Below are 56520 nucleotides of genomic sequence, written 5' to 3'. Positions count from 1 at the left end.
CTTCGATTCAGGCAAGATACTCGGTTCTATGTGCACTTACCCACACCCCTTCGCAGTGAAGGTCGTTATGAAGTACATAGACAGGAACCTCGGCGATCCTGGCCTCCACGTCGGGAGCCAGAAAATCGAGAAAGAGGCCGTTGACATGCTGGCCAACCTCCTCGGACTGGAGAAGGGCTACGGCCACATAGTCTCTGGCGGGACGGAGGCCAACATCCTGGCAGTGAGGGCCATGAGGAACCTCGCTGGAATAGAAAAGCCCGAACTGATCCTTCCAGAGAGTGCTCACTTCTCATTCATAAAGGCCGCCGAGATGCTAGGGGTAAAGCTCGTCTGGGCGGAACTGAACGACGACTACACGGTCAACGTGAAAGACGTTGAGGAGAAAATAACGGACAGGACGATAGGGATAGTTGGAATAGCTGGAACGACCGGCCTTGGAGTCGTCGACGACATCCCGGCCCTGAGCGACTTAGCACTTGACTACGGTCTTCCCCTCCACGTTGATGCAGCCTTCGGCGGCTTCGTGATACCCTTTGCAAAGGCTCTCGGTTATGAGATTCCCGACTTCGACTTCAGGCTCAAGGGAGTGAAAAGTATAACAATAGACCCTCACAAGATGGGGATGGTACCGATTCCAGCCGGGGGAATAATCTTCCGCGAGAAGAAGTTTCTGGACAGTATAAGCGTTTTAGCCCCGTATTTGGCCGGAGGCAAAATCTGGCAGGCGACGATAACCGGAACCAGACCGGGAGCCAATGCTCTGGCAGTATGGGCAATGATAAAGCACCTCGGCTTCGATGGGTACAAGGAAGTTGTAAAAGAGAAGATGGAGCTCGCAAGGTGGTTCGCCTCGGAACTGAAGAAGATTCCAGGGATTTACCTCATCAGGGAGCCAGTGTTAAATATAGTCTCATTCGGTTCAGAGAAGCTGGAAGAGCTTGAAAAAGAGCTTAAGGCGAGGGGCTGGGGTGTAAGCGCTCACAGGGGCTACATAAGGATCGTCGTCATGCCTCACGTGAAGAGGGAGCACCTCGAGGAGTTTTTGAGGGATTTGAGGGAGATTGCAAAAAGGCTTTAAAGCTGTCCGACAAATTGACCCATTGGTGAGACAATGACCACTGGTGTGAAGGTTTCTGTGAGACTTCCTCCGAAGCTTGCCGAGGAGATAGACTCGCTCGTCAAAGCGGGCCTCTTCAGCAACAGAAGCGACCTGATAAAGGAGGCTATACGGCACTACCTCAGGGAGCTCAGAAAGGAGCTCACGGAAGAGGAAAGATGGAGGCTGAAGGCCGTTGAGGACGTCCTCAAGGAGGACTGGGAGAGTGAGGAGGACAGCTTCTGGGACTCCTACTGAAGGAGGGCCTTTCAAAGAGGGAGAGGTAATCCTCCTGCCGTTTCCCTTCAACGACCTCCAGAACGTGAAAACGAGGCCAGCCCTCGTCCTTTCGAGCGAGAGCTTCAACAGGAAGAGCAACTCAATCATAGTGGCTCAGGTAACTCCAACCTGAAAAGCGGGTTTAAAGAACTTAACGTTCTGATAGCGGACGAGGACCTTGACAGGTATCCAGGAACAAGGCCGATAATACCCAGCATTGTCAAGCCCTACGTGATTTTCTCAGTCAACAAAAGGATGGTCATCAAGAGAATCGGCCTCCTGCGGGAGGAAAAGCTAGCCGAGGTCTACGAAAGCCTCATGAAGGCGCTCGACCTCACTCAGTAACGCCCTTTATGTCCACGTGGACAAAGGCCCTCTCCACCTCTGGCATCTCCTCGATCCTCTTCTTGACTTCCTCGCTGATGTCGTGGGCTTCCTTGAGTGTGATTTCCAGTGGAACTTCAATGTGGAGCTCGACGTGGAGCTTGTTCCCCACGTAGTGTGCCCTGAGGTCGTGGACTCCCATGACGTTTGGGACGCTCAAGGCGCGCTTCTTAATCTCCTCGCACACCTCAAAGGGAGGGGCGCTTCCTGTGAGGTAGCCAACGTTCTCAAGGATTATCTCCGCCGAGACCTTGACGAGGAAGCCCGCAACAACCAGCCCGGCGAGGGCATCGCCGTACCTAAAGCCGAGCTTCTGAAGACCGAGACCCACGAGAACCGCAACGCTGCTGAGGGCGTCGCTCCTGTGGTGGTAAGCGTCGGCAACTAAGATTTGGCTTTTGAGCTTCCTGCCGACGTAAACGGAATAGCGGAACATCAACTCTTTGGCAAGAATGGAAAGGACTGTAACCGCGAGCATTATTGAGTTAACCTCAATGGCCGTGCCATGGAGAAGTCTGAAGAGTGAATCCCTCCCAATCTCGTAGGCCACCAGGAGGAGAGCCTCGCCTATGAGAAAGGCCACCAGGGGCTCAAAGCGGGAGTGTCCGAAGGGATGGCTTTTGTCAGGGGGCTTTGAAGAAACCCTCATCCCAAGGTAGCCGATGATGCTCGTGACCACATCGCTGAGGGAGTGAGCTCCGTCCGAAATCAGGGCTATGCTCGAGTAGAGAAACCCAACGACCAGCTTGAGCACTGAGAGGAGAAGGTTTCCAACTATCGAGACCCATATGGGGCGGTAGAGCTCCTCCAAGGGCCACCCTCCGGGGTTTAAACGAATTAAACAACCAACATTCACAATGCGGTCAGTCCGTCACTCCCTCGTCACAGCTCGGACAAGGCTGAACTCATCATCCCAGAAAAGGTAGAGGATGGGACTTAAAAGGGTTGCTCAGCGATCACCTTTCCTTCCTCACCGGTCGGTTCGCCCATCACTCATCATCGCAGGGAAAAATTGGAGAGGGGGTTTAAGTGGCTTCCGCTCACTGTGAAGCAGTTATGAGCATAGCAACCTCAGAGGTATCGGTCTGGCACTCGTTTCCCGCATCGGGAGAGAGTTCTACGCGCATAGTAATTCCTATGGCTTCGTTCTCGGCCAGCTTGCCGTCAAAGAGGCGTATAAGCGTGCCGTTGAGCTCCAGAAGGGATTTTCCAGCGTAGCGGTCAAGGATCATGACTGTCCCGTTAACCAAGACACGGATGTCCTTGACTATCAGGTATTTGCTGAGCTCTCCAACGTCTGGCGTGCTGTCCACGAGTGCCTCAGCTTTAGAGAGCTTTCCATCTTCACGGTCGGTCACGTTTAGGGTCATTGTGATCTTTGAAACAGGGTAATCTCCGCGGTTCTTGATGTAGAATCGGATCGTCTTCTCTTCTCCCGGCAGAAGGTCTCCAAACTCAAAGACCTTGTAGGCATCGTAGTACCTCTCGCCATCTCTGCTTATCCCGATATCGAACTCACCCGTGGAGAACTCGTTGCCCGTGGACTTCGCCACGTCGCTGAAGTACGAGGCACCCAACTTGAAGCCAGCGAGGAAAACCAGCAGGGCCGCCAGTGTAACGCCCAGCGTTCGTTTCATAAATACCACCAACCATAGTTTTTAAGTGAAAAAACGAGTGACACCATATAAGTTTTTCGGAAGTTAAGTTGTAAAAACTGGTGGCGTAATGCATTCTACTACATTATTTGGAGAGATACAACAAAAAGCCTATCAACTGACAGATTCCAAAACCGTTTAAAGGCACCACAAGAAAACCGTACCGCGGTGAAATCCTTGGAGAAAGGAGAGGCCCTTGGAAAGGTCGCAAAGGGGGCTGGCATAGTCCTAGCAGGAACAGTTGTGGGAATGCTCCTCAACTTTCTCACAAAGGCAGTCCTGGCAAGATACTACGAGAGGAGCCAGTATGGGTCGTTCACACTCACCGTAACTGTTCTGAGCATTGCAATGACCATAGCCCTTCTCGGACTTCAGAACGGCCTCTCAAGGGAGATAGCCCGCCACCTCCAGAGGGATAGAGAAGTTGCACTAAAACTGGCGTCAACGGGAGTTTTGATAGGGTCTAGCTCTTCCCTGGCCATTATACTACTCTTATTCACCCTGGCTCCCAATCTTGGAAATGTCCTAAACGACCCGTACCTAAACCAGACTCTCAGAATAGCCTCTCCAGCGCTTCTCCCGATGGTTTTGACTATGATAATCGTGGCAATATCCAGGGGACACGGAAGGGTTAGGGAGAACTTCTATTACAGGAACGTACTCCCCCAGCTCATTTTCCTGGTTTTCCTGGGTATGAGTTTTCTCTTAAATCTCAGCTTCAACTGGGTGTTCATTTCTTACGTCGCCGCATGGACAATCCCAGCGCTTCTGGGCTTCTTAGATGGCATAAAGCTCGGGCTGTTGCCGAAAAAACCTGAGTTCGACTGGAATCTCGCAAAAGAACTTTTGGCGTTCTCATTCCCGCTCATGCTGACGGGCATATTGGACTATGTTCTCGGTTGGACGGACTCCCTGATGCTGGGCTACTATTTTGGGCCTGATAAGGTGGGTCTTTACAACGGGGCGGCGCCAATAGCCAGGGCACTGCCCGTGGTTCTGAACTCCCTCGGATTCGTGTTTATGCCTATGGCAACGGTGTTTTTTACAGATGGAAACATTGAAGGGCTGAAAAGGCTATACCAGAGCACTGCAAAGTGGGGTTTCATCCTGACTTTTCCAGCCTTTCTGCTGGTTTTTGCGTTTCCAAAAGGGACAATAAACCTGTTCTTCGGGGCCAAGTACACCGAAGCGGCGACAGCCCTGAGAATACTGGCCCTAGGTTTTATGTTCCACGTGGTAATGGGGCTCAACGCTATGAGTCTGGTGGCCGTCGGAAGGACTTCAGACAACCTAATTGGCAACCTCCTTGCCGCACTCCTAAACGTGGCCCTCAACATGGCCCTCATTCCGGTGTACGGGATAAACGGGGCGGCTTTGGCAACGGCCTCCTCGTATATAGCGGCGAACCTGTACAGGGTGTCAATCCTCTACAGGACGACTGGAGTCCAGCCACTTGGAAAAACCTACGTCAAGGCCCTCTTAATCGGCGCCCTAATGCTCCTCCTTGGGCTTCTCCTGGGAGATACAAGCTCGATCGTTGGAGCCATCTTAAAGACTGCTATCCTCTACGGTGGTTATCTCATCCTAATCCTTCTGAGCGGGTGCATAGAGAAAGAAGAAGCTGAAAATCTGGGAAAACTGGCAGAAAAAGCTGGTGTGAACCTAAGATGGCTCATTAGAGCTATGGAAAGGCTTTCAAAGGATGAGTGAAGCAAAAAGGCTTTGCGAGTAAAAATCCCAACACCTCGGCAAATTTATAAGCCTGCCAAGTTAATACGCACACGAGAAATAAAAGAGGAGATGTGGTATGGTCTCAACCCTCGCAGTGATCCTCGCGGGAATCGCGGTCTTCTGGATGGTTCTGTACGCCCTCTTCGGAAAGAAGGAGATAGACCCTGAAACTGGAGAACCCATAGAGAAGGAAGAGGGTCTCAGCGTTGACATGTTCATCGCAATGTGGAGAACAAAGCGCCTCTTGGGGTTCATAGACAGGGTATCACGCATTAACCCGCGCTTCTGGAAGGTCTACGCTGACGTCGGCATAGCCCTCGGTTACATGGGTATGGTCTACGTCTTCTACGCCCTTGCAAAAACCGCCGCTCAAACGCTCCAGACCAAGGGACAGCAGGCTGGGGTTCAACTCGTGATCCCAGGTGTGACGATCCCGCTTTGGTACGGGCTTATCGGCCTCGTTGTTGTGATGGTCGTCCACGAGCTCAGCCACGGAATAGTTGCGAGGGCCGATAAGCTCCCTCTAAAGTCCGTTGGGCTTGTTCTCCTGGCCGTGATTCCTGGGGCTTTTGTTGAGCCCGACGAAGAAGAACTTGCAAAGGCGCCCCTCCGCTCGCGCCTCAGGGTGTACGGAGCGGGATCAATGGCCAACATAACGACGGCAATAATAACGGCCCTCATAATAACCTACGCAATAAACCCGCTTCTCATCCCCGCGGGAGTTGAGGTGAAGGGAATAATACCCGGCTCCCCCGCCGAGAAGGTTCTCCAGAAGGGTGACGTTATAATCGGCATAAACGGGCAGGAAATAAAGACCATGGAAGACTTCATGGAGTTCATGGACAGAACAAAGCCTGGAGAAACCCTGGAACTTGAAGTCCTAAGAAACGGGGAGAAGACCAGCGTTGAGCTGACCCTCGCAGAGCACCCAGATAGGCCAGGAAAGGGCTTCATCGGGATACAGCCGGCTCAGCATGTTGAATCGAAAGTCGGGTCTGCGAAGGTAGTCCTCCCGATTTTCTTCGCCCTCTACTGGATATACCTGCTCAACGTTGGGATAGGCCTTATGAACCTCTTCCCGCTCGTGCCCCTCGACGGCGGCAGAATGCTGGACGACGTCCTCAAGGAGTACCTCCCAGAGAAAATAGCGAGGCCGGTGAGGTACACGACCATAGGCGTTGGACTGCTTCTCCTTGCCCTGAACCTGTGGCCGGCTTTACTGAACCTCGCCGGCTGAATGGGTTTTCTTTTTACTTTCTCTTCTGAAAGCCTCGCCGTTCACGGCGGGGAGGAGGTCAGAATGTTTTCCATGGTCACCACCACGTACCCAATATCAAACATCTGCATTAACAGTTTTAAATCTATCCAAGAATCCAGACCAGGTGAGGAGATGAAGTGCTCCAAATGCGGTAAACCAGCGGTCTATCACGCACGCTACACGGGAAGGTATTACTGCAAGAGACACTTCAACGAAATGGTTGAGAAAAAGTTCAAGGAGACCGTGAAGAAGTACAGGCTGATAGAGAAGGGTGAGAGGATAGCCGTCGGTGTGAGCGGCGGAAAGGACAGCGTCGTCCTCATGCACCTTTTAGCCAAGCTCCGCGAGAAGTTCCCCTTTGAGCTTGTCGCGATAACCATAGACGAGGGGATAGCCGGCTATCGGCCCCCAAGCGTCGAGATAGCGAAGAGGAACGCGAAAAAACTTGGAATAGAGCACCGCATCTATTCGTTCAAGGAGTACATAGGCTTCACGCTGGACGAAACCGTTGAGATAATGGGTAGCTTCGAGAAAGGAGAGCGCGTTGGGGCATGCTCCTACTGCGGCGTGTGGAGGCGCTGGCTGCTCAACTACGCGGCGAGGGACGTTGGAGCAGACAAATTGGCGGTAGGCCACAACCTAGATGACGAGGTACAGATGTTCCTGATGAACATCCTGAGGGGAGACATAGCTAGGCTCGGAAGGACAGGGCCGTACTACGAGGAAATTCACCCCGAGCTCGTTCCGAGGATAAAGCCCCTCCGCGAGATACCCGAGAAGGAAATCGTTCTGTACGCAGTTCTGAACAACATCGAGGTGGATTTGAGCGAGTGCCCCTACGCGGTAGAGGCGTTCAGGGCGGAGATAAGGGACTGGATAAACGAGATGGAGGAGAAGCATCCAGGAACGAAGTATCAGATACTCAGGAGCTACGACAAGCTCTTCCCGCTCATAGCGAAGACCTACACTAAGAAGACGAGCGAGCTGAACCGCTGTAAGATATGCGGACAGCCAACGACGGGGGAGATATGCAAGGCCTGCCAGTTCAGGCTCCAGGTGGAGAAGAAGGCCAGGGAGAAGGGTCTGACTTTCAGGGTTGAGTGAATTTGATAAACAGGGATTTATAAATGGCTGTAAAGTATACTTAGCAATGTTTATAAACAAAGGAGCGAATATAAAATCATGAAGGAGAGCCTTGCGAGAGTCCTAACCGAATGGCAGGAGACCTGGACACCGGAGCTCATTGAGAGGGATTTTGATTTCTCATTAATCCCTGAAAAGCCAAGAAAGGTCGTCACCTTTGCCGGCTGCCGGAGGACGGGAAAGACGTATCTAATGTTCCAGCTGATCAACGAGCTGTCAAAGAAAGTCCCGAAGGAAAGAATCTTCTACATCAACTTTGAGGACGAGAGGCTCGAAAAGAACATTTCGACGCTTACCGGGCTGATACCAACAATCGAGGAGCTTTTTGGAACCTCAGAGGATCTTTACCTCTTCCTCGACGAGATACAGAACGTAGAAGGGTGGGATTCCTGGGTCAGGAGGGTTCATGATTCTGGAAAGGCGAAGCTGTTCCTAAGCGGTTCCTCCTCAAAGCTCTCTAGCAGGGAGATCCCAACTTCCCTCAGAGGTAGGGCACTAACTTTCGAGGTGTTCCCATTGAGCTTCCGGGAGTTCTTGAGATTCAAGGGGTTTGAAGTTCCGTCGAGGGTGGAATTCAGCTCAAAGAAGCCCAGACTTCTGAACCTCCTTAGAGAGTACGTAACCTACGGTGGTTTCCCAGAGGTTGTTCTGGCGGATGATCCGAGGGTGAAGAGGCTCATAGTTACCGACTATTTCAACACCATAATAGCCCTCGACGTCGTTGAACGGTACTCATTGAGAAACCCGGAGGAGCTCAGGGCGTTTCTCAGGCTGGCCCTCAATTCGGAGTACCTGAGCCTGAGCAAAATGGAGAGAACCCTCAAGAGCCTCGGCTACAGGATAAGCAGGCTGACCCTCGCCAACTACTTGAGGTATCTGAGCGAGTCCTACTTCCTCTTCCCGGTCGAGGTACTTTCACCTAAAGTCCGCCTCAGGATCGGCCATCCCAAAAAGGTCTACTTCGTCGACAACTCGTTCCTGACGTTCCTCAGCGTCAAGTTCAGCGAGAACTTTGGAAGGCTCATGGAAAACACAGTCTTTCTGGAGCTTAGGAGGAAGGGAGAGGAAATCAACTACCTCCTCGGCAAAAACTGGGAAATTGACTTCGCCCTACCTGAGAAGGAGATCCTCATCCAGGTGAGCTACGACTTAAGCGATCCAGAGACCCTCTGGAGAGAACTTAGAGCGATAAAAGCGGCGAGGAGGGAGACGGGATGGAAGAAAGCCTACGTTATAAACTGGGACATCGAGAAGGAAGTAGATGGGATAAAGTTAATCCCCCTATGGAGGTTTCTGCTTGAGGAGGATTATTGAGACTCCAATACCGCCCGAAGAGCTTGAGGAAATCCGCCGTCGGAGCGGGACAAGGGTGAGACTGGCTCTTCTTGAAGTAATTGTGAAAAACAGAATCCTACTCAACAGGGTGCTCCTTGAAGGTGAAGAAGGGGAGATAAAGAGGTTCATGGAGTTTCTGATGAGGGCGAGGGCCGGTGGATAGCTACTCAATGTGGACTTGCCCCTCTTCTATCCAGAAGTCATATCCACCTTCTTTGGGCTTAAAGTCCGGCAAAGGCGACTTTCTTATTACCATTTTTTCCCTGAATGTCTTCGAGGAAGAGCAGAATTCTATGACGTACTGACTGTAGAGGGCAATCCAAGCAGTCAACCTCTCTGAGGCTCTGCCCTTGTTCAAGAGAAAGATGTTTATCGGCCGCTTCCTCTTTTCAGTTATTCTCGCCTTTTCCTTCAGGGCAATGAGATTCTGGAACAATTTGATGAAATTGTCTTCACCAAACAAGAACGCCAGACCGTCTATCGTGAAGTCTATACCCATGGGGCGTCTGTCCTTAATCTTCTCCTCAAGGATGCGCCGATAGAGGTAGTTGTATTTGGGCACAAAGGTTGAAGTGTCAATGCTTTTATTCGTATAAACAAAATCCAAGGTGTAATCAACACCATAAATTGACGAGAATAAATCCACGATTGCGAGATTATTCTTTTTGCCAAATTCCTCAATGTCAAATCGAATAAGCCCCAGCTCCATTTTTAAAGGTGTGAAAGGCAGCACTGAGTCCAGAATTACACCGAAATCGCCTTCCATTATGCGGTTTCTCAGTATTTCAAAGGCCAGAGTCCAGCCGTTTGAGTATGAATCGTACACTATGAGAAGGTTGCTGTCTTCCAGTAATCCTCCTCCAAGTGCGTCATCGAGGATAGGAATGCCTGTACTCAGAAGTTCCATAATCATCACCAGAGTATTTGGTGTGCATGGAATATTTAATGGTATCGTGTTCCCGGAGGAAACACTCTGAAATTCAGAGAAACTCCACGCTATAAATAGGAGAACGTCCTAATTCTCAATAGGGGTGGTGGATATGGAAGATGTTAAGGAACTCAAGAGCGTGCTTGAGAAAGTTGAGGGGAAGCTGATAGCGGCTGGAAAGATGTACGCCGCGATGAACTTCGCGGGTTTTCTGGCGGTGATGACTCTGTTCTACGTTATACTCCGGTTCTTCAACGGCGGGCCCGCTTTCAGCATCGCGTACTGGACGGCAGCCACTATCGTTGTGATTACTTTCACCTCAAAGGTTTGGAGGAGGATAGTGACCATCTCCGGAATCAAAAGGAACTCCGGAAAAAAGATCGGTCTAGAAATAGCGGGTGCATGGGTAATCGGCGCTGCGCTTGGCTGGGTTTTGATCCCCTCATTGAATCCAGGGATAAACGAGGAAGCGGGCCTGGCCGTGGGCTTCCTGAGCTTTATCAGCGTTTCGCTCCTCGGCCAGTGGGCGGTTCTGAAGAAGTGCTGTGGGGCCGAGAACGAGATGGTTCCTGCGTTTCTGATTCCAGCACTGGCCATACCTCTAGCGTGGGGAATGGGAAGTGGAGCGATGCTCTGGGCCGGCTACGTAGTCTCACTCGGCTTTGCCACGACTATACTTCTATACCTTCACTCCGCCTTCAAAGCCGTCAAGCGGTGATAAAATGGAAGCCCTCAGGGAGCTGAGCTCTAACAACGTCCTGGGAAACCCCATAAGGCTCGCCATCATGCTCTACCTCCTGCCGAGGGAGAGGGCCCTCTTCAGAGACCTGCAGAATGTCCTCGACGTAACCCCTGGAAACCTCGACTCCCACATAAAGGCCCTTGAGAAAGCCGGTTATGTGAAGGTTTACAAGGTCATAGCCGACAGGCCGAGGACTGCGGTAAAGATAACCGATAGGGGAGCAGAGGAGACGGGAAAATATTTGAAGGCCCTAAAGAAAGCCCTAGAAGAGATAGAAGGATAAAGCTACGGGTCTTCCTCGCCGGGGAGCTTCTTCGTCCTCGCTATCTCCCCGTAGAGGTAGGCGCTTCCCCTCGGCCTTCTCTCGAAGGTCTCGAAGTCCACCTCTATCAGCCCGAACCTGGGCTCGAAGCCCTCCCTCCACTCGTAGTTGTCCATGAGCGACCAGTAGAAGTAGCCTCTGACGTCGAGGCCATCCTCTATCGCCCCGAGAACCTGGCGGAGGTGCTGGATTATAAACTCCTTTCTCCACTCGTCGTCGAGCGTCGCTATTCCGTTCTCCGTGACGTAGAGCGGCCTTCCGTATTCAGAGGCCCTCCTGAGAGCCAGGTAGACGCCCTCGGGGTAGACGCTCCAGCCCATCTGCGTCCTCCTCTCGCCGATCTCTGCATCCTTGGCCTCGAAGAACATCTTCAGTGGGTTGAGGCTTCTCCTAACGGTGCTCGCGGTGTAGTAGTTTACCCCTATGAAGTCAGCATCGCTCTCCGGGACGGAGTAGGTCTTGAAGGCTCCCCTGTACTTTCCGCTCCATATGGCGTCGAGGAAGTACCAGTTGAAGAGGTTGTCGGCCTTCTGGGCCGCTTTCTCGTCGCCCTTCCTCTCCGGGAGCATCACGCGGATGTGCTTGACTATCCCAACCTGGAACTTTCCGTGAAGGAGCTCGTAGGCTATTGCGTGGGCCTTGAGCAGGTTCGCGGCGACCCTGAAGGACTTGAAGGGGCTCTTGATGAAGGGCGGCCAGTAGGCCGTGAGGTAGCCCATCGTCACGTAAACCAGCGGCTCGTTGAAGGTAGCGACGAGTTTCACGCCTTTGAGGAGCTCCGCGGCTTTATCAACGTACCCCTCCCAGTACTTCAGGTTCTCCTCCTTCAGGAAGCCACCCTTCCTCATAAACCACAGGGGCGAGGTAAAGTGGTGCAGGGTAACGTTTGGAGTTATGCCCTTCTCAAGCAGGAGCTCAATGATCTCTCTATAGCGGTTGAAGGCATCCTCGTTGAACTTTCCCTCCTCGGGGAAGAGCCTGCTCCACTCTATTGAAAAGCGGTAGGCGTTGTAGCCCAACTCTGCCATCAGCTCTATATCCTCTCTGTAAAGCTCCCAGTGATTGCAGGCCTTTCCTGATTTGTAGGGGAGTTTACCCATCTCCTCGTAGTACCACCAGTCGTTCCACTTATTGTCACCCTCAACCTGGTGAGCGGCAGTTGAAGTGCCAAACAAGAACTTCTCCGGGAACATGGACAGCACCGTACAATTAAACGCACGGGTGGTATAAATCGTTTTCGGATGATGAAAAAATTTTAAAGGATCGAAAAGAAGCACCACCGGTGATCAAATGAGGGAACTGAGGTTCAATCCCCTAACCGGGCAGTGGATAATGGTCTCAGCGGAGAGGAAAAAGCGCCCCTGGCGACCCAAGAACTTCTGCCCCTTCTGTCCTGGCACTGAGGAGACCGGCTACGGCTGGGAAGTTCTCCTCCTTCCAAATCGCTTCCCGATGCTCTCCTTCGAGGCCCCTAAGCCGGAGAAAGTTGAGTTCTACAAAAAGGCGAGGGCCATTGGCCAGTGCAGCGTAATAGTCGAGACGCCGGAGCACGGGCTGAAAGACCTCGACGAGCTTTCCAGGGAGGGGATGGTAAAGGTCGTGGAGCTGTGGAAGGAAGCAACCAGAACCCTCAGAGAAAACAGGCACATAGCCTACGTCGCCATATTCAGAAACAAGGGCGAGGAGATTGGAGTGAGCCTCCACCACCCCCACGGCCAGCTCTACGCACTCCCCTTCATTCCGCTCAAGGTGAGGCTTAAGATCGAGAACTCCCGGAGGCACTTTAAGAAACACGGCGAGTGCCTCTTCTGCAGGATCCTTGAGGAGGAGCGGAAAGGAGGAAGGGTGATCTACGAGAACGATAGCTTCGCGGTCTTCCTCCCATTCTTCGCGAGCTGGCCGTTCGAACTCCACGTCTATCCGAAGAGGCACGTCCAGTACCTGACCCAGCTCGACGGGAAGGAGAGCGAGGACCTGGCAGATGCAGTAAGGGCAACCACCGCAACGCTCAATGCCCTTTTCGACAGGGGGATGCCCTACACGATGATGATATTCCAGGCGCCGTTCAAGGGGAGGTATCCATTCTACCACCTCCACATCGAGTTCTACCCAATCCTTAGGGACGCAAACAAGGTGAAGTTCGCGGCCGGAATAGAGATGGGCACCTGGGAGTTCACGTACGATTCAGTTCCAGAGGAGAACGCCGAGAGGCTGAAGGAAGCCTGCGGAAAGATAAAGGAAGAAAAGGGGCTAATTGGCAGGTGCCTTTGAAAGGAGCTCTTCTGCCCTCTTCTTTAATATTGCCTTCACCGCGTCCCTGTCCTCCGGGTAGGTCTTCTTTATCCAGAGCCACGTGAGGGCGCAGGGTATCCAGAAGAGCGCGCCTATGAGCAGTGTGTACTGGTAGGCGAGGGGCTTTGAGTAACCCATGCCCCTCAGCCACTCTATCATCGGGCCGCCGAGGAGCGGGCCGGTGGCCTTTCCGACGTTGTCGAGGATGTTGAAGAGGCCGAATATTGTACCCCTGTCCTCCGGAAGGTTGACCTGTGAAACTATCGCCCTCACGTTGGGCCCGGCGTAAGACACGAACTGGATGAAGAGGAGCGAGTAGACCGCTATGAAGGCCCAGTCCTTGGCTGTGAGCTGGGAGGGAAGCGGGTAGAGGATTATGCCTATCGAGGCCAGCATTCCAATGAAGATAGCCGCCCCGGTCAGGATGGCTCTTCCTCCTCTCCACCGTGCCTCGAAGTAGTCGCCGAGGAACCCTCCCATTAGGCTTCCAATAACGCTTGAGAGGCCTATTATGAGGAGCACGAAAGTAGATGTTGTCTTGTCCATTCCCCTCGTTACCTGGAGGAAGGAGATGAGCCAGTACATTATGATGCCCCACGGAACCGTTCCGATGATTCCCTGGAGGAAGATGAGCTGGTTTGTCTTCGTCTCAAAGGACTTCTTGACAGCTTCCCAGCTTATTCTGTACCTGTACTCGTAGCCCTTCTCAAGGACTTCTCGAAGCTCCTTTTCACCCTCGCCCCTCTTGGGCTCCTCCGCTATGAAGTAGAAGAGCGGTGCGAGGATGAAGTTGGGAACGGCGGCTAGGATAAAGGGAAGCCTCCAACCGGCTATCATTCCGGCCATTATCATTCCGAAGAGCGTACCAAAGCCGAAGGCCGTCTCCATGTAGGCGTAGCCCCTTCCCCTCTTGGACTCCTCGAACATATCAGCTATGAGGGAGTAGCCTATGGGAATTATGGAGCCTATGCCTATTCCCGTGAGGAAGCGCATGGCCAAGAGCTGCCAGTAGTTCGTGACGTAGGCAGTGAGAAAGCACGGGATTTCACCGAGGAGCACGCCTATGACGAGGAGCTTCTTCCTCTGCTTTATGTCCGACAGGAATCCCCAGATTATTGTTATCAAAGCGCTTGTTGCCACGAATATTGACGATACAAGCCCCATCTTGGCTTCGCTTATTCCGAACTCCTCCATTATCAGCTGGTAGTTAGGGGGTAGGAGATTCTGGTCGGCCATCAAAAAGACGGCCATCAGGACAAGCAGGGCTATTGAGACCTTTCTCCTTAAATCCCTCACTTCGAACCCCTCCAATCGTTGTATATCGCCCGGAAGGCGTCGAGCCTCCTCTCAGGGAGAGGCTCCCACCCGCGGGCGTCGCTGTTTTCAGCCAGAAAAGCAAGGGGTTCCCCAACGAAGGGGGTGAGCATGTTCAAGCGAGCGTTCCCCTCATCCTCCGTCCATATTCTAAGGCTCTTGTCGGGCGCCCAGCTCGAAGTTCTGAGGTAGAGCTTCCTTCCGCTGTGCTTCAGCTCCGAGGGTAGGGAGAGCTCGACGTTGAGAGCTTTAACCACCTCAAGAAGGCCGTCTATGCTCATCCTCCTCCCGGCGAGGTCGCGGTAGCCGATGAACTCTATGTCAGTCCCATAGAGCAGTACATCGTCCTTCCCCCTCAGCCAGTTCGCTGCTTTCTTTGGGTTCATGAGCGGGAAGCGCCCTATCCCGAGCATCACCGCGGTGTTTATCGCCACCCACACGGGGACGGCATCGATGTTTTTGACCGCCTCAAGTGTTACCTTTCCGGGGAAGGCCTTTTCCACCGCTTTTTTCAGCTCCCTGAGGCCGAGGATGTAGTTGAGGAAAACGTTGCCTCCCCCCTCTGGGCCTTTATGAGGTGCGGGTAGAGCGGCTTTATCGGCTTCACAGCGGAGTTTAGGTGATCCGAGAGAAGCATCGCCTCTCCGTCCGCAAAGACGTACCCGTAGCCGTTGTCCTTCAGTATGGCAGGGATTATCGGGTCGTAGGCGAGCTCCGGAAGCCAGAAGCCCTTTGGAGAAACCTCGAAGAGCTCCTCCTTGAGCTCCCTGTCCTTCCGAACCTGGGCCTCTACCCTGTCAAGCGGGAGGAGAGGGAGTATGGCATGGGTGTAGCTCGTTCCGATTATCTCTATCAGGCCGCCCGCTATTCCCTCCCTAACTAGCTCTATGACCTCCCTGGGGAGAATCTCAAGCGTGTAGCCGGTTATGTTGAGCCCAAAGGGAATCTCCTCCTTGAGGAGCCTGCCGATGACGGGGAGGTAGGCCTTCTCTATGACCTTCGGGATTTCGCTCTTCGGGATTTCAGCGTACTGGAGGTTGCCGTGGAAGACGAGGGACATCATAGAACCCTCACCCCTTCAGAGGGCCTTACCACGAAGACCTCTGGCGTCCATGGGAAGACCTTCGTGTAGAGCTCTGCCACTTCCCTTCCGAGGGATTCGCCCTTTCCGCGCTCCACGAGGGCTATGGCCGAGCCACCAAAGCCCGCCCCCGTGAGCCTGGCACCGAGGGCGCCGAGTTCGAGGGCCTTCTCCACGAAGAAGTCGAGCTCCTCACAGCTGACGCGGTAGTTCTCGGCTATGTCCCTGTGGGCCTCGACCATGAGCCGTCCCATGGCCTCGACGTCCCCCTCTTTCAGGGCGTCCCTGAAGGCAAGGACGCGGGAGTTCTCGCGGACAACGTAGCCGAGGTACCGCCTTTCCTTCTCCGGGAGCTTTGAAAGCTCTTCCTCAGTCACGTACTTCGAGGAGCTCTTTCCGAGAACCCGGAGGGCCTCCTCGATTGCCTTCTTCCTTTCCGCGTAGGCAGAGGAGGCGAGCTCCCTCTTGACCCCCGTGTAGAAGACGAGAACCTCAAGGTCCTCCGGAAACGGCAGGTACTCGTAGTCAAGTGTCTCCGTGTCGAGGAATATGGCCTTCCCCTCCCTGCCAAAGGCTATCGCGAACTGGTCGAGTATCCCGCAGGGGACACCAACGAACTCGTTCTCGGCTTTTTTGGCAAGGAGGGCCATATCGAGCCGGGAGAGCTTGAGGGAATAAGCCTCGTTCAGGAAAGCGAGCACTGCCAGCTCGAAGCTCGCGGAAGAGCTAAGGCCGGAGCCGAGCGGGAGGTTTCCTCCGACCCTTCCCTTCATGCCCCCCACTTCATACCCTTCCCTCTGGAGAACCCAGTAGACTCCCTTCACGTAGTCTGCCCAGTTGTTTCCCTTTTCCAGCTTTTCCAGCTCAAAGGACACGCTCTTCTTGAAGTGCTCCGAGTAAAGCTCCACCCTCTCGTGCGGCTCCCCCTCTATGACGGTGTAGCGGTCTATCGCCATGGGGAGAACGTAGCCGTAGGAGTAGTCGGTGTGTTCTCCGATTAGATTCACCCTTCCAGGGGAGTACACCCTCATTTGAGCCACCATCAATGTTCAACTTTTCACAATAATAAGCTTTTCTGAACAGCCATATTCATAAATTCGGAGTCCAGAAGAGAGCATTAACAAAACGTTCGCAGTTGAGCATCGCGGGGTTAAAAATACTGGCTAATCCCTCCCCAAACCGAAGGGGTACCTTCTCTTTTCTACCACCCACCACCCGAAGAGCGCTCCCAGAGTATCCATTAGGAGATCGCGGAGCTTGTTGGTGAGGCTTTCATGGATGAAGCTTATCTCGCTCTCGCTCAGCTTTTCAGCCACTTCCCAGCCGAGGGAGAGGACGTAGAAGACGATGAAGGCGTAGAGGACAACCTGTCTCTTGGAGAGTTTGATTCCAATCCCCTCAAGTTCTGATAAAATCTGAGCAACGATCAGCCAGACCGTTAGGCCGCCGAGGAAGTGGCTTATCATGTCGGCGTTTCTCCAGTCTCGATGGAAGAGGTCGTAGTGGGTGAAGGGCACGTTCACGAGGGAGACGTGGACGGCTATGAAAATCCCGAGAACCGCCATCGTCCTCTCGTCGTAAACGGGGGAGAGGAAGGGTTTTACTTTTTCAGGGGGATTCAGGAGCTTCTTGGGAAGAACCAGCGGAATAGAGAGACCGAGAATAGCTACGATAGTGCGGTATATGTGGTCGCTCCTTCCGTTGATGACGGCCGTCAGAAAGCCCAGGAAGACAACGAAGATCGAGCCCTTTATTATCGCCCTCTCCCTGGTTATATACACCACCGGCCTATTTAGAACCTCAGAGCTTAAAACCCTTCCCTCTTCCTCCGCTTCTCCCCCTCAAGCTCCTCCATGGCCTTCCTCTCCAGTTCTCTGGCCCTCTCAATTCTGTACTCCTCAACCAGACGAAGCAGTTTTTCCGCTTCCCTCTCGCGGTCTTCCTCTTCCCATCTCTTGAGAAGCTCCTCAATAGCTTTCTCAAGCGTCTCCCTCTCAACAACGGCAAACTCATCCACCCTCTTGACGTCAAGCTCCTCGCTCGTGAAGAAAGGTAGGTGAGCCTCACGGAGAACTTCTTTCACAACTTCGGGCAGAGGCTTTTCCGTTATTATGGCCCTTATCCCCTTCTCAACGAGCTCCTCCGCTATCGCCTTCCCAGCTCCAGCCGGGTTTATCACGAAGAGCACATCACCCTTCCTTAAGCCGACTTCTCGCTCTATCCTATCCAGCTCACCCCAGCTAAGAACCCTGAGAACTTTAAGTGGAACCGCCGAGCCGCGAACCTCTACCACGTTCATCCTCTTTACCTGGACTAGATCCCTGCTCAGCCTCTCGATGACGGCCTTCGCTTCCCTCAGCTGTTTTTCAAGGACTTCAATGCGCCTGACTTTTGCCTCCAGCTCCCGCTCGCGCAGAACCTTTCTTCTCACCTCCTCGTCGTAGTCGGCTATCTTCCGCTCAAGCCTCCCTATCGTCTTCCTCTGCTCCTTGATTATCTCCCTCAGCTCTTCGTTCTCCCTCTCAAGGAGCTCAATCCTTCTCTCAAGCTCACGTATCCTCTTGAGATAGGGCTCGGCATCGAAGCTTTTCTCTGTCTCGGGCTCTTCCTTCTCCTCCTCTTTCCGTCTCTCCCTCAGGGTTACCCTCTGCATCGCCTCTCCAAGGTTGTAGCCGGCTATTACGAGAGCCTTGACCTCGTCGGACTTCTTAGTCAGACCGGCTTCTCTCAGGCGGGCCTCTATGTGCTCAAGCTTCGGCTTTATCCTCAGGTATGCCTTGTATGCAGCTGCCAGAGCATCCCGCTGGTGGTCATCGTCAACGGTTATTCCCAGATCCCTTAGGAGTTCGTTCTTCTCCTCCACGCGGAGGCTCTCCCTAGGGACGAAGAGCTGGGCCTTGAACGAGCGGGCTATCTTTTCCACGAAGCCCGGAGCTGGAGAAACGTCCGTTGCTATTATAACCGGGTGTCCAATCTCGCTGATGAAGCGAAACACCTCTCCAACGGGCATGTTCCTCTCGCTGTGGAGAGCAACTATTCTACCGTCGAGGTCTATCGCCGCTATCCCAACAGTTATCCCAGGGTCTATACCGACTATGATGCTCTTCCTCTCCCTTATCGCCTCCTCCTTTTTCAGCGGGGCGAAGCCGAGTTCGGCCCTCTCAACGGGCTGAATTCTGACCTCAACGTCTCCCCCTCTCATCGGTCTTATCAGGCCGGCGAGCTCCTCCCTGCTGGCGTATACCCTGAACTCGCCCCTGGCCAGCCCGTAGTCCTTCTCTTCGGTCTCAAGGTCGAATGGTATATCCGCCCTCCTAAGCCTGTCCTCTATCTCCCTCACCTTGTCCCTCACGAGGTTGTGAACGCGTTTCCTGTATCTATCCTGACTCCAGCCGCCCTTCCCGTGGCTCCTGCCGCGGGTTACCTTCACAATCACCTCGTCCTCGAAGGCGAGGACTTCGTAGCCGACTCCTTTGCTCGCTAGAAGAGCCGCTAATTTGGCCTCTTCATAGGGGTCGAAGCGGTCGCCAGTCCTTATCCCGTGCTCCTTGGCGAGGCTCTGGAGGGTCCTCTGCTCCCCAGGCTTTCCAGTGACCTGGACGAGCTTTGTTCCTGGTGGGAGGGCGCGCAAAAACTTCCTTAAATCATCACCAAGTTCGGTAACGCTGTCAATGGCAACAATATCTGGCCTTTTAGCCTGAATGAAGCGGATTAGCCTGTAGAGTGTAAACTCACCCTTTCTCTCAAGCTTTCCGTTGAACCAGCTCACCACCGCAAACCTTTTTGGATTCTCACCGACGACGTCAAGCCCTAGGATTAGAATGAGTCATCACCTTCACCGGAAACTTCGGACGTGACCTTAAAAGTTTAGGGGGTTTGAAAATCAAACCGATAGGGTCTTTAAGGTTGAATGCGTAGAACTATAGTGGTGAATCCCAATGAAGCTGAGGATAGTGTTCGACAAAGAATACGACATAATGAATGGAACCTACAAGGTAAAAGTTCGGGAGCTTGAGTTCGATGAAGAACTCCAGGAGATACTAAAGGGTATCACGCCGACCGTCAGAATCGGTGATGAGGACGTACCCTTATCTGAGCTGAAGGGCAGGGTCTTTGAGCTTCCGAGCAAGGACGCGGCAGAAAGATTGATGGGGGAAATAAGGGGAGCACTGGTGGAGGCCCTCAGCGGAATAATAGCAAGGTTTAGGGAAGCCCAGAGCTTCAACGGCTCGGTCTCCTACGAGATAGACTTCAACGAGCTTTAATAACCTTCTCGGGTCAAATCCTCAACAACCATTTTAATCGCGATTTCTAGGCCTTTTCTGATGGTTTCAAGCGCCATGGAAGGCCTCGGCTTGTCGAGGGCCTGCTCATGGCTGAAGGGAACATGGATGAAACCTGCCTTTGTCGTCATTCCTGAAACTTCTATGGTATGAAGGGCGGTGAACATGGCTGCGTTGCATACGTAGGTTCCAGCGGTGTTTGAAACCGCCGCTGGAATCTTAGCTTCTCTGAGAGCTTTGACAATGGCCTTTACAGGAATCGTCGCAAAATATGCCGCCGGAGCGCCTTCAAAGACGGGTTCGTCCTCTGGCTTGTAGCCCTCGTTGTCTGGCATAGTTGAGTCCATGACGTTGATCGCGACCCTCTCAACTGTTATGTTTGGCCTTCCGCCCGCCTGTCCAGTTAGGATGACTGCGTCGGGACGTTCCTTGACGATCAGTCTCGGAAGAATCTCCCTCACACCGCTGAAAGTCACCGGGAGCTGGAACTTGATAATATCCGCGCCCTCAATCTCATTCGGAAGCCCCTTCACGGCCTCCCAGGAGGGATTTATCTCCTCACCGCCAAACGGCTCGAAGCCAGTAACTAAAACCTTCATCTGAACCACCAGAAAGGTTAGGTTTTTAGGGTTTTAAAACCACCCCATCCGAGGGGTGAAGATGAAGTACGATGTCCTCATAATCGGCGGCGGTCCCGTTGGAAACTACCTGGCGTCTCTTCTCGCGAGGGACTTTAACGTTGCCGTCGTTGAGAGAAAAACCTCCTTCGGCGGAAAAGCCTGCACCGGAATAATAGGGGCCGAGAACTACGAAAGACTCGGACTCCCAGAAAAGGCCGTTCTGAACCAGCTAAGGGGAGCGGTCTTTTATTCGCGAATACAGAGCTTTGAAATCCAGAGAAAGTCCCCCCAGGCCTATGTCGTTGATAGAAAGACCCTTGAAAAAGAGCTGGCCAAAAGCGCGGTAAAGAAGGGAGCCGACTACTTCATGGGAACGACCTTCCAGGGCTTCAAGAACGGGAAGGCCGTACTGAGCCACATGAACGAGAGGCTTGAGGTAGAGGCGTCCTTCTATGTCGGTGCAGACGGGGTCGCGAGCACGGTGGCGAAGAACATTGGGGCATCGACGAAGGCAGAATTCCTGACCGGATATGAGATCGAGGTCGTGGGGGAGTTTGAAAGGACAGATTTCACTGAAGTATGGGTGAACAAGGAGATAACGCCCAAGTTCTTCGCGTGGGTAACTCCCGTCGAAGACGACCTGGCGAGGGTGGGAACCTTTGGAACCCTAGAAGAGCTAAACAGGTTCTTAAGGGTTAGAATGCTTAAACCTACTTCCTCCATTGAGTTCAAAGCTGGCAGTGTCGGTCTCGGCTGGAGAAAGCCATGGATCAGGGAAAACGTTGCCCTTATTGGGGACGCCGCACTCCAGATAAAGCCGACGACCGCCGGCGGAATCGCCTACGGAATGCTCTGCGCTCATGCCCTCAGAAAGGCACTCATTGAGGGCGCACCCGAGAGGTACTGGAACTACTGCTCATGGGTGAGAAAGCAGATAAGCTTCGGCCTGAAGTTCAGGAAGCTGTTCCTCGGACTCGACCAGGAGGCCATTGAAAAAATATTTGAAGTCCTGAAGAGCGAGGAGGCGAGGGAAGTCATAGAGAGCCAGGCGGACTTCGATGACCACTGGAGGACTGCAAAGGCCATACTGAGAAAGCCGAGCCTTCTGGCGAGGCTTATAAAGGTCAGCCCGTCCATAATCAGGGCACTGCTGTGAGGTGAGAAGATGGCCAGATGGAAGATGGGCCTCCAAGAGGAGTACCTGAGGGCGATAGCCGAGGGAAAGAAGAAAATCGAGGGCAGGCTGTACGACGAGAAGAGGCAGAAAATCAAGCCCGGAGACGAGATAGTCTTCGAGAACAAGCTCGTATGCGTCGTCAAGGACGTCAGGGTCTACTCGTCGTTTAGGGAGATGCTGGAGAAAGAGGGCCTTGAGAACGTCCTGCCTGGGGTCAAGAGCATTGAGGAGGGCGTGAAGGTTTACCGGAAGTTCTATTCAGAGGAGAAGGAGAAGAAGTACGGCGTTGCGGCGATAGAGGTCGAGCCGGTTGCGTGGATAAGCGAGGAGAATAATCCCTAAAACAACTTTGGGGGCATTGAGAGGGTATGAAGCAAAAATTAGCTGCTTTGATTCTCCTCCTCTTTGTCACTTCAGCTCTGTTCTCACCGGTTCTTGGTGGCAGTGAGACACAGATGAGAAGGATATCCCATTTCTTATGAGGAATACCGGACGAGAACCCTCTACTCCTACCCATGGGACATCACGGAAGGCCTCTCGGGATGGAATGTCTTCAGGGACAACGAGAGCTTTTACTTGGCATGCCTGAAGGTTATAGCCCTCGCGCGGAGCGGCTATCCGCGGAACTCTTCCGAGTTTCTGGAGCTCGTTGAGTGGATAAAATCCCGGCAGAGGGGAGATGGTTCGTTTCCCGCGGTGATAACGGACGACTACCCTGAATCTGACTCGGAGTGGTTCTACTGGGAGCTTTCAAAGGCCGCCGGAACGGGGCTCGCTATTTTAGCCCTTCTCGAAGCGGGGGAGAACCCGAACTCCAAAGAGATAGAGGAAGCCGCTCAGTTCCTCCTGAAGAACGAAAGCAAGAACTACTGGACGAGCACGGTGTACCTGTACTGGGAGAAAACGGGACTTCACAAGGTAAACGAGTCGCCCAGCATAGTTGCCACTGCCTACGCCGTGGCGGCGCTATCGAGACTCGGCTACAACGTTTCCCGGGAATGGGAATGGCTGAGGGAAAGGCTAACACGGGAGAGGCTCATAACCCCGTATCTCGACAACTTCTTCACGGGTTTCCTCTTTCCGATGCCGTACAGAGACATGAGGGCACCCTACGAGAGCATAGTTTTACCCCTCCTATTTCTCAGAGAAGAGAACATGACGCTACCGACCGAGACGCTTGAGTTCATAGCTTCACTGTTCGAAGAGACGCAGTACGCCGGAAACGCGACTTTGAGGCTGAGCTTTAAGGGAGTCACCAACTACACTGTGAAAGAACTGGAGTACGTCATAAACGGCTGGAAAGTTAGAGAGGAATGGAAAGGCAGTGGAGAGAAAGCCAGCATTGACCTCAACCCAGGTCCATCCAAAAATAGCAGGGTATTTCTAATCATTTCTGGGGAGCCGCTTCTTTTAAATGAGTCGGGCTTTTTTAAGGGGGACCAAAGGTTGTATCCCCACCTTCCCGAGGACTACATCGAGTTCGCGGGGGATTTTTACGCTGAGAGAAGCGTTCTTCAGTTCAAAGACGGAAGAAACTACGCGATAATCGAAGTTCCAGCCCTCGATGGCTCGTGGAACCACGACGTTTACTCAACTGCAATAGCCCTGATCTGGCTGTACCTTGCTGGTGGGGAAGACAGAAACGCCGAAGAAGGGCTTCGGTTCTTGGGGCTAGCAAGTTCCAAAAACACCATGGCTTTTGATGGCAGTGCTTACGCCCTGATATCGCTGAGCCTCTACAGTGGAGAATGGGAGAACGAACAGGCGACAGTTGAAAAGGAACAGAGCTCCCAACACCAGCCCCCACTGAAATTGCTGGCGTTTTTCATCCTTGGACTTCTGATAGGAGCGCTCGTGGGCGTTAAAATTGGAATGATAAAAAAGAAAAGAAGTTAAAGGCCTCCAAGCGCTTTTCTTAGGATTTCCACGGCCTCCTTCTCAATCAGGAACGCCTTTCTTATGTCCCAGAGACGTGGAATCCGCCTCGTGGGCGACTCGAAGTTCCACAGGTTCGCCCTGATGTCTTCCAAGTTATCCGCTCCCCATGCACCCAACATCAAAGCCGTCGCGTTGTCATTGAGTTCCAACGCCAATTGAAGGGTTTCGTTATCAACCCCCAAGACCGTTGCGTTCTCGTAGAGCTCAAAGAACTCGGTACGGTGATTGAAGAACCAAGTGGTCCACAGGCACGACAGTTTAATCCAGATATCGTACGTGGACTGGGTGTTGACTTTTATCGTTACACTCCTGACCTCTGTGCTAAACCAGTTCCCAAGGGAATCCCTGCCCCATACCCTAAGGGTGTAGCGTCCGTTCTTTAATCCCGTCATGTTGAAGTACCAATTAGTGCCCGAAGCGTTGTTCATAGTGAAGTTCTTTCCATCCCACTCCAGTAGGGCAGACTCTAGAGGCTGACTGGACGTGACGTTAATGAAAACGCTGTCGGAGTTCAATACGTCACCATCCCCTGGAGTCGGGGGAACGAAGGACAGGGTTATCGTCCTGTTGACGGCAATCGTTCTAATACCACTGGCGAACCAGTTCCCCAAGGAATCTCTGCCCCATACTCTAAACGTATAACGACCGTTTGTCAGATTGGTCACGTTTAGATACCAGCTCGTGTTCGATAGCATTTCCATGGTGAGATTCTGGCCGTTCCACTCCAGCTTGGCAACCTGTAGAGGCTGACCAGAGGTAACGTTCACTAGAACATAGTCAGTGTTAACCACCGCACCGTCTTCTGGAGTCGGAGGAGCAAAGGACAGCACGACCGTTGAATTCACGGTGACGGTTCTAACCTCAGTGCTAAACCAGTTTCCAAGAGAATCTCTGCCCCAAGCTCTGAACTCATAGTGGCCGTTTGTTAGCCCCGTTATATTCAAGTACCAATTCGTGCTTGACGTATTGTGCATGGTAAGATTGTGCCCGTTCCATTCCAGTAGGGCAATCTCGAGAGGCCGGTCTGAGGTAACGTTTACGAAAACGTAGTCGGAGTTTATTGAACTGTTATTCTTGGGAGTTGGCGAGACAAAGGATAGCGAAATCGTCCTGTTTACAGCAATGCTCCTGACTCCACTGCTAAACCAGTTCCCCAGCTGATCCTCTCCCCATGCTCTAAACGTGTAGTATCCATTCGTTAAGTTGGTCATCTCAATGTACCAGTTCGTATTGGATGCACTCTGCATGGTGAGGTTCCGTCCGTTCCATTCCAGCAGAACAGTTTTTAGAGGCCGACCTGAGCTTACGTTTATCAGAACTCTATCGGTGTCCACAACAGCGCCATTCTCAGGAGTCGGGGGGACAAAGGAAAGAACGACTGTTGAATTCACTGTGATTGTCCGTGCTTCACTGCTAAACCAGTTTCCAAGAGAATCATTACCCCAGACCCTAAAGGTGTAGTGGCCGTTTGAAAGACCCGTTAGAGCCAAATACCAACTCTCACTAGACTCTCTGTGCATTGTGAAATTCTCTCCATCCCACTCCACTACGGCAGACTCAAGGGGCTGGCTTGAAGTGACGTTTATGACGACGCTATCAACGTTCACCACTGCACCATCAGCCGGAGTTGGCGGGACAAAAGACAAGAAGATCGTCCTGTTCACGGTAACAGTTCTAACCTCACTGGCAACCCATTTCTCCGATAAATCCTTGCCCCAGACTTTGAAAGTGTACTCTCCGTTTGTTAGGTCAGTGACATTAAAGTACCAGTTAGTATCTGAGGCTTTATCCATCGTGATGTTCTCACCGTTCCACTCCAGCTTTGCACTCTCCAAAAGGTTGTTGGAGGTCACGTTGACGAAAACGTAGTCCGATGTTAGCACGCTACCGTTCTCTGGAGTTGGAGACGTGAAAGATAACTCAGTGGGGCCAGCGTAGTAGTACTGGGTCTCGACTACGGCGTTCGTGTTTTGAATAATTGCACTGCTGTTTCCTTCTGAGAGACTTACACTGCCAGTAGAGAGAATATTATCTGCAGGAGCGGCGTTCGTAACAGTTACTATTGCGTTGCTGTCCTTTATATAGAAGCCCAAGTCCCTAATGCCCTCCAGCGGAAGGTATCCATCGGAGGGGATACTGAGAACCCAAAAATCTCCCCCTTCAGTATCGAAACTGTCGGTGTAACCCGCCACAATAACGTTGTCTTTTGGAGTTATCACGATAGAGTTAGCTTCATCAAAATAGTATCCGCCGTAAGTTTTTTCCCATGTTACATTTCCTTCACCGTCAAGTTCCAAAACCCAAACATCCCTTCCACTAGCACCAAAGCTGTAAGTGTAGCCTGAGACAATGATGTTCCCATTAGAAGCTAGGGCAACCGCATGAGCCCCATCATCGCTGTTTCCCCCATATGCCTTCTGCCATTTCACATTCCCATTAGAGTCAAAACTAATAACCCAAGCATCCTTTCCGCCTGCACCAAAGCTTTCAGTGTAGCCTGCCACGATAACGTCCCCATTGTCAGCCAAAGCAACCCCGTAAGCCTCGTCCCTTCCGTCTCCCCCATAAACTCTCTGCCATTTTAGAGTTCCATTCCCATCAAGTTTGAAAACCCAGAGATCGGCTCCAGTATACCTCCAGTCAGTTGCTCCATAGAAACCGGCGACAATGATATCCCCATTATCAGCCAAAGCAATTGCAAGAGCCCCATCGATATCACTTCCCCCGTAGGTTTTCTGCCATTTTACACTACCATTCTCATCAAGACGGAGAACCCAAGCGTCAATGCTTCTAGTGGTGTAGACGTAGGAATACCCTGCAATAATAATATCACCGCTGTTTTTGTCTATGACAACGCCGTATCCTCGATCAAAAGAGAATTCCCCGTAGGTTTTCTCCCATTTTACAGTCCCATTCTCGTCAAGCCTGATAACCCACATATCGCCATTCCGAGTATTAAAGCTGTTAGTGTAGCCCACCACAACGATATCCCCGTTTGGAGCTACGGCGACTGCATATGCCTCGTCCCAATCACTTCCCCCGTAGGTTTTCTGCCATTTTACACTACCATTCTCATCAAGACGGAGAACCCAGATGTCCCTATAACCGGCGCCGAAGCTGTAAGTGAAACCAGTCACAATGATATCTCCATTGGGAGCGAGGGCAACCGCATTAGCCTCATCATAACCGCTTCCTCCATAGCTCCGAGCCCAAGGTGTTGGTTCTTTTTGAAGTATGCCTAACGCTTCTGCGTAGTTCTCATAGAAGACTGGAACTGCACCCAAACTTACCAAAAACAAAAGAACTAGTCCAAAGCTTACCAAATTCTTCATCACAAGACGTCACCTTCCCACCATATTGATTAAAAGAGCTTAAATACATTTCTAGGAACCACAAACCAGCGCACTAAGAACCGTAGAAAAACAAATCAGAAAGAGAGGAAAAGAAATCACAGATACCTCTCCTTCACCCAGCGGACGAAGTAGTCTGGGTTCAGCTCCTCGCCGAGGGCCTTCTGGAGGAGCTCCTTCGGCGGGTAGATGCTTCCCCAGCGGTGTATCCTCTCCCTGAGCCAGGCCTTTATCGGCTCGAACTCGGCCCTTGCAACCTTCTCCTCGAAGTCCGGGATGTCGCGCTTCATGTGGTAGTATATCTGGCTCGCGAGGAGCGTTCCTATGCTGTAGGTTGGGAAGTAGCCGATAGTTCCGTGGGCCCAGTGGATATCCTGGAGGATTCCCTCGGCGTAGGTCTTCGGCCTGATTCCGAGGAGCCTCTCCATCTCCTCGTTCCAGAGCTCAGGTAAGTCTTTCGCCTTAACGCCCTCGTTGAGCATCATCCTCTCGAGCTTGAAGCGGAGGAGTATGTGGAAGTTGTAGGTAACGACATCCGCTTCAGTCCTTATGAAGTCCGGTCTGACTATGTTGAAGTAGAGGTAAACGTCTTCGGGCGTGTAGTTCGCCATGAACGGGAGGTTCTCCTTAAGCACTGGGTAGATTAAGCCGGCGAACTCCCTTGAACGGCCGATTATGTTCTCCCAGAAGCGGCTCTGGCTCTCATGGATTCCGAGGGAGACACCGCCGGCTATCGGGCTGAACATAAACCTCTCGTCCTGCTGGAGCTCGTAGAGTGCATGCCCAAACTCGTGGACGGTGCTGAGAATGGTTCTCCTGAAGTCGTAGCCCTCGTATCTGGTAGTTATCCTCACATCCCTTATTCCGAACTCGGTGGTGAAGGGGTGAGCAGAAACGTCGAGCCTTGAGCGGACTCCAAGCGGGAAGCCGAACTTCTGGAGTATCCAGAGGTTTACCCTCTCCATCTGCTCCCTCTCATAGCGCTCCTTCTCGAGCGGGTGCTCCCTGGGCACTTTGCCCTCTTCCATGATTTTCTCAAGGAGCGGCTTCAGCTCCTTCTCAAGCTTGTCGAACATCTTCTCGACTTCCTTCGTGGTGAGGCCCTCCTCGAAGAGGTCGAGCAGGGCATCGTAGGGCTCGTCCTCGTAGCCGAGATAGTCAGCGGCCCTCTTGGCAAGGTCTATGATTCTGTCAAGCCACGGCTCGAACTTGGAGAAGTCGTCGCTCCTCTTGGCCTCTTCCCAGGCCTTAGTGGCCTGGCTCGTGACCTCGCTCATCTCCCTGAGGAACTCGGGCGGGAATGACTTGCTTATCCTTATCGAGCGGTCGAGGACACGAACAACGCCGCGCTCGTACTCGTTAAGGCCCTCTATCCCCTTGGCCTTCTCGACAAGCTCGACGAACTCGGGCTTGAGCAGGAACTCCTGAGAGAGAACGGAAAGCTCCCCCTGAGCGACGCTCCTCTCAAGAATGCCCTCCTTTGGCATGTTGACCTCCATGTCCCAGCCGAGGACGCTCTGAGCGTGCCCAATGGCCCATATCCTGCGGTACTTCTCAAGAATAGCCTTAATTGTCTCGTTCTGGAAAACGGACTCCATGTTAAATCACCGCTACTTTTTGGATTGCCAAACTTTTAATCTTTTCGATGGGCATCTGAACGAGTGAAGGTAAAGGAATTACTATTGGGGCTGTTTCATAAATAGTTAATAGCGTAAAGTTTAAATGTTTTTGAGTCATATTTTGTTTTGGTGGAGGTCACTATGAAGCTTTATCGGACGGGAAAAGCCTCAGAACTCTTGGGAATCAGCAAGCCTACACTTCTCAGAAAAATCAAAACAGGCGAAATAAAAGCCTACAAAATAGGCAAAGAATACCGCATTCCAGAAAGCGAAATAAAGAGACTTCTTGAGGGCAAAGTTCCCGATAAAGTTGTCATTTACGCCAGAGTCTCAAGCAGAGACCAGAAAGAAGACCTTGAACGACAAGTCGAATACCTCAAAAACTACTGCTCCGCAAAAGGATACCAAGTTGCTAGAATCCTCACTGACATTTCATCAGGCCTAAACGAAAACCGGAAGGGTTTAAAACAGCTCTTCAAACTCGTGGAAAGCGGAGAGGTAACCAAAGTCGTGATAACCTACAAGGACAGGCTCACCCGCTTTGGCTTCAAATACCTCGAACAATACTTCAACTCTCACGGTGTCGAGATTGAAGTAATCTTCAATGATGAAGAGAAAACGCCAGAGAAAGAATTAGTTGAAGACTTGTTAGCTATCGTTACCTCTTTCGCTGGAAAGCTTTACGGAGCTCGTTCTCACAAGAAAAAACGCCTCGTCGAGGCGGTAAAGAATGCCCTCAGAGACGATTAAGCTCACGGCAAAATTCAAGCTCAAAAACCCACCAGAGGAGTTAAACGACCTCTTCTCCACTTATCGGGAGATTGTGAACCACCTCATCAGCTATGCTTTCGAGAACAATGTTACGAGCTTTTACAGGCTCAAAAAGGAAACATACAAAAGCCTCCGCAAGGAGTATCCAGAACTACCAAGCCATTACCACTACACAGCAACTCAAATGGCCACAATGATTTACAAGAGTTATCGGAAGCGGAAAAAGAAGGGTAAGGCTAATGGTAGGCCAGTTTTTAAGAAGGATGCCATAATGCTCGACGACCATCTCTTCAAGCTCGACCTTGAGGCTGGAGTGATAAAACTCTCCACTCCGAGCGGGAGGGTTGAGCTGGAGTTTTATCCATCCAAGTATCACGAGAAGTTTAGGGACTGGAAAATCGGCCAAGCGTGGTTGGTGAGGACTCCAAAAGGCGTTTTCATCAACGTGGTCTTTTCCAGAGAGGTTGAAGTGAGAGAACCTGAAGCCTTTGTCGGCGTGGATTTGAACGAGAACAACGTTACGCTCAGCCTTCCAAACGGTGAGTTCGTCCAGATACTCACTCACGAGCGGGAGATAAGGACTGGCTACTTCCTAAAACGGAGGAAGATTCAGAAAAAGCTTAGGACTAGAAAGAAAAGGAAAGAGCTTCTCGAAAAGTATGGGCAAAGGGAGAGGAACAGGCTGGACGACCTTTACCACAAATTAGCCAATAAAATCGTTGAGCTGGCGGAGAGATACAGTGGTATTGCTCTGGAGGATTTGACCGAAATCAGGGATTCGATTAGGTATTCGGCTGAGGTGAACGGTAGGCTTCATCGTTGGAGTTTTAGGAAGCTTCAAAACATAATCGAATACAAGGCCAAGCTGAAGGGGATAAAGGTTGTTTTTGTTAATCCTGCTTACACTTCGTCCCTGTGTCCGGTATGTGGGAGAAAGTTAAGCCCGAATGGGCACAGGGTCTTGAAGTGTCCTAAGTGTGGTTTTGAGGCCGATAGGGACGTTATTGGCTCTTGGAATATCTCCCTTCGTGCCCTGAAGATGTGGGGAGTTTCCGTTCCCCCCGAAAGCCCCACGATGAAGACGGGAGTGGGGAAGGTCGGCCGTAGCGATGTTTACGAACTTTACACAAATTACGGCTGACCAGAACGGAAACGGTATTAAGGAGAACCCCTAAGGGCCTCCGGTGGTATCATGCTGGATCTCGTGGTTATCGGTCACGTTTCGATTGACACTCTTATATTCCCGGATGGAAGGCGTGTGACAATGCCCGGAGGGGCCGCCGCGGGGGTGGCCACTTCGGCGGCGCTCGCCGGGGCAAAAGTCGGACTAGTGACGAAGATAGGGACAGACTTTCCGAAGGAGTGGCTCCAAGCGCTTTCCTCCGTGCTGGACATTAGTGGAGTTCAAATACTGCCTGGAAAGACGATTCACATCCAAATGATTTACCACGAGGACGGAAGCGTGGATGCCCCAGTTGAGATGGGAGTTGCCCAGAAGATGGGCGAAATCCCAATCCCAGAGGAATACCTTGATGCCAAAGTCTTTCACATTTCCCCGATTCCACCGGAAGAGCAGCTGAAGCTCCTCAACCGACTGAAGGGAAAGAGAGTGACCGTTGATTTCAACCCAACGTACAAGGAGGAGTACATCAAGAGAAGAGACCTCCTGCGGGAGATAGTCTCTCGGGTCGAAATAGTCTTCCCGAACGAGAGGGAGGCTCTCATGATCACGGGGGCGGAGGACGTCAAAGATGCCGCCAGGATTCTCCACGGTTGGGGAGCCAAGCTGGTCGTGATAACCCGTGGCGAGAAGGGTGTTCTCGTATACGACGGCTCGTTCAGGGAGTTCCCTGCCCTTCCGATAAAGCCCGAAGAAATCGTCGACCCAACTGGCGGCGGGGACGCCTTTGCAGGCGGTTTCCTCGCAGGCTATTCGAGGGGTCGTCCACTTGAGGAGTGCGTAAGGCTGGGTCTAGAAAGGGCAAGGGAAGTCCTGAAAAAATGGGGGGACTGGAGCATCACCGTCTAACAACAAGATAAAAGAGCAGGTAAAGAGAAACGACAAAGAGAGCCGCTACCATTGTGTTTACCAGACTTGGCAGATAAGCTGAAAGATAGTAAGCAACAGAATAGAGCGGTAGTGCCATGATTACCGCTGCGGTAAGGGTTCCGTAATGCCTCATGGAAGCACCAACGCGTGTAAGGTGGAGGGACTCAACAAAGATTATTCCAAGTGAGAGAAGGGTCAACCCGTAGAAACCTCCCAACCTATGATAAACCAGGGCAACCCCCAGCAGGGCTAGGTAAGCATAGCCCATCCACCAGACTAATATGGAGAGACTAAGAGCTAGAGACAGCACGAGGGTAACTCTGCTATCAAATCCAAGATAAGTTATGTATGTTATGATGGTAAAAAGCGCCGCAAGGTAGAGCCGTCGTATCATACTTTAATCACCTCCGCTATCGCGGCCTTCAGGGGTTTCTTGACGTCCCAGTCTATTATCAGTCCATAGGTGGAGAGTTCGCGCAGTAGGGCCTTTCTCCTGAGTTCAACGAGCCTCATTGCAACTTCTTCCTCCTCGGTAGATGGAGTGTAAAGACTGTTCGGGTTCGGGCTTATGACAACAACTTTGTAGCCCATCTCTCCTAGGATTCTAAGCGTCTCCCGGCTCTCACTGGTCAGTAGGGGAGAGAAATAGACTATCTGGGCCCTCAGTGGAAAGGCCACTCTGGCAAGGTGCTCGACCTGGTACAGTATGATATCATTTGAGCCCGGTTTGGCAGTACTCAGAAAGTCAACACATTTGAAGAAATGCCTCTTTCCATAATCCACTCTGACCCAGAGGGGCGTCTCCTCCGCAAGGAGCAGTCCAAAGCTTGTGCCATCGTTGAGAGCGTTGAGCATAAGAGAAGCAGCAGCCCTAACTTGATAGTCCAAAACAGGGGCATTTGCGCGGGAGGCATCGACTACAAACACCACGTCCACTTTTCTCTCGCTCTCAAACTCGTTGGCCATTATTTCACCAGTTCTGGCCGTTGCTTTCCAGTTTATTATCTTAAGTGGATCACCTGGCCTGTACTCCCTTACCGCGTGAAACTCAAGGCCCTCCCCAAGGCGTGGGGATGGGAGCGGTCCAATAGTTATCTTGGTACCCCTCGTGGAGTACGGCGTTGGAATATCGTAAATCCGAGGGACTCCAACGACTTCCGTGAAAAGCTCGACTAAAACATCCCCCGAGAAGAAGCCAAGGGGGTCCCTGTAGGAGACCCTAACCCCCTCAAAGTTGTGAACTCCCCTCTTCATCCTAACGCGGTATCTTAAAATGCCCTCCTCACCAGCACTGAGACAGAAAACCTTCTCCGGATTACCCGAAACAACTTCAAGTTCCTCTGGCACCAAGTCTCGGACAACGAGATTCTCGACATCGAACTCAGGAACGACGTGGAGCTCGACCTCAACTTCCTCCTCTTCAAGAAACCTGTCGTGGGGCACAACGCGCCAGATTTTAACTTCTCCGCGGGGCTTGAAAAGAAGGTATTCAACGGAGATGAGAGTAACGTATGGAAGAACGAGATAGACAAGTTCCCACCTCAAAAGGAAGAAAGCGACGATTGGGATAACCCACGCCGAGATAACCAAAAGGGCAAATTTAGCAGTTGGAGCGACACCTTTGGGTGGCTCAATTTTCCTCTCTCCAGGGGGTAGCGAGCCTGGCTGATATGGTAGCTGAGGTAACCCGCCTATACTCCACTGGAGCATGTTCTTCCCGCCCTCAATCGAATTTTGGAACCGGGACCCTCTCAAGGATCTTTGCCATAACCTTCTCTTGGCTAACCTTCGTGTACCACAACTCCCTCTTGAGGATGAGCCTGTGGCTCAGGGCTGGAATGGCCACGGCCTTAACGTCGTCGGGGATTACGTAGTCCCTCCCCTCTATGGCCGCGTATGCCCTCGCGAGCTTGAGGAGTGCAAGGCTTCCCCTCGGAGAGGCCCCTACCTCAACGTCCTTCTTGTCCCTTCTCGTGGCCTCGACGATATCGACGATGTACTCTAGGACTGGGTCGCTGACGTAAACGTCCTCAACGGCGCGCTGCATCTCAAGGACTTCCTCAGCCGTGACAACCGGAGAAACGCTGACCTCGTCGCTCTTTCTACCTATCCTCCTCCGCAGGATCTCAAGCTCCTCCTCCTTCGTTGGGTAGCCAACGTGGAGCCTCACCAGAAACCTGTCGAGCTGGGCCTCTGGGAGCGGATAGGTGCCCTCCTGCTCTATCGGGTTCTGAGTGGCAATTACAACGAAGGGCCTTGGGAGTGGGTATGTCTTCCCCTCAACGGTAACCTGCCTCTCCTGCATCGCCTCAAGGAGGGCAGACTGGGTCTTCGGCGGAGACCTGTTAACCTCGTCGGCGAGGAGTATGTTAGTGAACACCGGGCCCTTTCTGAACTCGAACTCGAGGGTCTTCTGGTTGAAGACGCTCACACCAATGATGTCGCTGGGCAACAGATCAGGAGTGAACTGAACGCGCTTGAAGTCGAGGCCAAGGGCACCGGCAAAGCTCTTCGCCATCAGGGTCTTCGCCAGACCGGGCAAGTCCTCTATGAGAACGTGGCCATCGGCAAGGATTGTGGCCAGTATCATTTTCAGGACGTTCTCCTTTCCAACGATGACCTTTCCGACCTCGGAAAGCACGAGGTCAGCCTTCTCATGTACTTCCTCAATCTTCATTTAGTTCAGCCTCCAGGATTTTTAACGCCTCTTTAAGCCCTTCATAAGGGTTTTTAGATGAGTAGAATGCCTGAAGGGCCTTTGGAGGATCTGTCCTCAGCTCGTAGAAGGAACGGCCGGTGATTGAGTGGAGTATCTCAAGGATGTACTCCTCCGCAACCTCCCTTCCACCGCCTTTTTTTGTCCGTTTTACCAGCTGGAGAGCCCTCTCAAAGTCGGGCCTTCTGTTAACCCGAAAAGCGGAACCTGATCCCCTATCGACTACCACATCGTATCCTACGATCACAATATCGTAGCCTATCAACATCCAAGCCACGAAAACCGAGAGGGCAACGGCAGAAAGCCACCTAACATAATACGGACCTGGCAAAACGGCACCTGCAATAAACACCAGGCCCACAGCAATCCTTAGTTTGTACTGTTTAGTTAACTCCCGCAAGCTCATAGGCCTTCCCCCTCAACCGGAGGTATATTTCAAACGCCCTCTCAGCGTCTTCCCAGCCGATCTTGGCGGGGGCGTACTTTGCCTTCTCAAAGAGTCTGACGAGCTCAGAATAGAAGTTTCTCATATAATTAACATGCTCAGCATGCTCCCAATGCGTCCAGCTTTCCTGATATGGGATCCCAAGTGCCTCAAGCCACAACACGGCGTTTTTGTAGATCTGGATTATCGCATCCCGAGGGCTATCAAACTGGTCGAGCCCAAGATCATCAAGTTTTCTATCAAAGCTGATCGCGGTCTCCAGCTTCTTCTTACGACGGACTTCCTCAGACCACGCCACCACATAATGGTAGGCCAAGTATCCCACCCCAACAAAGATTGGAATCAGAAAAAGGGAATAGAGCGAAATACTCCTCTGTGAGGACACAACTCTGTGCAGTATCATGTCAGGAGATGCCGTTGGAGAAGAAACGGTACTGTTTAACACCAAGCCTTTAGAGGAGCGCGCAGCCACCGCCTTGCCAAAGAACAGGATCAGTAGCGGAAGAAAAATACTGTAAAGAATCACCGAGAATATATCTACCTCAGAGACGACGTCCTTCCGCCTCTTTGCTGAGAATCTGTCATAACGATAATAAGCGATGAGTATGAGCAGTAAGAGAGCATCCACAAAGAGGACAGCCAAAATTAAGCCCATAAAATCGCCCGCCCTCGAGTTTCTTTTGGCAGGGGCGTTGATTTCACTAGCATTCATCAGCAAAGAGGTCAGAAGTATCAAAACAATTAGCAGGGAAATGAACCTTACTTTAGCGTTCATGAATGCTCACGGATGCAGGTACCAATAAACATATAAAAGTTTTACGGCATAGTAAACCTCAGGTGAGAACATGGAGAAGCTGCCGAAGCTTTACGTTGAGACCACTCAGGAAGAATGCGTAAAGGACGGGAAGACGCTGGCCGAGTGCGTCGTCATTATGGGGAACGTTGAGGTCTGGCTGAAAGAAAACGAGGAGCTTCCAGATTTCATTGACCCATCGAGAGCAAAGTTCTTGAAGAGGGAAGTTTACGACCGCTTTTACCTCTACGTTGACAGGACGGAGCAAAAGATGACTGCCGATGTCATACTCGTCCTCCCGGACGGGAGAACAAGGATTTATCTCAAGAAGGGCGACGAGCTGATGATACTGCCCGTTGAGGGGTTCACGAAGACCTTAATAGCCAACGTGGGAAACAGGGTTAGGACTGGAGATGCATTCGCGGCAGTGACTACCAGGAAAGGCGAAGTCCACTACCTAAAGCCTCCGAAGACGGGTACGGTAGTCTTCATTGACGAGATAACGAACAGACCGCACTACCTCTACTACATCCTGCCCGAAGAGTGAGTCCTTTGCTTTTTCTCACTTCCCAAGTATGTTTCCGAATGCCCAAAGATTTATAAAGGGGAGAGCCTACTCCCGCTGAAGACACTTTTGGAGTTGAAGGAAATGAAAGTTGAAGCTGGTGATTATGTTCTCTTCCACTACGTTGGAAGGTTCGAGGATGGAGAAGTTTTTGACACAAGCTACGAGGAGATAGCCAGAGAGAATGGCATTCTCGTCGAGGAGAGGGAGTACGGCCCAATGTGGGTCAGGATAGGCGTCGGTGAGATCATCCCTGGCCTCGATGAAGCCATAATTGGCATGGAAGCTGGAGAGAAGAAGACCGTGACCGTTCCCCCCGAGAAGGCTTACGGAATGCCGAACCCAGAGCTTGTAATCTCCGTTCCAAGGGAAGAATTCACAAAGGCCGGCCTTGAACCCCAGGAAGGTCTCTACGTCATGACCGATTCTGGCATAGCCAAGATAGTTTCCGTTGGAGAGAGCGAGGTATCCCTTGACTTCAACCACCCGCTAGCAGGTAAGACCCTAGTCTTTGAGGTAGAAGTCATAGAAGTAAAAAAGGCCGAAGAGGACTCAGAAGCTTAGCTTGAGTATCGTGGCCACTTTGAACACAACAAGCCCCATTACAGTTAGCATAAGGGAATACTTCAAGCCTGCGCTGTACTTCCCTTCTCTTATTATTCCCATTCCCAGACCTGAAAGGACTGCCTGGACTACAACGAAGGCCATCAAAATCGTTGTCATCGAGTCCATGGGAAACATGATTCCAAGCTCCGGGCTGCTCATCGATGACATTACTTGAGTAACTATACCGAGGATAAGGGGGCCAACAAAACCGCTAGTTATGGTAAAAAACATTATTTGCATGCCCGTCGATGCCTTTCTCTCCTGCTGTATCCTCAGTATCTCCCTGACATCGTTGGCAACGTACATAAGGACATCACTCATAGGAGCACCCCTCTCAAGGGCCTCAATGACTATCATCATTGAGCGGTATAGCACCTGTGATCTTTTGTTTCTGAGGGCAAATGCCCTCAACGCGTCTGCCGTTGGGCGACCTTTGTTTATTTCAGCAACCGTTCTCTTGAACTCCTCGGTAAGTGCCCCGAACTTTGCGGTTGTCAGCTCCTCCAGAGCTTCGGAAAACGAAATACCCGCCCTCAGGGAGCTAGCGAGGTAGAAGAAAGCATCCGGGAGACTTTTTTCTATCTCGTCAATTCTTTTGGTGAGGCGCCAGTAGGGATAAAGGAAGGCCATCCCGATGAAACCGGCTATGAATGCAATAGCTCCATACAGAAAACTGAATATCGAAAAGGCTAGTCCAAGGATAAGTCCCATTAGGAGGGATATAACCAAGTACTCAGCAGCCAGGAAGTTAATGTTAGCGGAGTACAGGAACAGTTCATAACGCTTAAGGTACCTGCCTGGAAGGAGTCTCTCGATGAGCTGAACGAGAGGCCCTGAAATATTCAGCTTTGGCATCCGCTTCACCTCGGCTCGGCACTCTTTATCATGTTTATTATCATGAAGGACATCATCGGGAACACGACCACGAGCATAATTGCAATCATCGGGACGCTGAATATCAGCTTTCTCGCCATTAACGAACCCGCTAGAATACCGACAACTAACATTGTAGGCATGACTATCGTCATGAACATGTAGACGAAGGAAATACCGTTGACTTTCTGAACGTACTCGACGAGCTTCATACGGTACTCGAATGCAAAGTCCTCTGCAAGCTTATAGAGGATCTCAGCAAGGTTACCACCGAACTTAACGGCACGGAGAATCTGCTTGACCACCCTGCTCACGTTCTCTGAGGCCATTTTCTCCTCGAACTTCAGCATTGCCTCTTCAAAGGAAGAACCTGTTCTCATGTCCCTTATGACTAGTTCAAACTCCTCCGAAAGGGGTCCGTAGTCTGCCTTTGCCACCGAGAGCATGGCCTCGGCAATGCCAACACCTGCACTCAGGAGCGAAGCTATATGTCTCAAAGCGTAGGGAAGCGCCTTCTCAACTTCTCTAACACGCCTCTTCCATACCATCTTGGGATAGTATCTCATGTAGAAAAACCCGCCTAGGAATCCCAGGAAGCCCGCCAGGAGTGAAATGTCAATTGGGAGGTACATAAGGTAAGCAAAAACAAAACCGAAGAACGCAGTTATCATGGCAACTCCAAGCATGTATGCCACGTAGGCCTCTTTTGACATCGTGATGTTTGCCCGATATAAATCAACGTCCAGCCCGGAGAGCGAAGTCGTCAGTCTCTCAACAGGTCCTCTAAAGTATTTGAGGATGGCACTAGCAAGACGCTGGGCAAAGGGTTGCTGAACCTCCTCTTTGCGCTGCTCGATGACCGCCTCTATAAACGTCTCCCGCTCATCTTTCTGCTCTTTTTCCCGTTCAAGTTCCTTTTGAAGCTCTTTAAGAGCCTTTAATCTTTCTTGGACATTTTTTCCCTCAGGAAGGCGCCTCATAGGCTTTTCTGCAACTTCGAGAGTTTTGCCACCGAGTTTTTCAAGGAACTCTATGAACCCCATGGACATCACCTCACATTAAAGCCTGAATCTGCTTACTGGTTTCCACGTCACTCTCCGCAGAAATCTTGTTGAGGAGCCATTCCTCGTCAATGTAGAACTGCCTTATGTAGTAGCCAACTTTGTCTATGTCCCTGATGCCCTTCTCGACCATCCATTCCAGTATCAGCCTGCGCTTTTCAATCTCAAGCTCTATCTCCCTAACGCTCATTCCGGTATGCTGGGCTAGAATGTTGACCGTTCTGCTCGGAACACCTGTTGGAACGAGCTCATCCTTAGCAGGGTCGTACTTGTAAAGGGTGTTGAGCTGTATGCTCTCCCCCTCCAGGCCAGAGACCTCCGCTATTTCAGTAACACGCCTTATCGTTCCCTTCTTTCTGCTGTGGAAACGGACCTGCATGAGGATTATGTCGAGGGCGGGAATCATTATCCTTGGAACGCTCATCGGTGGGCTTTCAAGCCTAACTATGGTTTCACGGGCGCTGTTGGCGTGGATTGTGCCCATGCAGTTCGACAGAAGTATTCCGTTGGCAACGTAGTTGTGATCCTCATCCACGGTCAGGTCGTATAGATACTCTATGCCAATCTCCTCGGGATCCACTTCCTCTACTTCAACGACCCTGTCCCAGTACACGTCACCATCAGCTATCAATTCGAGCCTCTTGGCCATCACCCAGGCATCCTCGTCCCCAATGTCCTGGGCGATTCTCTGAAGGGCGAGGGCTATTCCCTTAAGCGCTGAGCGCCTTATCTCGGACGTTCTGCCCTTCTCAACGTGCCTTATCAGGCTCTCTGTGATGGTTTCTCCTGCATATTTCGAGGCCAGCTTTGAAAGCTCGGCTACCGTCAGGTTCAACCGAGTGCGCAGAGGCTTTATCATCTCCGGAGAGATAGGAACCCGGTAAGTGTATCTTCCGCGATACGGCCGCTTTTCCTTGAGGATGGCCTTTAGCTTTTCCCGTTTCCTTGAATGGGAAAGTGGTATCAGCGCGTCGAACTTCTTCAGGTCCTCGACACCGCTGACGATAACCCTGAATATGTGGCCTTCCTTAAAGCCTCTGTTCCTTACCCTGGAGACGGTGCTTATTATTCCAAGCCTCTGGAGGGCGTACCAGATTTTTCTGGCGGCGCTTTCGCTCTTTGTTGTCAAAATCACCGCGGGTCCGGTCTCATCAACGGATCCATCTGCATCGAACAGACCCGCTATGAAGTACCTCATGAGGTCATCGTTCGTGAGGACGACATCAGGGACATCCCATATTGATGACTTCTTGCCTCTCGGGATCCCGAATATCCTCGACAGCATCTCATTGAATATCCTGGAGCCGTAGGTTACCACCGTACTCGTTCCATTGTCCTTTATCCGCGGTGCCGACTCTGGCAGGAACTCCGACATCGCCGAGGTGAAAGAATTCATGTAGTCGGGATCATCGAAGGTTACCGAAAGGTTGTATCCGTCCGATGAGAGATATCCGTCGCCCAGTATTACTCCTGCAACGTAAGCAAGGCTGGTTCCAACTTCACGAACGAGTTTAACTGGCTTTGAATTCCTGGATAGTAGATACTCGGCGTCTTCTGGCGGCACACCCCTGTTGGGGACCTTCTTCATTCCGTTTCCGTTTGGAACAAGGTAGTAATCACTTATTCCAGCATATACTTCGACGGGAACTACAGCCGGGCTCTGGGGAGCTTTGGGGGGTCTCATCATCACGGCAACTCTATCACCTGGCCTGACCTTCTCCGCTTCCTTTCTAACCACGTCGCCGTCGCTGAAGACAAAGAACGGATGTGTTTTCGTCAGGATAACCTCGTTGCCCGTTCTCGTCCTTATCCTTATCAGCTTCTCTCCATTCCGTACTTTTCTGCGCCATACTGCCGTGACGGTGTGTTTTCCTGCCTTCAGATTCGGCCCTACGCTAACCACCTCAAACTGGTCTTCAGGATCGAGCTCTATGTACTCCAGATCCTTGTACGTCTTTATCCTGTCAGAGTACTTGTTGAATAGTTCCTCAACAACATCACCTATCAGAACAAACTTTCCATTGGAGAGCTGTATGACAGAGAAATCGTAGAGGGCACCATTATGTCCCGTGTTCATTGCCGTGAACATCGTTCTGGCCTCTGGACCACGGACCTCACCCACGATGATTCTGTCGGGACGCATACGGAGGGTGTTCCTAACGAGGTCGTCCATGGTGACTTCTCCCTTGCCCTCAAGGTTGGGCGGCCTCGTCTCCAGCCTGACCCAGTGCTCCACAGGGAGTTGAAGCTCCGCTGTATCCTCTATGCTGATGACGCGCTCGCTGGGGGGAATGAACATTCCAAGGGAGTTGAGGGTTGTTGTTTTTCCCGAACCTGTACCACCGGCTACGAGGACGTTGGCCGGCTTAACCCCAAGCCCGTCAACGAGAACCCATAGGAAAGCCGCAACTTCGGAGCTCATTGTGCCGTATTTGATCAAGTCTATAATCGTCAGCGGATCCCTCTTGAACTTACGGATTGTTATCGTTGGCCCATCCAGGCTTATTGGTGGTATAGTCGCGTTCACACGGCTTCCATCCGGGAGACGGGCATCCAAAAGGGGACTCTGCTGGTCTATTCTCCTCCCGACTTCCCTCGCTATGCGCTCGATTATGTTGAGTATATCCCTGTCACTGTCAAAGATGACGTTGGTCTTACACATATTGAAGCGCCTGTGCCAGACATAGACAGGGCGGTTAGTTCCGATGACCATTATCTCCTCGAGGTTGTCGTCCCTGACGAGGGGATCAAGCTTTCCATAGCCTATCATCTGCTGGACTATCATATCGGCGAGAACCTCGATTCTGCCCTCCGAATAATGGGGAGCCTCCTCTTTTATCATCCTCTTAACCGCGTTCATAAAGACCTTCCTGCGCTCCTCAGGATCAGGAATCGCAGTGGGGTCTATCTGGATCTCAGTTATGGCCCTGTCCTTAATGCGCCTGAAGAGCTGTTCCTCCTCCCTTGAAAGTTTAGGAAGTCTAATCTCGTATATGGGAACCGGCTCTCCCTTAACCTTCAGTATTCTCACGTTGCCGTAGGCGTCAAGGACTTGAGCCCTGCCAGCGTAAGAAGACTCTTCCCTCAATGACTCTGAGAAAATCGACCTGGCGTTGGACACAGGCTTGCTCGGTGAAGTTTGAACTGGCTGTGATGTGGCCGATCCAGAGGAACCACCAAGGAGCTCCGAGAGGAAATCAGCTCCAGTGGCCCCAGTGGCGGACGGTATTGTGGATGCTGGTTCTGGCTTGCTCTGGGGTAGCGGCTCTCTTTTTTCTCTCTCTGCAGTTTTTTCTTTCATTGACTTCTGAGGTTTCTCCTCTCCCCCAAGTAGCTGACTCAGAAGGTCGGCTCCAGTCTCAGAGGTAGGCCGGGATTCCCGTTTTTCTGAAGTGGACCCTGAAAGTATATCCTCCAAACTGCCCACTCCAGAAGAGGGAACTGGAAGCTCTTCGGAGACCTTATTTTTGCTGGGCTGTTCTTTTTTGTTATCTTTTTTCAGAATACCAGCTAGTGGATCCTCCTCACCAGAAAGTATCTCGTCTATCCATGAGAGGGATTCTTTCTTCTTTTTCTCATCCTGGAACAAGACTTATCCCCCTCCCTCACTCCATTTTACATCATAGCTTATTTCAACACTGCCACCCGTCGAGTAAACAATCCAGATTGGAAGTTCATAGTTCTCACGGGTCTTGGCCTCAACCGTTGGAACACTAACTTGAACTCCAGTTAAGAGCTTGGGAGTAAGCTGGAACAAATTCGTGGACGCGTTCACAACTTGAGTTGATCCACCCACCTTTCTATGGAAGCCGCTGTACTCGTAGAGCATGTCCTTGTACTCATCGTACGTCATCGTCGGATTGGGATTCAGGTTGCTAATCTCCCCATCGGAGAACAAGACGGGAACAGTCACGGCGAAGAACGTCGGTGAGTTATCGGCGGGAGTCATAACTAACTTGATTCTGCCCTCATAATCCAGTATTTTAATGTACCCATCAAGGACAGGGAAGATTGCTCTCGCAGAGAGAGAGTAAGGAGAGTTCACAAAGGGAGGCACCACTGAACCGCATGCCAGGTTGCTCCCATCTCCCTCTCCACCACAGGATACCTGCGGGAGAGAATACGTCTGAGTATGAACGCTCACAAGGTTTATGACAACCGTTTCGTAGGGCATTAACCATATTCCAGGGTTGCCGTTCAGCTGAAGCTTTGGGTTTGAAACCAGCTCTGGGGTGGTCTCGTTGTTATTCAAGCGGTAGACTGTAACAACGTAAGAGGGGTTCAAAACTAAGAACTTCGGAAACGGGGCTGTGTTAACAACGGTCACGTTTAAGTTGAGGGTTAAAACGCTACTAACGCTACTCGCGGCTCCCACAGGAGAGTAATACGAAGAAGCCATTATCATGCTGAAAATTATTAAAAAAACCAAAGGGCGTCTCATTTCAGACCACCTCAGGTGATTACCTTTGCAATGGTAATAGCGTTCTCGTTCTCGAGGATATCCGGCACAAAGATCGAGGGGACCTTCACGATAACCATTATCTTGGTGGTTTCGGGCATCGACTGGAGGCCTGTGTTCTTTTCAAGGTTCAAAAGCTCCCAACCGTAGTTCTGGAGCTGGGCCTTCACCTCATCACTGGCCTGTATCTTTCCGGCCGCTATTGCCTTTAGGATTTCCGCGAGGTTGACGCTGTAGGAGTAACTAGCTGAGGAACTCTGACTGCCAGACTGGCTGTTGGAATAGGAATCGCTAGCACTGCTGCTGTCAGAGATTGAGGCCCCTCCCGGGGATTCGGATGTGGAGTGGCTCTCGCTGTAGGAAGTTGAGGATGAAGTCGACGTCGAGCTGGACTGACTCTGGGACTCACTCACGGATATTGATCCACCCTCGCCGACTGGAAGCAGTAAAAGTTCAAGGTATCCATCAACAACGGTAGTGTTCTCGCCCTTTAAGTAGAGCTTAACTCTGTCACCAGGATCGAACAATGCCCCATTCATATCTTTCCTCTGAAGAACGAGCGAAATCTCGACCCATTCAACGGGGGATACTTTGTATCCAATCAAATCCTGGTAGTTGTCCACCATAGAGATTAGGGCCTTTGCCTGATCCTTTGAAATAAGGGACTTCTCACCGTTCCGCTCAAGAATGACATCCTGCCCGGGTATCTTATCAAGTTCGAGGAGATAATACTCCTTCCAGAGGGAGAGCAGGTAACTGTCGGGTTTTATTGACTCGACCTGTTCAATCGTCGTGGCGCTCTGCACCTGCTCCTCAAGGCTCTTCATAGTGGCTACTGCCTTTGTCCTGAGGGTATCGGGGAGGCCGAGAGAGAGCAAGGGCTGGAAAGCAACCTCTATCTCTTGGATCTTCTGCTGCTTTGTCTGGTTAAGCTGCTTCTCATACTCACGCTGTTTTATCTCCTGGATACACTGCTCATAGGCAGTAACGGCCTGATCAAAATAAGTTCTCACATCTATACTGTTCAGCTCCTCAAGACTGTTAGCGGAGGTTATTTTAGAAAGTGCAAGGCCCTTATACTGGAATGCCTTTTGACTGCAGTTCGAGTTCGAGAAATTGTACGAGGCGAAATAGCGGTTTAGCTCGCTAATTTTTTCAGCACGGGTGTTTTCAAGTTTCGACTCTCTAGAGCTTTGGATATAGGAATAAACGCCAACGGATATCAGCAGGATAATTATTATCAGTATTGAAGCACCGATTAGAATCCTCTTCCTGCGCTCCTTCTGACGAATGCTGCTCAGGGACCTAGGTCTGCGAGACGGTTTTTTGGATGGAGACGTTTTAGGAGGAGCAGCCGGTGACGGAGCCTCACTCTCGGTTGTCATTCTTCCCAGTTCCCTCAGACGACGAATTTTTGCTTCAATATCCTCGGCCATATTCAGCACCACCCACAAGGAATTGATGCAATGATCATAACCCCCCAGAATAGCTTTTAGTTCTAAGTCCTTATTTACATTTCGGTGGTGGAGATGGAAAAGCTAGAAATTAAGGTCGTGGAAATCCGAGGAAAATGTCCCGTTTTCAAGCTCGGGGACAGAATAGTCATAGAAGGGCCAAGGATAAACCTTGAAGAGACCGACGCAGTATGCACTCACGCCTTTGCCTCCCTGCTACCTTACATAGTCGCCCTCCGAAAGGGTATTAAGCCCAATGAGATAGGTCTCGGCAGGGGAGAGAAGGCTTACGTGCAGTGCCTCGACCCGGGTCCGCCGTACACAGACGGAGGAACCGTGATCTTTGAGATAACGGTGGTGCGAGATGAAGGCGAGAAAGGCATGGAGAGTCGTGAGAGAGGTAGTTGATGAGGCCGACATAGTCGTTGAGGTAGTCGACGCCCGCGACCCCATTGGGACGAGGAACAGAAAACTGGAGAGACTAATCCAGGAAGAGGGGAAGCCCCTGCTCATAGTCATGAACAAAGCTGATTTAGTCCCGAAAGAGTGGGCCGAGGAGTACAAAAGGAAGAGCGAGGTTCCAGTCGTCTTCATAAGCGCGAGGGAGAGGAAGGGAACCGGAATACTCAGGAAGGAGATCAAAAAGCTGGCAAAGCCGCTCCTGGACGAGAAGGAGAAAGTTAAGGTTGCCCTCATAGGCTACCCCAACGTCGGCAAGAGCACGATAATCAACACCCTCAAGGGCAAGAGGGCTGTAGGAACCGCGCCGATTCCAGGATACACAAAGGGCAAACAGCTGATAAGGCTGAGCAAGAAGATATGGCTCCTAGACAGCCCAGGGGTCATTCCGATAGACGACTTCGACGAGCTCGTGATAAGGGGAGGCTTTCCAGCTGATAAGATAGAGGAGCCCGTCAAACCAGCCCTAAAGCTCATCGGAAGAATCCTGGAAACGAGGAAAGAAGCCATAACCGAGAAGTTCGGAATCACGGAGTTTGAAAGCGAGGAGGACATTCTCAGGAAGATCGGCGAGAGAAGGGGCCTCACAAAGGCGGGTGGCGAGGTCGACATCGAAGAGACGGCGAGGTGGTTCCTCCGCGAGTGGCAGACCGGAAGATTCACACTCTTCGGGAGCGAGGAAGAGGGGAAGAGGGACTTCATCTGGGACTTCGAGGACGTGCTTAATGGGGTCGAGAAAGACCTCCTGCTCGACCCGAGGAGGATACTCTGGAAGTACGGAGATGAGCTGAGGGAGAAGCTCGACGGCCAGAAGAGGGCGGGAGTAAGGGAGATAGAAGGAATAACGGTTGGAATAGCGACCGGATTTAAGAAGTGCGATTCGGCCGTTAAGTTCCTCGAAGAGCTGACCGGAAAGCATGTCCTGGCGAGCGAATGCTTTGGAAAGAAATGGAAAGGGGTTGTGGCTGTTCTCGATTAGGCCCTCAAGGCCTTAACAACATCCAGCTTCCCCATTACTCTCCTGACAACCAGGACCGTGAACAGGACGTAGGCAGCATATAGAACAGGCAGGAGCGGGAGAATCTGGAGGGCATCGCCGAGTGAGACGTTCACTGGTAGGATTATGTTACCTATGTAGTAGCCCAGCCTCACCGCCGGTGGAATGGCAAGGAGCGAGCCAATCACCGCAGAGGTGACAACTTTTGTCAGGAACTCTCGCTCCACGTGCGAATCCGGAATTCCCACAGCCTTGAGCGTGGCATAAACCTTCTCGTTGCCCTCGATCTCAAGGTAGATCAGCGTGAAGATGGCAAAGACGCTGAGGAGGAATGTAACGAGCATGAGGGCGTAAACGGGTGTTTTGAAAAGTATGAGGTTCTGCTCGATATTTCTTCTTAGATCATCGAGCGTGTAAACCTTGAACCCCTGGGATTCGAGTTCTTCCTTGACCTCTTCTGGGTTTTCTGCCTTCATAAAGCTCATCCTCGGCTCGACAAAGCCCTCCATCGGGAGGAAGAGGGCGCGGTAGTTGTAGAAGAAAGCATCGCTGATCCCGACCACGCGGTAGGTTCTCTCAACGCCGAGGAGGTTCACCCTGACGGTGTCGCCGACGTTGAGGTGGAGCTTCCTCGCGAGGCCAACCTCGATGACCGCCTCGTCCTGCCCTCTGAACCATCTCCCCTCGATGAGGGTTTTTTCAAACATGCTCGTCCGGTTGAAGAAGTAGATTTCCGTCGTGATTCCGTTGACGCTTTGACCGCTCAGATAGCCGACCTTCTCGCCGGGGAGCTTCGCCATCTTCTCTGGAGTGCCGATGACCCAGACGTTGAAGGGCGCGTTGAGGCTGGCGAGCTTCTCCACGCCTGCCAGGGCAAAGTAGGCAGAGCTCGACGCCAGAAAGGCGACGAAGAAGACAGCCAGGAACTTGAGGAGGGATGACCTCTTGGGGACAAAGCGCAGGGCTTCTATGGTTCTAATCCGCGAGACGTAGAGGTAGGGCAGGGAAACCATCAGGACTATCGCCATGGTTATTAGAACGTCGAACTTGAGGGGATAGGCATAGTTCGACCTCAGCGGGACGGAGACGCCAAAGAGGCTTGAACGGCTTCCTAAGAGGATTCCGGGAACAATTCCGATGGCATAGCCAAGGAGGGCGACGATTAAGTAATCGCCGGCGAAGAGCGTGAAGATGAAGGAATCCGGAAGGCCGAGGGCCTTGAGGGTTCCAACCTCCCTCGTGCTGCCCCTTATGTGTGCCACCGTCACGAGAACCTCGATGAGGAGTGCAGTACCAAGGAGGAGGTAGAAGAAGCTCATGACGAAGTTCTTCACGTTCCCCAGCTCGTCCATGTAGGGTGTGTGGCCGTCCTCGTAGACCATAAAGTAGCGAACCCTCGCGTGGCCCATCAGGAATTCGGCCAGGGCCTTCGTGTCGTTGCATCTCATAAACGCGTAGAGGTTCTCGCCCTTCTCCATCGTCAGAACTATCGGCTTACCCATCAGGTAGTAGTAGGAGCCGAGAACCGTGTAGGTTTTCCCGTTGACTTCGATTTTATCGCCCCGCCTGGCTTCAGGGAAGGCCAGGACGTAAGCACCATCGGGCGTGCTTTTAGCATTGGGAACGTCAAAGCGCCCGTAGCCGATTAAGGCGGTGTAATACTTCCCGTTCAGCTTCACCTTTCCCTCGTCGAAGTAGAGGTAGTTCACGACCTCACCGAAGCGCGTGAGGTTCTCGACGCCAACCCCCTGGACGACGAACTCGACGTTGCCGATGTGCGAGAATTCATCCACCGTCCCCATGAAGGCCCCGATTCCACCGAGGGTGAAGTTGATGCCCAGGCTGAGGAAGACGAAGATTATGAAAACCACTACCGCCTTTTTCTTCTCGCGCTTAAGCTTTGCGACCGCCGTCTTTAATGGCATTGACCTCACCGTCCTTGAGAGTTATGATGACGTCCGCGAACTCAAAGAACTCCCGCTCGTGGGTCGAGGCTATGACGGTTATTCCTTCCTCACGGTTCACCCTCTTCAAAAGTTTCCACACCCTCACTTTGTTCTCCCAGTCGAGGTTGGCCGTCGGTTCGTCGGCGAAGAGATACTTCGGTCTGTTTGCCAGGGCCCTCGCTATTGCTATCCTCTGCATCTCGCCGCCGCTCATGTGCTCTGGCAGTTTGTCGGAGAGGTGCTCAGCGTTCACCAGCTTTAGGAGCTTTTTCGCCCTCTCTTTGGGGTTCTCAACCTTTTTGGAGTATTTCATCGGCAGGAGAACGTTTTCAAGGCCCGTTAAGTAGGGGACTAGGTAGAAGAACTGGAAGACTATCCCGAAGTTGTCGAGGCGGAACTTCCTGAGCTCTTTCTCTTTGAGAGAGTGGATGTTGACACCATCAACGATGACTTCTCCAGAGGTTGGTCTGTCTATCCCGCTCAGGATGTTGAGGAGAGTCGTCTTTCCGCTCCCGGAGGCACCCGCTATGATGTAAAACCTCCCATCCTCAAAGGTCAGGTTGATCCCCTTCAGGGCCGTGACGTTGCCGAACTCGTAGTGTTTGGTGAGGCTGCGAACCTCGATCATCCTCATCACCCAATTACAGCCTCCATCACATCGCAAACATGACTACCTTGAAGAATATCTCCATTTAACCTTTTATGCTGCCTGTTTTGTATATGCGCTAGTACGTTATTCTAGTTCTATTAGATAGTAAAATTTAACCGTGATCACCACTAAAATGTGGGGCAGTAACTAAGTAGCTAACCGACATCAAAGAAAACAAGGGCGAGACCAGCACTCAAAAAGCCCATTGCAAGGCCCGGAGCCACCACCCACCACCAGTATCCACCGTAGAGGGCCCCCTGGCTCATCGCTTCAATCATGAAAGAGCCCCAGTTCGTACCTGGAATCAGGCCAAAGAATCCAAAGACTGAAATCAACGCCACGACTTTGGCTAGGAGCATTGTTGAGTACCTCAGGGAGAACTCTCCAACGGGGGGAAGTATGTGTTTCCTTAAAACCCAAAGCGCACCCGCCCCCATGCTCACTGCGGCTTTAACGTACTCGTTCGCCTTCTCCTTTATCACGATGAGTCTGATAGTCTTAGCAAGCTTTCCAAAGGTCAGAAGGGCGACTAAAAACATGAAAAGCAGGGGATCTATCTCAACCTTTCGACCGTAACCCTGGGTGGAGAAAAGCCAGACAAGGACTACGAGGATTGGGAGCATGGGTAATGCCATCAGAACCTCTAAGATGAACGTCGCAAGTTCCCCCAATATTCCACCAACGTAGCCTGAGACCATACCCACAAGAACTCCCAGAACCACTATTATTGCCGTCGTAAAGAACGCGAGATAGAGAGTGTTGTTCATGCCCTTGACGAATCCAACCCACATGTCCCTGCCGTAAGAGTCTGTACCAAGAAGGCCGTAGCAAGTTCCAAGAATTTCGACTGATGGATTGGCTTTTTCGGACAGGCGAACCTCAAAGATGTACTCACCTTTTAAAGGTTCCAAGCTGCTATCACGGGAAAACAGGAGCTTGGCAGAGGAGACAAGAACGTACTCGCTCACGCTGAGGTTGAAAGCCTTTGAAAGAGATGAGACAACGCCGGCGCGCATGTTGATGTTGAGGCTCATGTTACTGGAGATGGCTGGACCCCTGTAAAGGAGCACCCGAACGCCATCTGGCCTCAAAACGCTTATTTCTATTTTCTTCCCTTTAGGAAGGCCGTAAAACCTCACATCGCTAGGCTTGTCCTTGTAAGTGTGCTTGTAGGAAAACCTGTAGATCCAAGAACCGTTCTCCTCAACTGGCGACGGTTTCAGAAAGACCGTGGGAGTCCTTCCACCGAAGATTGAGAACCAGGAGGGGTAGGCCTTACGCGGGTTGTCCCTCCAGTAATTAGCGTTCTCCCAGTTGTCGATATCTCTCTGATCAACACTCAAGTTTGAGGCTATCACGAAGAGAGCGAACACGACCAGTATCGCCACCCCAGCTTTTCGCACCATTTCAGCTCACCCTTGGATCCAACATTCCCTTAACGAGCTCCAGGAGAAACGAAAAGACGAAGGATATAATGAATATCGCAAGGGTGACAACGAAGAAGAGGCGGTAGTCAAACCTAACAACCACGCCAAATGCCGGAACAACTGTCCTGACAAAACTCGCCTTAAAGATTATCCCAAGGCCCCCGAGGTTGAATAGGACGTCCACGACGATGTAATCCGTGAACATCTCAACGAACTTCTGAACGGTGAACGAGCTAAGGACTATGGAGACGTTCTTAAGAACGTGCCTCCAGTATATCACCCACTCAGAGATACCCTTGGCCCTCGCAGTTAGGACGTAGGGCTTCCCAAGCTCGTCCCTTACGTTATGAGCAACAACAACCACAAACTCCCAAATGTACACAAAAACTAGCGTGGCAACGGGAAGGGCAAGGTGCCAGAGAACGTCGAGCACGCCCTCAAAGCCACCCTTCGGGGGGATACTCTTAAGGCCTGAGATTGGAAACGCGTCAAGCTTGACGGCAAAGACTGCTATCAACACTGCTCCAATCCACCATGATGGAAGGCCAGTGAAGAAACGCGCAAGACCCTCGGCAACACCAAGAAAACGACTGTTTGCCAGCTTGAATCCAAGGAGAACACTCAGAAAAACCGTCAACAGCACTGAGAGTCCCATGACCATGAGGGTTACTTTTATTGAATGGTTAAAATCGTACTTGGTATCACCCCGACGATAATAATCAATGCTCTTTCTGAGGAGGTCTATACCCATCACAAAAATGTTATCGTCCCTCACTTCCGCCGCTTTAGTGAGTATATGATAATAGTACTCCTCAACGGTGAGCCCCTCCCTGGTCGCGTTTTGCTCCAGCTCTTGGTACAGGGCGGGATTATTCATCCGAATTCCCATGAGAGCATCGTGAGCGTAATCCCATGTCAGCTTATTGGACGTTGCTCCCGCTATCAAGACTATTATGAGAAGTACGCAAAGGTAAATTACAGCCAGTCGTGCGAGGGTTCTGACTGGAAGCTTCATTAAACATCCCCTTTTCTCAGTAACAGGTTCACATCCTGAAAGCTGATGTCAGGGTGTCTTTTCAAGAACTCATTAACACCTTCTTCAACTCCAAGTTTTCTAATGTACTCAAGCAGTTTATAACTATCGGCATCTAGTCGGATGAGATAAAGAGTTTTTGGCGAGAACAGAATGTACTCATCTAGTACCTTGTCAAGATACAATGAACTCAGGAATTCATCCTCGCTCATATCATCTTCACCACGTATAAATTTGTAGTACTGTTAGTTTATAATAGTTACGTCAATTAAAATTAACAATTCGACAAATAAACTTATTAGCGACGGATAAAATGTCACGACATACTTTGAAGAATATAATTATGATATTTAACAACTAAGTTATACCAAGGCGCACAAAGGACTAGGTCAAACAAAAGCTTAAAAGAAAGACCGAAAAACGCGCAAGTATGAGACTCTTACTCACAACCTCCCAGGGAATCGAGGACATAGCTGGAAGGGAAGTTGCCTCACTCATTGAGAGACTTGGAGTTCCGTTTCGAGTGGAAGAGAAGCCCTTAGGCGTTGAGGGAAGACTTCTCCTCGAAGCAGGCGAGGCTTACTACACCGACGAAAAGGGCAGAAAGAGGGAGCTGAGCATAGCAACCTACCTCAACGAGAACTCAAGGCTCCTCCATAGGGTTATTCTGGAGATAGCGAGCGAAAGGTTCGAGGGAATTGGCGAAGACGAACCAGAAACTGCCCTCAGGAGGATAAAGGAGTTCGTCTCCTCCCTTCCGGTTGAGCGCTTCGTGAAGGTAAGTGAGAGCTTTGCGGTCAGACCCTTCAGGAAGGGCGAACACAGGATAACGAGCGTTGAAATAGCGAAAACGGTTGGCGAAGCCATCTTTGAGCGGCTCTCACGCTTTGGAAGCCCAAAGGTGAACCTCGACCACCCGGCCGTTATCTTCCGCGCCGAACTCGTTGGAGATGTCTTCTTCCTCGGGATTGACACAACAGGGGACTCCTCTCTCCACAAGAGGCCCTGGCGCGTTTACGATCATCCCGCACACCTAAAGGCGAGCATAGCCAACGCGCTCATAGAGCTGGCCGAACCTGACGGCGGGTCGTTCATAGATCCCTTCTGCGGGAGCGGCACGATATTGATCGAGCTTGCCCTCAGGGGTTATGAAGGAAGAATAATAGGCCTTGAGAAGTACAGAAAACACATAAGGGGCGCGGAAATGAACGCTTTATCGGCAGGAGTTCTTGACAGGATCGAGTTCATCCAGGGCGATGCTACAAAGCTCTCCCAGTACGTTGAGAGCGTTGATTTCGCCGTGAGCAACCTTCCCTACGGCCTGAAGATAGGGCGGAAGAGCATGATACCAAGGCTTTATATGGCCTTCTTCAGCGAGCTCTCCAAAGTCCTCGAAAAGCGCGGGGTCTTCATAACGACGGAGAAGAAGGCGATAGAGAAGGCAATAGCCGAGAACGGCCTCAAAATCAAACATCACCGCCTTATTGGACACGGCGGGCTGATGGTTCACACCTATGTTGTGGAATAGAGAATAAGTGCCTATATAGATTTGCCACCAGAATATATTTTATTGCGGCAATCTTTATATTTTCTAACCCTCTTCTAACCATCGGTGAACCCAATGAAGAAAGCCATCTCGGTGTTTATCGTCCTGCTGCTGGGGCTTTCCCTGGTGGCAAGCGGCTGCATATCTGGAGAAAAAGACTCCAATACAAGCCCGTCCAGCACGGCACAGGCTTCAAGCCAGGGCACTTCCCAGACCAAGGTAATAACCATCCGCACCACAGGTGCAACCTTCCCCCAGTACCAGATACAGAAGTGGATTGAGATATACATGAAGAGCCACCCCAACGTCAAGATCGAGTACGAAGGTGGAGGAAGCGGACACGGGCAGGAGGCGTTCCTCAAGGGCCTCACCCACATAGGCAGGACAGATCCACCCGTTAAGGAGTCAACCTGGAAGAAGTTCCTCGCAACTGGCGACCAGCCCCTCCAGTTTCCCGAAATCGTTGGTGCGGTTGTCGTTGCCTTCAACGTTCCAGGCGTTGACGAGCTGAAGCTCGACGGGGAGACCCTCGCCAAGATATTCATGGGTGAGATAGAGTACTGGGACGACGATGCCATCAAGGCCTTCAACCCCAGCGCGAACCTCCCGCACGAAAAGATAATAGTCGTCCACAGGAGTGATTCAAGCGGAACTACTGCAATCTTCACCACCTACCTGAGTCTCGTCAACAAGGAGTGGGCAGATAAGGTTGGAGCGGGAAAGACCGTTGACTGGCCCGTTGACAAGGTTGGAAGGGGCATTGGTGGAAAGGGCAACCCTGGAGTCGTCCAGGCCCTTAAGAACACCAAGTACAGCATAGCCTACACCGAGCTCTCCTTCGCCATAGAGGAGAACCTCAAGGTTGTGGCACTCAAAAACAAAGCCGGAAACTTCGTTAAGCCCACTGACGATGCGATAAAAGCCGCCGTCGCCGGTGTTAAAGCTTTCATACCAAGCCCAACCGAGGGCTACAAGGAGGACCTCAACCAGCTCCTCAACGCCCCGGGAGAGAACTCCTACCCGATAGTTGCCTTCACCCACCTCCTCGTATGGCAGAACAAGGGTGGAAAGCACTACAGCAAGGAAGAGGTCCAGGCCATCAAGGAGTTCCTTAGGTGGGTCTTAACAGAGGGACAGAAGCCAGAGAACCTTGCCCCCGGCTACGTCGGTCTTCCACCAGAGGTCGCCAAGATAGGCCTCCAGGCAGTTGACATGATAGAGGGCTGATTTCTTTTCTCTTCCTTTTGGGTGAGAACGATGAAGCTCGGCGTCAACTCCTACATCGTCAAGGAAATCAGCGGAAAGGGCTTTTCCTTAGACGAACTTCAAGTGGACTTTGTTGAGCTTGGATTTGACGATTCTGGCATCATCAAGAACGAAGAGATAAACTGGGAAGCGCTCAAAAACCTTAAGGGCATTGGGGTGGAGTTTACACTTCACGCGCCTACCGCCGATGGAAAGAACCTCCCGATAGACCTCGGAGTCTATGGGAAAGAACCGGTAAAGAGAATGGGGAAGGTAATAAGGATTGCCAACCATCTCGGCACAGAGGTCATTGTCGTTCACGGAGGCGACATCGGGAAGAGTTACACGAAGGCCTACGTGAACACCCTGAGGCACTTAAGGAAGCTTAAACCAATAGCTGAAGACCACGGAGTAAAGCTCGTTGTTGAAAATCTCTTTGAGGGACGAATCGGGGCACTTCCTCACGAGCTCCTTCCCTTCGTTAGCGAGGGCTTTGAACTGTGCTTTGACATCGGGCACGCTTTCCTGACTTCCATGAATTCCGGACTCAAGATGGACGAGTTTAACGTGCTCTTCCCTTATGCGACCCACCTTCACATCCACGACAACAACGGCTCCAGAGACGAGCACAGGCCGCTTGGCGAGGGTATGATCGGTTTTTCTTACGCAAGTAGAGTTGTTGAGCTTACAAAAGCCGAAAGGGCAGTCCTGGAGATAAGGAGGTACAGTGGGAAGGGTTCAATCATCTCAAACGTGAGTTTCTTCCGCAACATGCCGGACGAAAACTTCTCCAAGATTGAAAAGGCAGAAGGGGGTAGTGAGGCTTGAGGAAAGTTGAGTCTTTTAAGATCGCTACATATCCTGCCGTTATCATCGTCTTCCTGCTGTTCGCGGGGATGCTCTTCGTTTACTTCACCAACGCGCTCCCAGCGCTCCACAGGTACGGCCTCGACCTCTACCTGAAGAACGTCTGGAGAGCGGCTGAAGAGCCAAGCGAAGAGGTCTATGGGATAGCGGCCGCTATATGGGGAAGCGTCTACACCTCTCTCATAGCCATACTTATAGCCCTGCCACTATCGGTGGCCTACTCGGTCTTCGTCGTTGACTACGCACCGAAGAGGCTGAAGAACGCCTTCATAATCCTCTCCGATATAATGGCAGGCCTGCCGACGATAATCTACGGGATATGGGGAGCGTTCTTCCTAGTCCCGTTCCTGAGGGATTGGATTATGAAGCCCCTTTACGATCACCTCTCCTTCATTCCACTCTTTTCCTATCCGCCGGTTGGTGGCTACAGCTACCTCTCGGCTGGAGTTCTCCTGGCGATAATGGTTACTCCCTTCGCCTCCGCTATAATACGAGAAGCCTACAACATGGTACCATTCACCTACAGAGAGGCAATCTACTCCCTCGGGGCAACGAGGTACGAAGCAACTAAGGTTCTCCTCGGCTACATAAAGCCGGCGATAGTTTCGGGAACGATCCTCGCCTTCGGAAGGGCCGTAGGCGAGACGGTCGCCGTTTCCCTCGTTATAGGGAACACGTTCAACCTGACAACGGCCCTCTTCGCACCGGGATACACAGTCTCGTCCCTCATAGCCAACCAGTTCGGCAACGCCTTCATATACGAATACATGACCTCGACGCTTTTCGCGGCAGGGCTAATCCTCTTCGTAATTGGATTAGCTGTAAACGTGGTCGGCCTCAAGATGCTCAAGAGGTGGGAGAGAAATGTCAGCATTTGACCGAAAAACGAAGGAGAAGGCCTTTTTCCTAGGGATCGGTGCGCTCACAATCCTGATATTCATACCGCTGTTCCATATCATAGCAACAGTCCTGATAAAGGGCTTTCCGGTGATAGCCGAGAGGGGGACGAAGTTCCTAACGGGGACGCTCAGCGAGGGGGGAATAGGTCCAGCCATCGCTGGAACCTTCATCCTCACGTTCCTCTCTGCTCTCCTCGGTCTTCCAGTTGCTTTCCTCGTCGGAGTTTACGCCTACGAGTATCCTAAGAGCACCCTCGGTCAGTGGACTAAAACACTGCTCCAGATAATGATAGAGTTCCCGACGATACTGGTCGGAGTCTTCGTGATGCAGGTCGTGGCTGTGCCCATGGGAACCTACTCAGCCCTGGCTGGGGCCTTAGCGCTGGCGATAATTCTCACTCCCTATGTAGCCGTTTACACCCACGAGGCCCTCAGGGAGATACCGTCAACGTATAGGGAGGCGGGCTTTTCCCTCGGGCTCACGAGGGCGAAGGTTGTCTTCAGAATACTCGCGCCGATGGCGAAGCGCGGCATTTTGACCGGCGTCCTCATAGGAATGGCCAAAGTTGCCGGAGAAACGGCACCGCTCCTCTTCACCGCTGGCGGACTTTACGAGAGCTACCCAACTTCAATAACCAAACCCGTCGGTGCCGTTCCGCTCCTCATCTACCAGCTAGTCCAGAGCCCGAATCCAGCCGACCATGCAACAGCGTGGGGAGCCTCACTGGTTCTTCTCCTCATCTTCCTCGGGATATTCATCCCGATACGCCTTAGTCTGAAGGAGGTGAGACTGTGAACTTCGCGATAGAGACTGTTAACCTCAACGTTTACTACGGCCAGAACCACGTGATAAAGGATGTTGACCTCAAAATCCCAAACAAGGGTGTCTTTGCACTCATGGGGCCGAGCGGCTGTGGGAAGAGCACGATGCTGAGGACTTTCAACAGGCTGATAGAGCTGAACGAAGATGCCAGAGTTGAGGGTGAGGTAAGGCTCTTCGGAGAGAACATCTATTCGGAGGACGTTGACCCGATAGAGGTCAGGAAGAAGGTGGGGATGGTGTTCCAGTACCCGAACCCCTTCCCCCACCTGACCATATATGACAACGT

Annotated in this window: 54 protein-coding genes and 1 pseudogene (2 of these 55 running past the window's edge); 28 read left to right on the top strand and 27 right to left on the bottom strand. The window is 51.7% G+C overall.

Annotated features, from left to right (window positions below):
* The 3 genes in view from mfnA to ACZ5TN_RS08590 are tightly spaced (at most 33 nt apart) and all read left to right on the top strand, a layout consistent with a single transcriptional unit that may run on beyond the window.
* Positions 1-1081 carry the 3' portion of a tyrosine decarboxylase MfnA gene (mfnA, locus tag ACZ5TN_RS08600; protein WP_464916499.1) on the top strand. It extends 74 nt beyond the left edge of the window, so the window shows 1081 of its 1155 coding nt (coding positions 75-1155); its start codon lies beyond the left edge, outside the window; it ends in the stop codon at positions 1079-1081.
* A 33-nt stretch (positions 1082-1114) separates the two neighbouring features.
* Positions 1115-1357 carry a ribbon-helix-helix domain-containing protein gene (locus tag ACZ5TN_RS08595; RefSeq protein ID WP_011250766.1) on the top strand — a complete coding sequence of 81 codons (243 nt, stop codon included), beginning with the start codon at positions 1115-1117 and terminating at the stop codon, positions 1355-1357.
* Positions 1326-1511, top strand: coding sequence for a type II toxin-antitoxin system PemK/MazF family toxin (locus ACZ5TN_RS08590; RefSeq protein ID WP_464916498.1), 186 nt, complete (start codon positions 1326-1328; stop codon positions 1509-1511). The genes ACZ5TN_RS08595 and ACZ5TN_RS08590 overlap by 32 nt, the downstream gene beginning before the upstream one ends.
* Before the next feature lie 201 nt (positions 1512-1712).
* On the opposite strand, the gene ACZ5TN_RS08585 is transcribed toward ACZ5TN_RS08590, so the two are convergent.
* Both ACZ5TN_RS08585 and ACZ5TN_RS08580 read right to left on the bottom strand, forming a co-directional pair.
* On the bottom strand, positions 1713-2573 hold the full coding sequence (locus ACZ5TN_RS08585) for a cation diffusion facilitator family transporter (protein ID WP_464916497.1): 861 nt from the start codon (positions 2571-2573) through the stop codon (positions 1713-1715).
* A 229-nt stretch (positions 2574-2802) separates the two neighbouring features.
* Complete coding sequence (locus tag ACZ5TN_RS08580) at positions 2803-3399, bottom strand: TasA family protein (protein ID WP_054839418.1); 597 nt, start codon at positions 3397-3399, stop codon at positions 2803-2805.
* Between the two features lie 186 nt (positions 3400-3585).
* On the opposite strand from ACZ5TN_RS08580, the gene ACZ5TN_RS08575 reads away from it, so the two are divergent.
* The 5 genes from ACZ5TN_RS08575 (at position 3586) to ACZ5TN_RS08555 (ending at position 9047) form a co-directional block, all read left to right on the top strand.
* Positions 3586-5127: a flippase gene (locus ACZ5TN_RS08575; RefSeq protein WP_464916496.1), complete on the top strand. Its 1542-nt coding sequence runs from the start codon at positions 3586-3588 to the stop codon at positions 5125-5127.
* Between the two features lie 97 nt (positions 5128-5224).
* A complete protein-coding gene (locus tag ACZ5TN_RS08570) occupies positions 5225-6385 on the top strand; it encodes a site-2 protease family protein (RefSeq protein WP_464916495.1) in 1161 nt (386 codons plus the stop codon).
* Positions 6386-6538: 153 nt separating this feature from the next.
* Positions 6539-7510 (top strand): TIGR00269 family protein, encoded by a 972-nt coding sequence (locus tag ACZ5TN_RS08565; RefSeq protein WP_464916494.1) that lies wholly within the window; start codon positions 6539-6541, stop codon positions 7508-7510.
* Between the two features lie 78 nt (positions 7511-7588).
* Positions 7589-8863 (top strand): ATP-binding protein, encoded by a 1275-nt coding sequence (locus tag ACZ5TN_RS08560; protein WP_464916493.1) that lies wholly within the window; start codon positions 7589-7591, stop codon positions 8861-8863.
* Positions 8847-9047 carry a TIGR04140 family protein gene (locus ACZ5TN_RS08555; protein ID WP_464916492.1) on the top strand — a complete coding sequence of 67 codons (201 nt, stop codon included), beginning with the start codon at positions 8847-8849 and terminating at the stop codon, positions 9045-9047. Before ACZ5TN_RS08560 ends, ACZ5TN_RS08555 begins: the two co-directional genes overlap by 17 nt.
* Here ACZ5TN_RS08555 and ACZ5TN_RS08550 read toward each other — a convergent pair whose 3' ends face one another.
* On the bottom strand, positions 9048-9791 hold the full coding sequence (locus ACZ5TN_RS08550) for an RAD55 family ATPase (RefSeq protein WP_464917593.1): 744 nt from the start codon (positions 9789-9791) through the stop codon (positions 9048-9050). It abuts the gene before it with no gap.
* A gap of 133 nt (positions 9792-9924) precedes the next feature.
* Between ACZ5TN_RS08550 and ACZ5TN_RS08545 the strand changes: the two genes are divergently transcribed.
* Together ACZ5TN_RS08545 and ACZ5TN_RS08540 are read left to right on the top strand one after the other, a co-directional pair.
* Positions 9925-10530 carry a hypothetical protein gene (locus ACZ5TN_RS08545; RefSeq protein WP_011250776.1) on the top strand — a complete coding sequence of 202 codons (606 nt, stop codon included), beginning with the start codon at positions 9925-9927 and terminating at the stop codon, positions 10528-10530.
* A gap of 4 nt (positions 10531-10534) precedes the next feature.
* Positions 10535-10837 carry a transcriptional regulator gene (locus tag ACZ5TN_RS08540; protein ID WP_464916491.1) on the top strand — a complete coding sequence of 101 codons (303 nt, stop codon included), beginning with the start codon at positions 10535-10537 and terminating at the stop codon, positions 10835-10837.
* 2 nt (positions 10838-10839) lie between these two features.
* Here the strand turns inward: ACZ5TN_RS08540 and ACZ5TN_RS08535 are convergent, their stop codons facing one another.
* Positions 10840-12069: a glycoside hydrolase family 1 protein gene (locus tag ACZ5TN_RS08535; RefSeq protein ID WP_464917592.1), complete on the bottom strand. Its 1230-nt coding sequence runs from the start codon at positions 12067-12069 to the stop codon at positions 10840-10842.
* Between the two features lie 97 nt (positions 12070-12166).
* On the opposite strand from ACZ5TN_RS08535, the gene galT reads away from it, so the two are divergent.
* Positions 12167-13147: a galactose-1-phosphate uridylyltransferase gene (gene galT, locus ACZ5TN_RS08530; protein WP_011250779.1), complete on the top strand. Its 981-nt coding sequence runs from the start codon at positions 12167-12169 to the stop codon at positions 13145-13147.
* Here the strand turns inward: galT and ACZ5TN_RS08525 are convergent.
* The 5 genes and pseudogenes from ACZ5TN_RS08525 to ACZ5TN_RS08505 form a co-directional block, all read right to left on the bottom strand.
* Positions 13127-14464 carry an MFS transporter gene (locus ACZ5TN_RS08525; RefSeq protein WP_464916490.1) on the bottom strand — a complete coding sequence of 446 codons (1338 nt, stop codon included), beginning with the start codon at positions 14462-14464 and terminating at the stop codon, positions 13127-13129. The two genes, galT and ACZ5TN_RS08525, sit on opposite strands and share 21 nt — an antisense overlap.
* Positions 14461-15545, bottom strand: a pseudogene (locus ACZ5TN_RS08520) (hydrolase). Before ACZ5TN_RS08520 ends, ACZ5TN_RS08525 begins: the two are co-directional and overlap by 4 nt.
* On the bottom strand, positions 15542-16603 hold the full coding sequence (locus tag ACZ5TN_RS08515) for a galactokinase (RefSeq protein ID WP_464916489.1): 1062 nt from the start codon (positions 16601-16603) through the stop codon (positions 15542-15544). Before ACZ5TN_RS08515 ends, ACZ5TN_RS08520 begins: the two are co-directional and overlap by 4 nt.
* A 123-nt stretch (positions 16604-16726) precedes the next feature.
* Positions 16727-17347, bottom strand: a complete 621-nt coding sequence (locus tag ACZ5TN_RS08510; RefSeq protein WP_464916488.1) for a DUF2238 domain-containing protein — start codon at positions 17345-17347, stop codon at positions 16727-16729.
* A 23-nt stretch (positions 17348-17370) separates the two neighbouring features.
* Positions 17371-19335, bottom strand: a complete 1965-nt coding sequence (locus ACZ5TN_RS08505; protein ID WP_464916487.1) for a DUF460 domain-containing protein — start codon at positions 19333-19335, stop codon at positions 17371-17373.
* A gap of 166 nt (positions 19336-19501) precedes the next feature.
* Between ACZ5TN_RS08505 and ACZ5TN_RS08500 the strand changes: the two genes are divergently transcribed.
* A complete protein-coding gene (locus ACZ5TN_RS08500) occupies positions 19502-19828 on the top strand; it encodes a hypothetical protein (RefSeq protein ID WP_054839421.1) in 327 nt (108 codons plus the stop codon).
* On the opposite strand, the gene pcp is transcribed toward ACZ5TN_RS08500, so the two are convergent.
* Positions 19825-20445, bottom strand: coding sequence for a pyroglutamyl-peptidase I (gene pcp, locus ACZ5TN_RS08495; protein WP_464916486.1), 621 nt, complete (start codon positions 20443-20445; stop codon positions 19825-19827). The two genes, ACZ5TN_RS08500 and pcp, sit on opposite strands and share 4 nt — an antisense overlap.
* 61 nt (positions 20446-20506) lie before the next feature.
* On the opposite strand from pcp, the gene ACZ5TN_RS08490 reads away from it, so the two are divergent.
* The 3 genes from ACZ5TN_RS08490 (at position 20507) to ACZ5TN_RS08480 (ending at position 23539) form a co-directional block, all read left to right on the top strand.
* Positions 20507-21622 (top strand): geranylgeranyl reductase family protein, encoded by a 1116-nt coding sequence (locus tag ACZ5TN_RS08490; RefSeq protein WP_464916485.1) that lies wholly within the window; start codon positions 20507-20509, stop codon positions 21620-21622.
* A gap of 9 nt (positions 21623-21631) precedes the next feature.
* On the top strand, positions 21632-21985 hold the full coding sequence (locus tag ACZ5TN_RS08485) for an ASCH domain-containing protein (protein ID WP_011250788.1): 354 nt from the start codon (positions 21632-21634) through the stop codon (positions 21983-21985).
* 234 nt (positions 21986-22219) lie between these two features.
* The gene (locus tag ACZ5TN_RS08480) at positions 22220-23539 is read left to right on the top strand and encodes a prenyltransferase/squalene oxidase repeat-containing protein (protein ID WP_464916484.1); all 1320 of its coding nucleotides are present in this window, start codon (positions 22220-22222) and stop codon (positions 23537-23539) included.
* Here the strand turns inward: ACZ5TN_RS08480 and ACZ5TN_RS08475 are convergent.
* Complete coding sequence (locus ACZ5TN_RS08475; RefSeq protein WP_464916483.1) at positions 23536-26913, bottom strand: hypothetical protein; 3378 nt, start codon at positions 26911-26913, stop codon at positions 23536-23538. The two genes, ACZ5TN_RS08480 and ACZ5TN_RS08475, sit on opposite strands and share 4 nt — an antisense overlap.
* 116 nt (positions 26914-27029) lie before the next feature.
* Complete coding sequence (locus tag ACZ5TN_RS08470; RefSeq protein WP_011250791.1) at positions 27030-28529, bottom strand: carboxypeptidase M32; 1500 nt, start codon at positions 28527-28529, stop codon at positions 27030-27032.
* A gap of 162 nt (positions 28530-28691) precedes the next feature.
* Here ACZ5TN_RS08470 and ACZ5TN_RS08465 point away from each other — a divergent pair, with 162 nt between their 5' ends.
* Genes ACZ5TN_RS08465 through ACZ5TN_RS08455 form a run of 3 tightly spaced genes read left to right on the top strand, consistent with a single transcriptional unit; the run spans position 28692 to position 31350 of the window.
* Positions 28692-29300, top strand: coding sequence for an IS607-like element ISTko2 family transposase (locus tag ACZ5TN_RS08465; protein ID WP_011250792.1), 609 nt, complete (start codon positions 28692-28694; stop codon positions 29298-29300).
* The gene (locus tag ACZ5TN_RS08460; RefSeq protein ID WP_011250793.1) at positions 29281-30462 is read left to right on the top strand and encodes an RNA-guided endonuclease InsQ/TnpB family protein; all 1182 of its coding nucleotides are present in this window, start codon (positions 29281-29283) and stop codon (positions 30460-30462) included. The genes ACZ5TN_RS08465 and ACZ5TN_RS08460 overlap by 20 nt, the downstream gene beginning before the upstream one ends.
* 51 nt (positions 30463-30513) lie before the next feature.
* Entirely contained in the window at positions 30514-31350 is an 837-nt protein-coding gene (locus ACZ5TN_RS08455) for a carbohydrate kinase family protein (RefSeq protein WP_011250794.1), read from the top strand.
* Here ACZ5TN_RS08455 and ACZ5TN_RS08450 read toward each other — a convergent pair.
* Genes ACZ5TN_RS08450 through ACZ5TN_RS08430 form a run of 5 tightly spaced genes read right to left on the bottom strand, consistent with a single transcriptional unit; the run spans position 31340 to position 35307 of the window.
* Entirely contained in the window at positions 31340-31765 is a 426-nt protein-coding gene (locus ACZ5TN_RS08450; RefSeq protein WP_464916482.1) for a hypothetical protein, read from the bottom strand. The two genes, ACZ5TN_RS08455 and ACZ5TN_RS08450, sit on opposite strands and share 11 nt — an antisense overlap.
* Complete coding sequence (locus tag ACZ5TN_RS08445; RefSeq protein ID WP_011250796.1) at positions 31762-33081, bottom strand: DUF58 domain-containing protein; 1320 nt, start codon at positions 33079-33081, stop codon at positions 31762-31764. The genes ACZ5TN_RS08450 and ACZ5TN_RS08445 overlap by 4 nt, the downstream gene beginning before the upstream one ends.
* Positions 33082-33094: 13 nt before the next feature.
* On the bottom strand, positions 33095-34048 hold the full coding sequence (locus ACZ5TN_RS08440) for an AAA family ATPase (RefSeq protein ID WP_011250797.1): 954 nt from the start codon (positions 34046-34048) through the stop codon (positions 33095-33097).
* Positions 34038-34493 (bottom strand): hypothetical protein, encoded by a 456-nt coding sequence (locus ACZ5TN_RS08435; RefSeq protein WP_011250798.1) that lies wholly within the window; start codon positions 34491-34493, stop codon positions 34038-34040. The genes ACZ5TN_RS08440 and ACZ5TN_RS08435 overlap by 11 nt, the downstream gene beginning before the upstream one ends.
* Entirely contained in the window at positions 34471-35307 is an 837-nt protein-coding gene (locus ACZ5TN_RS08430; RefSeq protein WP_464916481.1) for a DUF4129 domain-containing protein, read from the bottom strand. Before ACZ5TN_RS08430 ends, ACZ5TN_RS08435 begins: the two co-directional genes overlap by 23 nt.
* 70 nt (positions 35308-35377) lie before the next feature.
* On the opposite strand from ACZ5TN_RS08430, the gene ACZ5TN_RS08425 reads away from it, so the two are divergent.
* A complete protein-coding gene (locus ACZ5TN_RS08425; RefSeq protein WP_011250800.1) occupies positions 35378-35872 on the top strand; it encodes a DUF2118 family protein in 495 nt (164 codons plus the stop codon).
* Between the two features lie 102 nt (positions 35873-35974).
* Positions 35975-36454, top strand: a complete 480-nt coding sequence (locus ACZ5TN_RS08420) for an FKBP-type peptidyl-prolyl cis-trans isomerase (protein WP_011250801.1) — start codon at positions 35975-35977, stop codon at positions 36452-36454.
* Here ACZ5TN_RS08420 and ACZ5TN_RS08415 read toward each other — a convergent pair.
* Genes ACZ5TN_RS08415 through ACZ5TN_RS08395 form a run of 5 tightly spaced genes read right to left on the bottom strand, consistent with a single transcriptional unit; the run spans position 36443 to position 44325 of the window.
* A complete protein-coding gene (locus ACZ5TN_RS08415; RefSeq protein WP_048053754.1) occupies positions 36443-37351 on the bottom strand; it encodes a type II secretion system F family protein in 909 nt (302 codons plus the stop codon). The genes ACZ5TN_RS08420 and ACZ5TN_RS08415 overlap by 12 nt on opposite strands.
* A 5-nt stretch (positions 37352-37356) precedes the next feature.
* Positions 37357-38412, bottom strand: a complete 1056-nt coding sequence (locus tag ACZ5TN_RS08410; RefSeq protein WP_011250803.1) for a type II secretion system F family protein — start codon at positions 38410-38412, stop codon at positions 37357-37359.
* 10 nt (positions 38413-38422) lie between these two features.
* Positions 38423-42019, bottom strand: a complete 3597-nt coding sequence (locus ACZ5TN_RS08405; RefSeq protein WP_464916480.1) for an ATPase, T2SS/T4P/T4SS family — start codon at positions 42017-42019, stop codon at positions 38423-38425.
* Positions 42020-42022: 3 nt separating this feature from the next.
* Positions 42023-42871: a hypothetical protein gene (locus ACZ5TN_RS08400; protein WP_464916479.1), complete on the bottom strand. Its 849-nt coding sequence runs from the start codon at positions 42869-42871 to the stop codon at positions 42023-42025.
* Positions 42872-42882: 11 nt separating this feature from the next.
* A complete protein-coding gene (locus tag ACZ5TN_RS08395) occupies positions 42883-44325 on the bottom strand; it encodes a DUF515 domain-containing protein (RefSeq protein ID WP_464916478.1) in 1443 nt (480 codons plus the stop codon).
* 93 nt (positions 44326-44418) lie between these two features.
* Here ACZ5TN_RS08395 and ACZ5TN_RS08390 point away from each other — a divergent pair, with 93 nt between their 5' ends.
* Both ACZ5TN_RS08390 and ACZ5TN_RS08385 read left to right on the top strand, forming a co-directional pair.
* Complete coding sequence (locus ACZ5TN_RS08390; RefSeq protein ID WP_011250807.1) at positions 44419-44751, top strand: TIGR04076 family protein; 333 nt, start codon at positions 44419-44421, stop codon at positions 44749-44751.
* Positions 44708-45781, top strand: coding sequence for a GTPase (locus ACZ5TN_RS08385; RefSeq protein ID WP_464916477.1), 1074 nt, complete (start codon positions 44708-44710; stop codon positions 45779-45781). The genes ACZ5TN_RS08390 and ACZ5TN_RS08385 overlap by 44 nt, the downstream gene beginning before the upstream one ends.
* Here the strand turns inward: ACZ5TN_RS08385 and ACZ5TN_RS08380 are convergent.
* The 5 genes from ACZ5TN_RS08380 to ACZ5TN_RS08360 all read right to left on the bottom strand — a co-directional run bounded on the left by ACZ5TN_RS08380 (position 45778) and on the right by ACZ5TN_RS08360 (position 51066).
* Positions 45778-47724, bottom strand: a complete 1947-nt coding sequence (locus ACZ5TN_RS08380; RefSeq protein ID WP_464916476.1) for an ABC transporter permease — start codon at positions 47722-47724, stop codon at positions 45778-45780. The genes ACZ5TN_RS08385 and ACZ5TN_RS08380 overlap by 4 nt on opposite strands.
* Positions 47693-48379, bottom strand: coding sequence for an ABC transporter ATP-binding protein (locus ACZ5TN_RS08375; RefSeq protein WP_198407737.1), 687 nt, complete (start codon positions 48377-48379; stop codon positions 47693-47695). Before ACZ5TN_RS08375 ends, ACZ5TN_RS08380 begins: the two co-directional genes overlap by 32 nt.
* Positions 48380-48549: 170 nt before the next feature.
* Positions 48550-49800 carry an ABC transporter permease gene (locus ACZ5TN_RS08370; RefSeq protein WP_464916475.1) on the bottom strand — a complete coding sequence of 417 codons (1251 nt, stop codon included), beginning with the start codon at positions 49798-49800 and terminating at the stop codon, positions 48550-48552.
* A gap of 1 nt (position 49801) precedes the next feature.
* Positions 49802-50836 carry an ABC transporter permease subunit gene (locus ACZ5TN_RS08365; protein WP_464916474.1) on the bottom strand — a complete coding sequence of 345 codons (1035 nt, stop codon included), beginning with the start codon at positions 50834-50836 and terminating at the stop codon, positions 49802-49804.
* Positions 50836-51066: a hypothetical protein gene (locus ACZ5TN_RS08360; RefSeq protein WP_054839441.1), complete on the bottom strand. Its 231-nt coding sequence runs from the start codon at positions 51064-51066 to the stop codon at positions 50836-50838. The genes ACZ5TN_RS08365 and ACZ5TN_RS08360 overlap by 1 nt, the downstream gene beginning before the upstream one ends.
* Positions 51067-51284: 218 nt before the next feature.
* Here ACZ5TN_RS08360 and trm14 point away from each other — a divergent pair, with 218 nt between their 5' ends.
* From trm14 to ACZ5TN_RS08330, 6 genes are all read left to right on the top strand, one after another.
* Complete coding sequence (trm14, locus tag ACZ5TN_RS08355; protein WP_464916473.1) at positions 51285-52382, top strand: tRNA (guanine(6)-N2)-methyltransferase; 1098 nt, start codon at positions 51285-51287, stop codon at positions 52380-52382.
* A 93-nt stretch (positions 52383-52475) separates the two neighbouring features.
* The gene (pstS, locus tag ACZ5TN_RS08350; protein ID WP_464917591.1) at positions 52476-53627 is read left to right on the top strand and encodes a phosphate ABC transporter substrate-binding protein PstS; all 1152 of its coding nucleotides are present in this window, start codon (positions 52476-52478) and stop codon (positions 53625-53627) included.
* Positions 53628-53657: 30 nt separating this feature from the next.
* Positions 53658-54473 carry a sugar phosphate isomerase/epimerase family protein gene (locus ACZ5TN_RS08345; RefSeq protein ID WP_011250816.1) on the top strand — a complete coding sequence of 272 codons (816 nt, stop codon included), beginning with the start codon at positions 53658-53660 and terminating at the stop codon, positions 54471-54473.
* Positions 54470-55390, top strand: a complete 921-nt coding sequence (gene pstC, locus ACZ5TN_RS08340) for a phosphate ABC transporter permease subunit PstC (protein WP_464916472.1) — start codon at positions 54470-54472, stop codon at positions 55388-55390. Before ACZ5TN_RS08345 ends, pstC begins: the two co-directional genes overlap by 4 nt.
* Positions 55377-56207, top strand: coding sequence for a phosphate ABC transporter permease PstA (gene pstA, locus ACZ5TN_RS08335; protein WP_464916471.1), 831 nt, complete (start codon positions 55377-55379; stop codon positions 56205-56207). Before pstC ends, pstA begins: the two co-directional genes overlap by 14 nt.
* A protein-coding gene (locus ACZ5TN_RS08330) for a phosphate ABC transporter ATP-binding protein (RefSeq protein ID WP_011250819.1) crosses the window boundary here: on the top strand, positions 56204-56520 show its 5' end (the start). 445 nt of this gene lie beyond the right edge of the window; 317 of the gene's 762 nt are visible here — the first part of the coding sequence; the start codon lies at positions 56204-56206; its stop codon lies off the right edge, out of view. Before pstA ends, ACZ5TN_RS08330 begins: the two co-directional genes overlap by 4 nt.

The organism is Thermococcus sp. JCM 11816, assembly GCF_055396515.1.
Note: the sequence above shows the minus strand (reverse complement) of the source record. Positions and strands in the feature narration are given on the sequence as shown.

Coding starts and splice junctions, on each gene's coding strand:
- ACZ5TN_RS08595 (WP_011250766.1), top strand. CDS start 1,115: ATGACCACTGGTGTGAAGGTTTCTGTGAGACTTCCTCCGAAGCTTGCC.
- ACZ5TN_RS08580 (WP_054839418.1), bottom strand. CDS start 3,399: ATGAAACGAACGCTGGGCGTTACACTGGCGGCCCTGCTGGTTTTCCTC.
- ACZ5TN_RS08570 (WP_464916495.1), top strand. CDS start 5,225: ATGGTCTCAACCCTCGCAGTGATCCTCGCGGGAATCGCGGTCTTCTGG.
- ACZ5TN_RS08565 (WP_464916494.1), top strand. CDS start 6,539: ATGAAGTGCTCCAAATGCGGTAAACCAGCGGTCTATCACGCACGCTAC.
- ACZ5TN_RS08560 (WP_464916493.1), top strand. CDS start 7,589: ATGAAGGAGAGCCTTGCGAGAGTCCTAACCGAATGGCAGGAGACCTGG.
- ACZ5TN_RS08550 (WP_464917593.1), bottom strand. CDS start 9,791: ATGGAACTTCTGAGTACAGGCATTCCTATCCTCGATGACGCACTTGGA.
- ACZ5TN_RS08545 (WP_011250776.1), top strand. CDS start 9,925: ATGGAAGATGTTAAGGAACTCAAGAGCGTGCTTGAGAAAGTTGAGGGG.
- ACZ5TN_RS08540 (WP_464916491.1), top strand. CDS start 10,535: ATGGAAGCCCTCAGGGAGCTGAGCTCTAACAACGTCCTGGGAAACCCC.
- ACZ5TN_RS08535 (WP_464917592.1), bottom strand. CDS start 12,069: ATGTTCCCGGAGAAGTTCTTGTTTGGCACTTCAACTGCCGCTCACCAG.
- galT (WP_011250779.1), top strand. CDS start 12,167: ATGAGGGAACTGAGGTTCAATCCCCTAACCGGGCAGTGGATAATGGTC.
- ACZ5TN_RS08500 (WP_054839421.1), top strand. CDS start 19,502: ATGAAGCTGAGGATAGTGTTCGACAAAGAATACGACATAATGAATGGA.
- pcp (WP_464916486.1), bottom strand. CDS start 20,445: ATGAAGGTTTTAGTTACTGGCTTCGAGCCGTTTGGCGGTGAGGAGATA.
- ACZ5TN_RS08490 (WP_464916485.1), top strand. CDS start 20,507: ATGAAGTACGATGTCCTCATAATCGGCGGCGGTCCCGTTGGAAACTAC.
- ACZ5TN_RS08485 (WP_011250788.1), top strand. CDS start 21,632: ATGGCCAGATGGAAGATGGGCCTCCAAGAGGAGTACCTGAGGGCGATA.
- ACZ5TN_RS08475 (WP_464916483.1), bottom strand. CDS start 26,913: ATGAAGAATTTGGTAAGCTTTGGACTAGTTCTTTTGTTTTTGGTAAGT.
- ACZ5TN_RS08470 (WP_011250791.1), bottom strand. CDS start 28,529: ATGGAGTCCGTTTTCCAGAACGAGACAATTAAGGCTATTCTTGAGAAG.
- ACZ5TN_RS08465 (WP_011250792.1), top strand. CDS start 28,692: ATGAAGCTTTATCGGACGGGAAAAGCCTCAGAACTCTTGGGAATCAGC.
- ACZ5TN_RS08460 (WP_011250793.1), top strand. CDS start 29,281: ATGCCCTCAGAGACGATTAAGCTCACGGCAAAATTCAAGCTCAAAAAC.
- ACZ5TN_RS08455 (WP_011250794.1), top strand. CDS start 30,514: ATGCTGGATCTCGTGGTTATCGGTCACGTTTCGATTGACACTCTTATA.
- ACZ5TN_RS08450 (WP_464916482.1), bottom strand. CDS start 31,765: ATGATACGACGGCTCTACCTTGCGGCGCTTTTTACCATCATAACATAC.
- ACZ5TN_RS08445 (WP_011250796.1), bottom strand. CDS start 33,081: ATGCTCCAGTGGAGTATAGGCGGGTTACCTCAGCTACCATATCAGCCA.
- ACZ5TN_RS08440 (WP_011250797.1), bottom strand. CDS start 34,048: ATGAAGATTGAGGAAGTACATGAGAAGGCTGACCTCGTGCTTTCCGAG.
- ACZ5TN_RS08435 (WP_011250798.1), bottom strand. CDS start 34,493: ATGAGCTTGCGGGAGTTAACTAAACAGTACAAACTAAGGATTGCTGTG.
- ACZ5TN_RS08430 (WP_464916481.1), bottom strand. CDS start 35,307: ATGAACGCTAAAGTAAGGTTCATTTCCCTGCTAATTGTTTTGATACTT.
- ACZ5TN_RS08425 (WP_011250800.1), top strand. CDS start 35,378: ATGGAGAAGCTGCCGAAGCTTTACGTTGAGACCACTCAGGAAGAATGC.
- ACZ5TN_RS08420 (WP_011250801.1), top strand. CDS start 35,975: ATGAAAGTTGAAGCTGGTGATTATGTTCTCTTCCACTACGTTGGAAGG.
- ACZ5TN_RS08415 (WP_048053754.1), bottom strand. CDS start 37,351: ATGCCAAAGCTGAATATTTCAGGGCCTCTCGTTCAGCTCATCGAGAGA.
- ACZ5TN_RS08410 (WP_011250803.1), bottom strand. CDS start 38,412: ATGGGGTTCATAGAGTTCCTTGAAAAACTCGGTGGCAAAACTCTCGAA.
- ACZ5TN_RS08400 (WP_464916479.1), bottom strand. CDS start 42,871: ATGAGACGCCCTTTGGTTTTTTTAATAATTTTCAGCATGATAATGGCT.
- ACZ5TN_RS08395 (WP_464916478.1), bottom strand. CDS start 44,325: ATGGCCGAGGATATTGAAGCAAAAATTCGTCGTCTGAGGGAACTGGGA.
- ACZ5TN_RS08390 (WP_011250807.1), top strand. CDS start 44,419: ATGGAAAAGCTAGAAATTAAGGTCGTGGAAATCCGAGGAAAATGTCCC.
- ACZ5TN_RS08385 (WP_464916477.1), top strand. CDS start 44,708: ATGAAGGCGAGAAAGGCATGGAGAGTCGTGAGAGAGGTAGTTGATGAG.
- ACZ5TN_RS08380 (WP_464916476.1), bottom strand. CDS start 47,724: ATGCCATTAAAGACGGCGGTCGCAAAGCTTAAGCGCGAGAAGAAAAAG.
- ACZ5TN_RS08375 (WP_198407737.1), bottom strand. CDS start 48,379: ATGAGGATGATCGAGGTTCGCAGCCTCACCAAACACTACGAGTTCGGC.
- ACZ5TN_RS08370 (WP_464916475.1), bottom strand. CDS start 49,800: ATGGTGCGAAAAGCTGGGGTGGCGATACTGGTCGTGTTCGCTCTCTTC.
- ACZ5TN_RS08365 (WP_464916474.1), bottom strand. CDS start 50,836: ATGAAGCTTCCAGTCAGAACCCTCGCACGACTGGCTGTAATTTACCTT.
- ACZ5TN_RS08360 (WP_054839441.1), bottom strand. CDS start 51,066: ATGAGCGAGGATGAATTCCTGAGTTCATTGTATCTTGACAAGGTACTA.
- trm14 (WP_464916473.1), top strand. CDS start 51,285: ATGAGACTCTTACTCACAACCTCCCAGGGAATCGAGGACATAGCTGGA.
- pstS (WP_464917591.1), top strand. CDS start 52,476: ATGAAGAAAGCCATCTCGGTGTTTATCGTCCTGCTGCTGGGGCTTTCC.
- ACZ5TN_RS08345 (WP_011250816.1), top strand. CDS start 53,658: ATGAAGCTCGGCGTCAACTCCTACATCGTCAAGGAAATCAGCGGAAAG.
- pstA (WP_464916471.1), top strand. CDS start 55,377: ATGTCAGCATTTGACCGAAAAACGAAGGAGAAGGCCTTTTTCCTAGGG.